The sequence below is a fragment of the Bradyrhizobium sp. MV1.5 genome (genome assembly GCF_055807615.1).
Genome location: NZ_JBVVPL010000006.1, coordinates 38,594 through 93,216, shown reverse-complemented (window position 1 = coordinate 93,216; position 54,623 = coordinate 38,594). Strand labels below are relative to the sequence as shown.

Genomic DNA, 54,623 nt, shown 5'->3' with positions numbered 1-54,623 from the left:
CGACGATCTTTGATCTCAGGATAAAGCCATCAACGACAAGGCAGCATGCCGAAGGCCGATCTCCGAGAGAAACGACCGGTTGACCGCCAGCCATCCGCTTCACCGTGATTGGCAGATTGCGGATGGCGACCTCATCCTCTTCGTCAATTTCGGTGCTGACCCGCAACCGCTTCAAGAAAGGTTCGAAAATTTCCGCGTTATTCATCGTTAGCTCCGGTCGGCAAACGAGTTTTTGTCACGTTCGTTCCAACCGGGACCGCTAGCTATTGTCTCACGCGAAGCGAAGGGACTGCCGCAAATTCCAACCCTCGGCGGAACCACACGGGAACGGCGTCATTCGTCTCGCCGCGAAGCCTTGGCGCGAAATTTGACGCGCAACGCTCACTTCGAATGCTTCGGTGCGCTGCTTTGCTGGAAGTGCTCAGCCCCTGATATTTCCACCCAGGCATGTTTCGACTGTTCGAAAACCGAGCGGATGGGCGCCGGGTAGTTCGGAACCGCGATCGCGCCCACGGCAACGCCGATCATCGCAGGCAGATTGTCCGCCTTCCAATAGACCGTCGAACCGCACTCGGGGCAAAAATAGCTGCGAACCTTGCCGCCGCTTGCGGCTGTCCGGACGTGCTCCTTCGACGTCCCCGAAATCGTGACCGCCTCCGCCGTATAGAACGCACCGACCCCGAACGGCGCGCCGGTTCGACGCTGGCAGTCAATGCAGTGGCAGGCGACGACGAGGCTGGAAGGTCCGGGAAGCGACAGCGCCAGAGCGCCGCAACGACATCTCGCGCCGATCATCGAAACTCCTTCCTCCTCAGTTGGCTGACGGGTTCTGTCGCTCGGCTGGAGCGCGGGCGATCCAGGACGGACCCTCACTCCTTCGCAACCTCGAACGCCAGCAGTGCGTTGCCGGCGACGCCGCCCCACTGTCCGTAGCCGGAATTGGTGTACAGCATTCCGCCAGCGATGATCGGCCCGGGGCCGTCGATCGCGCCGCCATGAGCAGCCGCGCCGTTCACCGTCGTATAGTCTCGCGCCGTGTCGTATTCCCACAACAGCTTTCCGTCGGCTGTCGCGTAGGCGCGCAGGAAGCCGCTGACGCCGCCGGAAAACACGACGCCGGGGATCAGGCTCACGGCAGCCGACAGCGCAGGGCTGCATTGGAGGCGATCGCCACAGGCGACGGGAGATACTTCCATTGCAATTTTTCCACTGGCGAGGTCGAGGCCGAACAGACCTCCGCCTTGGGTGGAATCGAGCCGCCGCGTACCATCGCGCAGGAACCGCACGTCGGAGTTAGCGACATAGATGCGATCCTGATCGGCGGCCGAGCCCCACTCGCTGCCGCCGAGCGCACCGCCCTTCCCGATCCGCGTCTGCCACAGAATCTTGCCGCCATCATCAGGATCAAGCGCGTGCACGACGCCGGACTTCTGCGCGATGGCGAGAACGCGCCTGCCATCGCGCAAGGTCACGAGAATCGGCGACTGGCCAAAATCGTGGTCGGGTCCGTGATCTTCAGGACAATTGGTCTTGTCCGCGCCGAAGCACGCGACAATGAAGGCGTCGCTCGGGGTCGCCTGCTGCTTCCAGAGCAGCTTACCGGTCGCAAGCTCGAAAGCGAGGACCGCATCGGCGGTTGCGGCCGGCGGATTCGAATAGGAATTGCTGGTCGCGACGTAGACGGCGTTGCGTTTCGGATCAATCGTCGGTGCCGACCACACCGCCGCGCCGGACGGGCCGAACAGCTGCGTGCCTCTTGCATTCTTGCCGGTCGGGTGCGGCACCTCCGGAATCGTGTAGGCCTGCCACACCTGCTTGCCGGTCACGGCCTCGAGCGCGACCACGCTGCCGCGGAAAGTACAGCATTCGTAACTGGCCTGCGAACCGGCGGCCTCCTCGAGCGAGGAGACCGGGACGTAGAGCACGCCGGAATGTAGCGTCGGCGCTCCGGTGATGCGCGCTGCCGGATGCTCCTCGATCTTCGTCTTCCAGATCAGCGCGCCAGTCAGTGCGTTCACCGCATAGGCATTGGCGCGCAAGTCACCGAAGAAGATCGCGAACTGATCGGTGCCGGGAAGCGGCCCGAAGCTGATCGCCGCGCGCACCGCAGCATCTGTCGGCAGCGTCCACAGCGTGCAGCCGCTTCGCGCATCGAGCGCGTGCACCTTGCGGTCAGTACCGCCGATGAACAGCAGACCGCCCACAATCGTCGGCGGCGCAAACGACACCGAGGCGCCGGGAAAGGCATAAGCCCATTTCAGCCGCAGGCGCGGCACCTCTTCCGCGGTCAGGCCGGCCATGTCGGCCGGCTGGAAGCGGCTGTTGCCAGCGTCGACACCCCACCCATTCCAGCGCGGACCATCGAGCGGCTGCGGGAAGAAGTTGAGCTGCTGCGTGCAGCGTCCCTCCGCATCGACTGCATGGTCCCCCACCGCGGCCTTGCCGGTGACGAAGGCAGCAATCGCGCGCCGTTCCGATTCGCTGCGGTCCTTCGCAATCACCGCCATGCTGCCGGAAGTCAGCGTTCCCAGCACATGATCTAACGACATCCCCAGCATGGCTCCGCGGCTCGGCACACGGCTCTGGCCATCGCCGCCATCGTGACATTGCGCGCAGTGGCTTGCGTAGAGCGCAACGCCGTCCTGCTGCGCCAGCGTGGGCGCGCAGCACCAGACCAGGAAGGCGACGACCACGACACTCGGTCTCATGGCGTGCTCCGGCATCGTCACCGCAATGCGAGACGGCATCGTGCAACCAAAAGTATAGCGCGACGGCAATCACTGACGCAACGGACGTTCCGCTCGCGTCCGTCACATCCCAGGGGCAGTGAGGACACGATCGGGCAGTTCATCCAGCGCCCACAGCCCGAGGCTTTTGTCGCGCCAGCCGCCACCGCCCTCCTCGCAACGCTCGTCGATCAGCGCGCGCGGTGCCGGCCAGTCGAACGGCGCCTTCTCCATGTTCAGCGCCCGCCAGTCGCCGTCCTCGCAATCGCGATTGCCGTCCCACTCGGGAAATGTCGTGACCAGCAGGAAATGCGCGCCGCTGGCGCGAAAGTTCGCGACGGCGCGGACGATATGGACGAAACTCAAATGCACCAAGCAGTCCCGGCACAGAACGACATCCGCGCGCGGCAGTGCATCGCGCGTGATGTCGGCAACGAGAAACCGGCCTGACAACTCGCCGCCAGCCACGCGCTGGCGATTGGCCGCGATCAGCGACGGCACGATGTCGATGCCGGTGTAGTCGAGATCCAGCTTGATGCGGCCGATCCAGCCCGCATCGCCGCAGGGCGCATCGAGCAGCGAGTGCGCGCCAAGCCGTTGCAGCAGTGCAGGAAGCATCTCGCGGACCGCAGCGGTCGCGGGATCCTCCGAGCCGAGGCCCGACACCGAACTGGCCGCGCCCCACAAATTGGTCTGCTCGATCCGCTTGAACCGCGCGGCAAGGTCGAGGCCCGCGAAATTGTCGCGGTCGGCGGCGAACCGCTCATGGGCGAGCACGGGTGGACGCTTGGAGATCATCGGGCGGACCTCAAAACAAGATTCCGTCGCGAACACACTAGCAGTTCAACTGCGCCTCCGAAATCGCCGGCCTCGTCCTTTAAGCCGGCTTCTGCCACTCCATGACGTGGAAAAATGGTACCCGGTGATGACGGGCAATTCTGTCGGGATCACCGCCCGTAGGCTGCGGCTCAGCGAACAGGCGCAATTGGAGTCCGTGATCGAGCAGCAGCGTCATGTAGGTGCTGAGCGGACGATGCCAGTTCTGAATTCGGATGCCGCGCCAAGTCACCCAGGTCGTCCGCTCGTCCATGTAATGATCGATGGTGAAGCGCAGGGCGCCATCAGCGTCACGCGTCCAGCCGTCGGGCGGACCGGCCGTGTTGAAGCTGGTGAGGTTCGCGATCAGCAGCGTACCACCCGGCCGCAGCGCTGCCACCATCTTCACGATAGCTCCAGCCAGATCGGGCATGTCGATCAGGCTGAGATAGCTCACGACGAGGTCATAGGAGGCATCCACCTCCATTGTCTCGGCTCGGCCGAGCCGGTAGTCGCCGTGCGGGTCCAACTCCATGGCACGCGCGAGCAGCGCTTCGGTCGGATCGACGCCAGTGGTACGGATGCCGGCGCGCTGCATGATCCGACAGAAGCGTCCCTCCCCGCAGCCGACGTCGAGGGCATTGCGGAAGCCTCGCCCTTCGATCCGCGCCCGCATCGGCGCGTCCAGCACGAAGCGGCGGCCATAGTCGCCGTCCTCGCCCTGCTCGACGATCCAAGCGGCCGCGGACGCGGCCCAGCCGTCGCTGACATCCTCGTTCATGGGTCGACCTTCGGGAATGCATGTTGGCCGCGCTTGTCGCGGGCGCGGCTACTGATCATGGATTGGATCAGAGTTCAACATGAGGTAGATTGCAGCACCGATGCGCCCCACCATCAAAGAGAAGGCCAGGATCGCCGCCGGCGCGGCGGCGGCCGTCGTCATGACGGCCGTGCTGTTCGCATTCGCCATGGGATTTCTGCTGGCGCGATGAGTGCGCACCGGAACCAGTCGCCAGCGTCGTCCGTTGTCGGCCCATGCGGATCAGGGAAGAAAACCGAAACATGTTTCTGCTGGCGACGGTGACGCTGTGCTGTAGCGCCTTGGCTGGAGCAATGGCGCTGTTCGAACCGGCTCCGGCAAAGCAGCAGGCCCAGCGGGCAGTGATCGACGTGACCGCTCCGACGCCGGTTCGGGTGGTCGGGGCCCCGTTCGAGCCCAACCTCAATCCGCGGGAGCGTTAGCGCTCACCCCGGCGAGACGTCGGCGCCCTCCTCGGGACGGCGTTTGGCGCGGGCCAACTCCTCAACGAACGCGATCACCTCCGCCCGTTTGTCGGGCGGCAGCGACAGGAACGCGCGGACGAGCCTCAAGCCCTCGGCTTCGGCTGAATGGTCTGCTTTGGCATCCATTCCCCCACTGTCGGGCGGTCGGGAAAAATATGCAATCCCCACCCAACACCTTCTTGATTCGGCCGGCCAGCTTTGCTGGAATACCCCCAACAAAGGTGCACCATGAAGTGGATCACGGAACGCGACGCGCTGATCGCGCAGACAATGGCTTTCGTCCAATCGGTAACCGGCAAAAGGGATGACTTGCATCCACCGGAGATCCCGATGGCGACGGTGGCCGCGTCGGTGCAGATCGTGCCCGCCAACACCGTCGTCGAGACCGAGCCACTTCAGGCCGCTCCGCCGCAACCCTTACCTCTCCCGCCGCCGCGGGTGGCGAGCCACGACGTCCGCACCGAGATGCAGGCCCGCATCGCCAATTTCCGCAAGCATCAGGAGCGGTTCGAGCGCGAGCGCGAGGAATATTGCGCGGCCACTTTGACCAAACTGCGCGCCGCCATCCGCGACCCCTCCTCCCGTCCACCGGCCGACAAGTAAAGCCGGATCTCCCGTCGCTGGCCTAAAGCCAGGACCACACCAGCCAGAGATTGGCCGCGCAGGCGCCGAACAGGGCCAGCGTGAGGGGCAGCAGCATGTGCCCGCAAGAGGTTTTCAGGTCCGTCGTCATGGCCGAAAACATCCGCTGATTCCGCCAAATGAGTCCCGGGGATTCTTTTTTTCGGGATTCAGGACTCGTTAAGGACTCAGGACCCGGCGCCCCCCGATCACGGCCGCGTGATCGACCTGCGACCGGAACCCCTCCCCCGCAAAATCGTTAATGCGCTTTCCGGGAGCGGGAAGAATGCCCTACGCCCTGTTCTGCAACGATGCCCAGATCAGCAAGGCCTATCCTGACGAGTCCGACGTCTGGAGGCTCGCGCAGCGAAGCGGCCTCGTCGTGGACGTATCCGCGGACGACGACCGCCCCGGGCCACGCCGGGTGCTCGACAACGACTACGAGATCAAGCCCTGCCGGGCCGCACAGGGCGAGGACCCGGCCCGGAACAAGGCGGAGGCCGATCGCCAAGCGAGGATGGAGCTCGAGCTGAATTCCTAAAGACGGATCGAAGCTGGGAACAAGAGCTCAGGAAAAGCTCAGGGCGTCGCGGTCGCGAGCGAGGCCTGGTCGCCCGCCAGAGCCACACAGGCCTTCCGGCGATGCAGCCCACGGATCGCGCCGGTGACCTTGAGCACCTTACCGGAGGAGCACGAGGCATCCTTGACGAAGGCCACCTCGTAGGGTGCCAGCATCAAAGGCTCGGATTTGAGGATTGTTTGGGCAGCGCACGGCAAACTGACGAAGCACGAGAGCAGCACTGCCGACACCAAGATACGCATGTCCGTCGTCCCACCAGCCCGGTATTGTCATATAACGCGTTCCGGCGCGCGAGTTCCCTAGGCTGCAAAAATTATTTTTGCTTTACCCGAGCTCCATGACGCGCGTGAGAAAGCGGGTGCCAAAACGTTTGCTTGCAAATGACGCGCCAGATGGTTGACGCAATGCAAACAACTGAAGGCTGGCAACCGGAGCCCGGCAAACGAAAGGCCGGCGGGTGCCGGCCTTTGTCAGATCGTGGTCGCTGGTGGCCCGTCAGTAGCGCGAGGCTGCCGGACCGCCCCAGCCGAAGCGGTAGTTCACACCGACCTTGACGGTATGCTCGTCCTCCCGGCCGCGAACGCCGACAACGTCGACCGGACCGGAGGTGATCGTCGTGCTGCCGAAGTTGTAATACTGGTACTCGGCCTTGGCCGACCAATTCGGCGCGAACATGTATTCGAGGCCAGCGCCAACGGTATAGCCGTCCTTGCTGTTGCCGGTGGCGGTGAAGGGCTGCGGGACGCCGGCGACGTTGACGCCGAGGCCGCCATTGCGCCAGGCATAACCGCCCTTGGCGTAAAGCAGCGCCGGTCCCCAGGTGTAGCCGATGCGACCGGTCACCGAGCCGAGCTGGTCGGTATTGGAGGTCACCTGCGTGCCCAGCGGGAACGTGGCGCCGCCATTGTTGGTCGGCAGCCAGGAATACTGGGCCTCGACACCCATGACCCAATTGGGCGCGAACTGGTAATCGAAGCCGCCCTGGACACCGCCGAGGAAGCGCGCGTCGCTCGACTGGAAGCTGCTGTCGCCGGCAAAGGCGCCGCCGACATGGCCGCCGATGTAGAAGCCGGTCCAGTTGTAGATCACCTGCGGCGGCGTGTAGGCCGGAGCCTTGGTGTAGGTGCGCGCCTGCATGTCGGCTGCGGCAGCCGGCGCGGCCAGCGCAAGCAGGGCAACTGCACCCAGCAAAATCCTCTTCATGATCATCCCCGTTCTTTCAATTACGACACTCAGGAAACAACGTGGCGTGAATTGGGTTGCTTCGCGGCGATGCCGGAACGTTGATCGTTCGTGACTGTGACGGAGCGGCAACAACGCGATTTTGTTCCGTCCCGCAGGCTCGTGCCGACGGTTTTTTTTCGTCGGGGACAAAACCTGCCGTAACGATTAGTCGCAACGCAAAACCACTCCGTTCAAAGCTCCCCGAAATGTGATCCGGCAGCTCCGGCGGGCTTTGTCCTATCACCAAGCGATGAAGGTGGGCTTTGCGCTACCGCGTCATCTTTTCAAGTTCCGGAAAGGGTACGTAAACCGCGCCCGCGCACAGCTCGCTGGCGCGATCGACGACGCGGTCCGCCCGGCCGTTGACGAAAATCACGGCGCGTTCCCGCATGGCCTTGTAGCTGCCGTCGGTCTCGCGTGGGGTGAAGTGCAGGCAGCTGACATAGAACTGCCGGCCGCCCACCTCGCGCTGCACCGGCTCGGCCATGCTGGCGTCACGCACGCCGACGGGGTTATTCAGATAGCTGCGCATCAAGGCCAGCGTGTCGCCACGGAAGTTGTCGGGAAACGGCTGCGGCCCGCCGGCCTGGGTCCCGTCCATCAGGGTTGGACGGTCACCATCGCTGCCGAAACATCCGGTGAGCGCCAGCGGCAGTGCCAGCATCAACGCCAAGCTCACCGCGCGTTTCGCTCGTCGCCGCACCGCTTACGCTCTCCGCTCGATCAGTCTCGGAGACGTTCCAGCCCCAAGGTTGCAATGATGCATGTCTACAGGTGTTTTGCCCGACGAGTCAAACGACTTCGTAAAATCCGCAGATGAGCCACCCGTCAAACCATTGATTTATCTACGACCCGCTACTGTGCATGGGGTTGTTTTCGAGGTTTTGTTTGCGGCCGCCAAACCTGGGAGGTTGCTCGCGGGCTTCAGCATGGTCGTACCGGCCCGCCGCCAGCACCTCGAGCTTTCGCGCAAGGCGTGATGAACGGGCCGGGTCTGAATTCCTCACGCGGCGGCTGGGGCAATGCTAAGGACGCCGCCGCGCGGGATCAGTGGTTAGCTGCGCTTGTCCATCGTCGCCGGCTTGGTCACGTCCGGCTGCGTCGTCAGCGACTTCTTCGCCGACAGATGCTTGTGGTGGTGGCGATGCGTGCGCACGGTCTTGTGCGCGTCCGGTGTGACTGCGGCGTTGGCGTTCATCGCCTTCGACTTCGCGTCCACCTTGGCGTCGGCCTTGACGTCCGAAGCCTTGACGTCTGAAGCCTTGACGTTGGCCTTGAGGCCGGCGTCGGGTTTCGCCGCGGTGGTCGACACCTTGGTCTGGCTCTGGTCTGCCTTGATCACCGGCGTGGTCGTGGTGGTCTTGCCGGCCTCGGCTGCGAAGGCCGGGGCTGCGATCACGGAAGCTGCGAGCAAGGCTGCGGAAATGGTCTTCAACATGGTTGGTCTCCTCTTGGAAGGATCTTGAGGCGGGCGCCCTCTCGCCAACCCTTTGATCGTAGGTTGGAGCCTAGGGGGCACGCACTGAACCCAATCTGAAGCCCGCAGCAGGCTCCCGTTCATCTGGATGACAAGTTTGTCATCCGCCTGCAGGGCGAATAGGCCAGGATGCCGGGAATGTTTTTGCCTGACGGGTGTTCCGGTCTTTGGGCAATCGTGTAGGATCGCCACGTTCCATACCGGAGAACTTCGATGCGCAAACTCTCAACGCTTCTTGTGCCGGGACTTGTCGCCATGACATTGGCGGCCGGGCCGGCTCTGACCAGCGCCTATGCCGCAGGTGGCGACTCCCCTTCGCCGCCGCCGGCGTCGGACACCTCGACCAAAAAGGGCAAGAAGAAGAGCTCCTCCGTCAGCGATCCGAAATTCCTTGCTGCCTATCGCACCGCCTACACCACGATCTACGACAATCACGACTACACCGGCGCGATCGACCAGCTGAAGTCGCTCAAGCGCGACGACGTCGCCGATGTCGCCAATCTGATCGGCTACTCCTATCGCAAGCTCGGCGATTACCAGTCGTCGAAGATCTATTACGAGCTGGCGCTGAAAGACGATCCGAACCACGTCCGCACCTGGCAGTATTATGGCCTCTGGCAGCTCGAGCAGGGCAACCGCGAGCAGGCGCAGTATCATCTCAACAAGCTCGCCTCGCTCGCCGGCACCGACAGCTCCGAGTATCGCTCGCTCGCCGCCGCGCTCGACAAGCCGACCGGGGCAACCCTCGTTTATTAAGAACATCGCATCTTTGAACGAAGCGAACGGGCACAACCTCAGGGTTGTGCCCGTTCTGCGTTCTCGGCTAGCCTCTCGATCAAATCCTCTCCTCGCTAATCGGTGCGCAATGGACAAATGGCTGCGATCCGCGATCGACTACATCGGCTCCTGGATCGAATTCCAGCACACGACAATCCAGCAGCCCGGCGTCGCCATCGCATTCGCCCAGCGCGGCGAAATCGTCGCCGAGCACGCGTTCGGCCTCGCCAATCTCGACACCGGCGAGAAGCTCACCCCGCGCCACCGTTTCCGCATCGCCTCGCACTCGAAGAGCTTTACCTCGGCCGGCATCATGAAGCTGCGCGAGCAGCGCAAGCTCCGGCTCGACGATCCCATTGGTCAATATGTCGCCGGCCTGCATCCGCGCGTCGCGGAAACGACGATTGCGCAAGTGCTCTCGCACAGCGCGGGACTGACGCGCGACGGCGCCGATTCCGGCCAGTTTATCGACAGCCGTCCCTATCTCGACGCGAGCGAGCTGCTCGCGGCATTAAAGCTGCCGACCGCAATCGAGCCGGGCACACGCTTCAAATATTCCAATCACGGCTTTGGGCTGATCGGTCTCGTGATCGAGGCCGTGACGAAGGAGCCTTACCGCGCCTGGATGAAGCGCGAGATCATCGAACCTGCGGGCCTGCGCGAGACCGAGCCGGACGCGCCGCTTCCCAAGGGTGCGCCGTTCGCGCGCGGCCACACCCGCAAGCTGCCATACGGGGAGCGATGCGTGATCCCCGGCGACAATCCCGCGCACGCGATGGCCTCCGCCGCCGGCTTCATCGCGACCGCCGCCGATACCGCCCGCTTCTACGCGCAGCTCGCGCCCAATGCGAAGAAGAGCGTGCTATCGGTCGCGAGCCGACGCGAGATGACGCGAAACCATTGGCGCGTGCCGCAAAGCTTCGAGGCCTATTACGGCCTCGGCGTCAACGCCGGCAAAACCGACGGCTGGGATTGGTTCGGCCATGGCGGCGGCTTTCAAGGTTACATCTCCCGGACCTGCTCCATCCCCGCTTGCGAGCTCGCGATCAGCATCCTCAGCAACTCCATCGACGGCGCGGCGCCATTCTGGATGGATGGCGCGATGCAGATCCTGCGCGTCTTCCAGACCCGTGGCGCACCCGACCGCCGCGTGCGGGACTGGACTGGCCGCTGGTGGACGATCTGGGGCGCGACCGATCTGGTACCCGTGGGCAACCGCGTGCTGGTCGCCAATCCCCAGTTCAACAACCCGTTCGTGGATGCCGCCGAGATCGAGGTCACCGGCCGTGACACCGGCAAGCTCGCCTGGGCCGCCGGCTACTCCAGCCACGGCGAGCCGGTGCGCCGCGTCCGCGACAAGCGCGGCAAGGTCAGCGGCGTCTGGATCGCTGGCGCCAATATCAAGCCTGCGGCCGTCGTAGCCCGCGAGATCGCGCGGCGATACAAGCCGCGCAAGCGCCGGCCTACTCCCGAATAAGTGTCTCGACCTCGCTCCGAAGCGCCTGCCGCGAGCCGTCGCGCGAATAGAACATGTGGCCGCCGGGATAGACCACGAACTTGACCCGCTGTGTCGTGAAGGCCGGCAACTGGTCGAGCACTCGCTTCGATCCGAAATAGGGCGTGGCGAGATCGAACAGGCCGTGCGCGACCAGCACGTTCAGCTTCGCATCCGTGGCGAGGATCTGGCGCAGCTCCGAGACCGACTGCGGCGGGTTGATGCCGCGGCCGAAATCCCAGTGCCCCTCGACGGCGCCGTTCAACACCTCGTAGGAGCCATCGGGCCGCCAATTGAGCTTGTGTGTCAACAGGTCAACCGCAGCACTCGTCAGCGGCGCCTGCAGCGCATCGCCGGAGGGATCACCGAACCGCGAGCTGCTCGAATCCGGATAGGGATCGAAGCCGCGCACCGAGGCATCGTAGCGCCCCGTCACCTTGCCGCTCTTGCGGTCGAATTCGCGGCGGAATTCGCCGACGTCGAAGCGGCCGGCGAGCCGGCGGCTCACCGCCTGGTCGATGCCGGTGAGCTCGGCGACCTTATCGGCAAGACGATTGGTCGCCTCCTTGTCCGCCTCGCCCTTGACGAGGTCGGCCAGGAATTCGCCGCGCGCGTAAGCCTCGACCTCGGCGAGATCGGCGCGCTTGACCGGGCCTTTCGCCTCACGCGCGACCGCCACATAGCTCGGCAGCGTCGCGACATATTGCAGGAGGCTGGTGCCGGTGAACTCGCGGAAGTCCAGGAGCGGCGACACCAGGATCAATCCCCTGACCCCGACGCCGTGCTGGAGCTGCAACTGGCGCACCACCTTCGGTCCGCGAATGCCGCCATAGCTTTCGCCGGCAACGTATTTGGGCGAGGTCAGCCGGTCGTGTTTCTCGAGCCAGCGGCGGATCACCAACGCGATCGAATTGACGTCGCCGTCGACGGAGTAGAACGATTTGCGCGCGTCATCGCCGGTCGCGACGAACCGGCTGTAGCCGGTGCTGACGGGGTCGATGAAGACGAGATCGGTGAAATCGAGCCAGGTCTCCGCGTTCGGCTTCACCTCGGGCGAGGCGGACGGAGACAGAGCTTCGCCATCGAGCGGCAGCCGCCACGGCCCCGCCGCGCCAAACTGGAGCCATGCCGAGGACGCGCCGGGCCCGCCGTTGAACAGGAAGGTCACGGGGCGCGTCGCACGGTCGGCGCCGTCGAGTTCATAGGATGTATAGGCGATGTCGGCCAGCGGCTCGCCCTTGCCGTCGAACACGCGGATCGATCCAGCGGTCGCGGCGAAATTGAGGGTACGGCCGGGAAGATCGAGCGTCTGCTTGGTGGTCGAATCCGACGGAAGACGGTGCGGCTCGGCGGATGACGATGAACTCTGCGACGCGCCTTGTGCGCCGCCGCGACCGCCCTTCTGTCCGGCTGGCGCCGCCGCCTCGGCGCGCGGCTGCGGCGGATCGTCGGCGCGCGCAAATCCTGCGAGCGCGAAGGCCGACACCGCCAGCACCAGGGTCGCACGGCGGAGCGCCGGCATATTCGTGGCCATGATCGTTCTCCCTGCCCGGCGACGACCACCGGCGCGGACTGTAAGGCTAGCGCGGAATTGCGACGGTTTGGGGGATCATGGCTCCGGTGGTGCCCGAAGAGCCCGGTTGGGCACAAATCGAGCCGGTTTCGTCCTCAAATCGGAATGGGCAGTTGCCGGTCTCGTTTGAAGGGCGGTCATCCTCGACAATCGAGGTCGACATCGTTAGACGAGCCCGGCGGAACTTTCTCCAGCCAGCGGCCCTGCCCGGAAGCCATGACCAAGCCAGTGCGATACGACCGGATCGCCTTCGTCGCCAGCCCGAGCAGCGAGGCGCAAGCCGCCTTCGGCCAGCTCACCAGCGAATTCGGCAATTGCGATCCGAAGGAGGCCGACATCGTGGTCGCACTCGGCGGCGACGGTCTCATGCTCCAGACGCTGCATCAGCACATGCATACGGGCAAGCCGATCTACGGCATGCACCGCGGCACCGTCGGCTTCCTGATGAACGAGTACTCGACCGTCGATCTTCGAGCCCGTCTCGAGGCAGCGCAGGAATCCGAAATCCACCCCCTCCTGATGCGCGCGACCGACGCCAACGACCGCGTCCACCTGCATCACGCCATCAACGAGGTCGCCCTGTTCCGGCAGACCTACCAGGCCGCGCGCCTGCGGATCCTGATCGACGAGCGCGAGCGCATGTCCGAGCTGATCGCCGACGGCATCATGGTGGCAACGCCGGCCGGCTCGACCGCCTACAATCTGTCCGCCCAGGGACCGATCCTGCCGATCAACGCCGCGCTCCTCGCGCTAACGCCGATCAGCGCCTTCCGTCCACGACGCTGGCGCGGCGCGCTGCTGCCGAACACGGCTTATGTCGTGATTGAGGTGCTGGAGGGCGACAAACGCCCCGTGGCGGCGGTCGCCGACCACGACGAGGTGCGCGATGTTCGCCGCGTCGAGGTGCTGTCCGACAAGACCATCTCGATGCGCATGCTGTTCGACCCCGGTCACAGCCTGGAAGAGCGCATTCTGCGCGAGCAGTTCGGCTCCTGAGCCGCCTCGCCGGACTGCCGATCGCAACCCTTCATTAACCCCCGGCGAGATATGGTTAACGAAAGTTGACCGCTCCGGCCCGGGCTCCATGTTCCGCATCGATTTCAACAAGCTGCGTTTCCTCGTCTGCGACGACAATCCGCACATGCGCCGCATCCTGCGGACGCTGCTGCATTCCTTTGGCGCGCGCGAAGTCTACGAGGCCGAGGACGGCGCCACGGCGCTGGAAATGTACAGCCATTACGTGCCCGACATCGTCATCACAGACTGGGCCATGCCGATCTTCGACGGACTCGAGCTGGCGCAGATGATCCGGCAGCCGGAATCCAAGGGCAATCCTTACGCGCCGATCATCATGCTGACCGGCCATTCCGAGAAGCGCCGCGTCACGGTGGCGCGCGATGCCGGCGTCACCGAATTCCTGGCCAAGCCTATCTCGGCCAAGGGGCTCTACCAGCGCATCCTCAACGTGGTCGCCAGTCCCCGCCCCTTCATCAAGACCAAGACCTATTTCGGCCCGGACCGGCGCCGCAACATCAACTCCGCCTATATGGGCCCCGAGCGCCGCGTCGGCGAAAAGCACGAGGTGCTGCAGCAGCCCTCGCTGCTCGACAAGGCCCGCTCCTCCATCTAGCGCAACGTCTCTCACGATCGAGGCCGATATCATGGCGAAGAACAGCGCAAGAGACATCGAGATCACGGCCTTCGCCACGCATCAAATCATCACGCAGCCCAACCCGCTGCGGGCGGTCCTGCGCCGCGTCGAAGAGAAGGACATGGACGATCCGGTCGGCCGCGCCGAACAGGCGCTCGCGGGCCTCGCCGGCGAGTTCAAGGACTGGATGGCGACCGAGATCAACCGGCTGTCGGCGGCCTACGTCGCCATCCGGCACGACGGCTTCACCAAGGACAGGCGCGACGAGTTGTTTCGCGCCGCGCACGACATCAAGGGCGATGCCGCGACTTTCGGCTATCCGGCGGCGGCGGGCGTAGCCGAGAGCCTGTGCCGCGTCATCGAGCACGCGCCCGATCTCGAAAAGGTGCCGGCCGAGCTGTTCACGCACCACATCAACGCCATCCTCGCCATCGTGCACGAGAACACCAAGCTCGACACCATCAGCGTCTCCGCCGAGCTCAGCCGGCGCCTGCGCAAGGTCGCCGACGATTATCTCGCCGACGCCAACCGCGATCGACCAGAGCATCTCGAGGTGATCTTGGCGCCGAGCATCGCGCCGGCCGGGTAGCTCTTTCCTGTCGTCATTGCGAGCGCAGCGAAGCATCCAGACTGTCCCCGCGGTGGGATTCTGGATTGCTTCGCTGCGCTCGCAATGACGGAGTGTGGGGTCGGCCTTGAACTACGCCGCAATCAGATCGTCGTAGACCGGATCAACCGCCTCCTCCGCCACCAGCTCGTCGCAGAACAGCCTTGCCTCTTCGCGCGCGGATTCGGTGGCGAAACGGCGCAGCAGGACCATCAGCGGCTCGGTCGCGCCGCGATCGGTCTCGCAATGGGTGAGCACGCGCTCGACCATGCGGCGGCGCAGCCGCGCCGCATTGTCGTCGCTGTCGACGAAGCCCTGCTCGTGGCAGGCATCGAGCGCGACCTGGAAGGCTGCAAACGTCGCCTCGGGAAGCCCGGCGCGGCGAAGCAGCGCGTGCAGGCTGTTGCCGCCGCGATCGTGCAGCAGCGCGGACACGCGCGCCTGCGGCAGCTCGGCAAGCTCAGCCAGCGCCGCATCGAACAGGTCGAGATTGCTCGACAGCAGCGCGCGCAGAATGAGACCCGCGGTGAGCTGGCCGGTGATGCGCAGGTGCCGAACAAGACCTTCCATGTCTTCGCCGCGGGAGCGCGCCGCGATGTTCATGGTGGAGCGGTCGCGCGCCTCGGTCGCGATGCGCTCGGCGCGGTCGGCAGTCAGCCAGTTCCGGGCCACGACGAATTGAGCCAGCGTCTCCGAGAGTTTTGCCACCAGCGCGGCGCGCGTTGCGGACGGCAGATCCTCCAGCACCAGCATCGCCTCGCGGATCGCGGCGAGATGGCCGTGACGTTCGACGATGCGATCCCAGGAGAACGGCGCAAGCTCGGCATGAGGATTTTCGATCAGCTCGAGCGCTGCAGCCGCGCAGCCGACTTCGGCAATGGCGGCGCAGACCGATACCGGCAGCGCGATGCGGCGGGCGACCGCGCACTGCACCTCGTCGTTGCCGGTCGCGACGATGTCGACCAGATCGGCGTCGATCAGCAGCGGAGAATGTTCGAGCACGGGCAACGCGACGGTCGGCTGGTCCGCCGACAGCGCCCGCACGATCGACGCCGGCGCCTCGGTACTGCGCGCAAACGCCTCGGCCATCGCCTGCCGCACCAGCGGCGAGGGATCGTCGAGCAGCATCAGAAGCGCGCCTTCGGCGGCAATACGGTCGTCATGGGAAAGGTCTGAGATCAGCCAGGCCCGGGCCAGCGCCCGCGTTGCCTCGGCCCGCTCGCCAGCGGGCGCCGTCCTGATCCAATTGATGAACTGCCGAACGATCATGGTGCTTCCGGCTTACGCAACGAAGACGAAGCGGTGACGGCTTGTCACCTGCAACACAAAATAAACCACGACGCTTAACAAAGCGTTCACCATAACTGGCTGGTTTTATTGACGTTTTGTTAAGGGAACAAAGGCGGCCTGTTGCACGCGCCGGGACCTGCGCGCAGCGTTCACGCTGCGACGTATCCGAGACACGGGCACGCGAATTAGCTTGAGAACGTGCCGCTGCGATCGCTGAAGAGATCAAGAGGCTGGGGCGGCCGGACGTCGGGCGTCGCCGATGCGGCCGAGGTCGCTGGTGCGACCGTGGTCGCGGGTGCGACCGTGGTCGCGGGTGCGACCGTGGTGAGCGAGGCATTGTTGCCCCACAATTTCTGCACGGTCGTCGAGACCGGCTGAGTAGTGTCGCCGGGCTGATAAATCGAGCGAAACACCGGCGTGATCGGTGCATTGTCCGCGACCGTCATTGGCGCCGTCGCGCTGACCGGCGTCACCGCGCGTGTGTTCGGAAAGGTCTGGAGATACGCGGCATTGTCGATCAGCGGCGCGGCAGGCTGTACGCCGTTGGCGCTCGCGACCTGCGTGGTCGACGGCGTGCCGCCATACATCGCCATCGCGCTGCGGGTGGTTTTCGAATTTGCCGCGCTGGCGTAGCGTGCATCCAGCACCGAATAGACCTCGGAAACGCTGCGCGCGCGGCCGTCCCTGGCGTAGAAGATCGAGCGATTGGCGGACGCAGCGTTAGGAAACAACCGCGCGCCGACCGCTTGCGGATTGTCCTCGGCATTGGCGATCAGTTTCGCGGCGCCGCCGACGCCCATGAAATGCGCCATGTAGAGTTCGCTGTCGGACGGCCTGCGGCCGAGCAGGCCGGTGAGCTTGAAGCTGTTCGACTGCGTCAGCGCAGCCGCCATGCTGGAGGCGGCCTCCGGATCGTCGCGCAGCTTCATGATCGACCGCTTCATTGCGGGATCATCGACGGTGTAGGTGCCCGACGACGTCCTGGTGATGGCATCGGAATAGTTGCCATAGCCGAGCTGGGTGCCGGCTTCCTTCACGGTGCCGAGCCAGGTCTGGTCGATGAACTGGTAGAGCCCGTGTGCGGATGACGTAGTCGCCCCCGCCGTGGGATCGAAATCCGATTCCATCTTGGCGGTGGTCAGCATGTATTGGAAGCTGACGCCGGTCCGGTTGGAGACCTGATTGATCGCGCCGGCGACGCGTGCCCGCGACGGATCGAGAACCGCCGGCTGTGAGACACTGGAATTGTCGACCGACATGATGAAGTGCCCGGCCCGTGCGGCGTTGAGCGGCGCCGGCAATTCGGCGCCCTGTCGTCTCACCGTGGGACAGGCATGGTTAATGCGGGGTTAATTCGGGCCGGCACCTCCGCAGGACGGAAGGACTATTTCTTGTACACCGCGTCCGGATCGAACAGCCTGTCCGCATCGACAAAGACGAGCCTGGCGCCGCCGTCGTCGGCCTCGACCTTGCGGTAGAAGCAGGAGCGGCGGCCGGTGTGACACGCCGCGCCGATCTGCTCGACGCGGATCCAGACCGCATCCTGATCGCAATCGGTGCGGATCTCGACCACGCGCTGAGTCTGACCTGAGGTCTCACCTTTTCGCCACAAGGCATTGCGCGAGCGGCTGAAGTACCAGGCCTCGCCGGTCGCGATGGTCTTGCGCAGCGCCTCGTCATTCATGTGCGCGACCATCAGCACGTCGCCGGTGGCAACGTCCGTCGCGATGACCGTCACGAGGCCGGCCGCGTCGAACCTGGGAAGGAAGGCGAGACCTTCCTCGGTTTCATGGGAGTGAGCGGACACAACGCCCTCGCCGGTCTGTTCGCGAGGTCAGCGCTGCAGGCCTCGCACCAGGGACAGAAAACGAGCCTGCTCCGCCGGATTATCGCGGAACATGCCGGTGAAGCGGCTGGTGAAGGTGGAGGCGCCATGCTTGGCGACGCCGCGCACCGACATGCAGGTATGCTCGGCCTCGATCAGCACGGCAACGCCGCGCGGCTTGAGGATCTCGTCGATCGCCGCCGCGATCTGCGCGGTCATGTGCTCCTGGGTCTGGAGCCGGCGAGCGAAGATGTCGGTGAGGCGCGCAAGCTTCGACAGGCCGACCACGCGTTCCACCGGCGTATAGGCGATGTGCGCCTTGCCGTAGAACGGCATCATGTGATGCTCGCATTGCGAGGTGAACTCGATGTCGCGCACAAGGACGAAATCATCATAGCCGGCGGTCTCGCCGAAGGTGCGATCGAGCACCTCGGCCGGGCATTGGTGGTAGCCCTGATAGAGTTCGTCGAAAGCCTCGACCACGCGGCGCGGCGTGTCGAGCAAGCCCTCGCGGTTGGTGTTCTCGCCGATATAGGCGAGCAGTGTCTTCACCGCCTGCTCGGCCTCGGCGCGCGCCGGGCGCGGCTGGTCGGCGCGGACGGCGGCTGCGAGGAATTCGGAAGGATCGAGCTCCGCCGGACGGCTCTCGGGCTGCCGATCGGAGGGCTTGTTGGGGCGGATGGATTTGATGGTAGCGTCCATGTCGACTCCGTTCGACGGCCTTGCGGCCGGAGTGTCACCGGCAGACGGGGCGGCGGACCGCCGGACGCCTGAGAGAACAGTTTCGGCGAAAAGGTCTGCAAATTATAACGTCGGCAACAGGGTCCTGGATCACACCAGTGCTGCAGCGCCGGGCTGTTTTTCCGCCAGTTCCGACCCTATATAAGGCCGTGGACGGCGCACGCCAAGGCCGATCCTGCTGGACTCCATCACATGCTGAACGACATTTATAACAAGCGGATCATCGAACTGGCCGGGAATATTCCGCGGCTCGGACGGTTGCCGGATCCCGATGCCACCGCTACCGCCCACTCCAAGCTGTGCGGCTCGACCGTCAAGATCGACCTCAAGATGGAGGGTGACAAGGTCACCGACTTCGCCCACGACGTGAAGGCGTGCGCGCTGGGACAGGCTTCTTCATCCATCATGGCAAGTCAGATCGTCGGATCGACTGCGAGCGAACTCCGTGAGTTACGCGAAACTGTTCGCAAGATGCTGAAGGAGAACGGCGCGCCTCCTGAAGGCAAATGGGCAGAGATCAAGTTCCTCGAGCCGGTCCGCGACTACAAGGCACGCCACGCCTCGACGCTCCTGACCTTCGATGCCGTGGTCGATGCAATCGGCCAGATCGAGGCGAAGGCGAAGCAGCCGGCTGCGGCGCAAGGCTGATTACGGAGGCTGATCCGGGCTCGTCGCTCGGCCCGCAAATGGGATCAGATTTCGAGGCTTACTTCTGCGACGCCGCAACCGGCGTGGCCACGCCGCCCGTCGGAACCAGGGCTTCCGCCGTCTTGGTCGACTTTGCAGACTGCTCCGGTTCCGCACCGAACCTGGCCTGGCTCTTCGGTGCAAGCTCCGCCATTGCCGGCGCGGAGATGTCGACATGCGGCAGCACGTCGGCCGCGAGATTCGTCGTCACGAGATTGGTGAGCTTGAGCTCGCCTGCATCGAGCTCGTGCAGATCTTCCCACGGCGGGACGCTGAGCGCGAGCGACAGCAGATCGCCGGCACCGCCCATGTCGAACGTGTATTTGGCGAGCCGGCCGATATCGCGCTCCACGATCATCAGGTCCTGTGCGCTGTAGCTCGCGGCCTTGGCATCGTCGGCGCGATCGCCCATCCAGATCTGGTGGACCCGCACATGGGCATCTTCCGGCACGTAGCGCTTCTTGCCCGCCAGCAGCAGGAACACGCACATGGATTCGCAATAAGCCTCAGGCGCGACCGCCGGACGAACCGTCTGCCCGCCGCGGCTCTGAACGCTGATACCGACCGTGGTCAAAAGTCCGAGATTGCGAAAGCGCCGGCCGAGCGTGATCGCGTCGTTGACGGAACCGCCACTGGAATCGAGCACCACGGTGGCGCCGCCGAGCTGGCGTCCGCGGGAAAACTCTTCGAAGTCTCTAGGCGTATCGGCGGTGATGATGCCGACCGCACTGACCCAGCCGCGGCAATTCGGCTCGCAGGCGACCCAGCCGAACTTCATCGGCAGCTTGCGCTCTTCGAGGGCAGCACCGGCCCGGGCTGACGACCCGAGCGTCGCGACGGCGCCAGCCAGCACGACTCCACAAGCAGCGGTTCCCACCAGCAACCAGCCGCGAAGTTTGAGCGACTTCAGAAGTTTCAAACTGGTCCCTTCCCCAAGTCCCAAGCCTTAGCCCAAGCCCCACGGCGAGCCGACTCAGCCAAGCCCCGTTCTGACGTTCCAATGAGTCTCACATGAACGTCACAAAAATGGTATCCGGGGGAATACAGCTCGTCCATAGGCACTTGCTGCACTGCTCCCAAAAAGCATGCAAAATATGACGTACAAACAACAGCTTATAGTTCCCTGCGCCGGAACCGCGCAAAACGTCGCGCACGATCTAGGCAAAGCGCCCATGAAGCAATCAGCCTGCGAGCACTGTTCCAATTCCGTCGCGGGCGCGCTCCGGCTTCCGCGCAGATTCGGCCGCGCGCTGATCTGGCTCTACCGCCACACGCTCTCGCCGCTGGTTGGCTACAATTGCCGGCACCTGCCGACCTGCTCCGCCTATGGCGATGAGGCGATCGAACGGTTCGGGCTGTGGGCCGGCGGCTGGATGACGCTCGCGCGCCTGCTCCGTTGCAACCCCTTCGGCACCTCGGGCATCGACAACGTGCCCCTCACCGCGCCACAGGGTGCGCGCTGGTACTCGCCCTGGCGCTACGGCCGCTGGCGCGGCGTCAACGCATCCTGAGCACGACGCGGCGCCTCACGCGTCGCGACCTTGAGTGGAACCGAAACTCTTTCCTCCCGTTGATTTGCTGCTCCCACGGGAGGAAAAACAATGCGCTGGAAAATCAGCCCTCATTTTCACGTCAGGTCTGGACCGGATTCGCGGGGTGGTTCGCGAGGCCACGATCCCAGAACCCTCGACATGCTCGCCATCATCGGCCTGCTGGTGCTCGTCGTCGGCTCCGGCTGGTATCTGGCGGCGAGCACGGCCACGCCGCCCAGTACGACGGCGTTCATCGTGCCGAGCCAGAGCGTGCACTGGTAATCAACGGGACCAGAAAAAGCGCCCGGGTGGCGGCGGGACCGGCTCGGGCGGACGTGGCCGCTTCGGACGCGGCGGTTTCGGCGACGGCTCGGCGGACGAGGTGGTCTCCGCGCCGGGCGCCGTCTCGCTTCCCGGCACCTTCACCGCCAGCAGCAGGTTCGATTCGTGCGTACGCCAGCGGTAGCCGACGCCGAAATCGATCGGCTGGGCGCGCGTGAACAGCGCCGCGTAACGTTCCTGGTAGCGGCCGGGAAATTCGCTGATGGGTCCGAGATAGCGGCCGAACGGGAAGAAGCGCCATTGCCGCGAATTGTAGTTCGAAAGCGGAATGCCGGAATCGTCCTGGACGATGGTCGCGCTGTTGGCGAGCAACCAGTCGCGCGCCACGGTGAAATTGCCGGAGTGCAGCAGATAAGACGCACTCTTGATCAGGCTGTTGCCGGGGCCGAGCGTCTCGCAGAACTTCAGGAAGCCGGCTGCGCGTGCACCTGAATTGGAAAGATCGGTCGAGAAATAATACAGCGTGCGCGCCTCGCCGTCGGGGCCGGCGAAGGTGATGCGGGCGCCGCGCGTCGCGTTCGGTCCGGGATTGTCGTTGCCGACATGCACGCCGCCTTTGTCGTCGAGTGCGACCATCTCGACATTGCGGATGGTCTTGCCGGAGCGGACGAGGAAGACGTAGAGGATCGGCAAGGTGCCGTTGACCTGGTTGGTGTGCAGCTCGACCTTCATTTGCTTGGTGATGAAGAAGGAAAAACTCAGGATCGAGCCGAGCGAGCGCTCGACATTGTAGAGCGCGGCGCCGACCGAACCGCGCGGCAGTCGCGTCAGGTCCGCCACCGCACCGACCGGCTCCAGCGCGCCGAGCACGTAAGTGCTGGCCTTGGGATAGAAGGCGTTGGCGTAGAGGAAATCGGGGCCGCTGAACAAATAAAACATGGTCGGCCTGGGCGCGGCCAGATTGACGTCGGCCCAGTTGCGGATCTTCGAGAGCTGGCGCTCCTCAAGCTGGGCGAACGCGCCGTCGAAGAATCTTGCGTGGCGTTGCCAGCCCGGGTCCTTTGTGAGCGGCGCCAGCGGCGAATTCGCAGAAGGCTGCATGCCCGCGAGGAAGCGCGCGGTGTCATCGAAGGTTGCCTCGGCGGCACGTGCGGACGAGACGGCCGCAGCCAGCAAGGCGAAAGCGACGGCCGCAATTCTCATGGGTCGAAACATGTCTATTCGCGATGTGATGAAGTGCCAGCGGCGACCGGCCGCCTGCGGAAAACAGCATAAATCAAAAGGCCCGAGAGCATGACGAGCATCCCCGACAGCGATTGCACGAGCCGCTCGGTCAACAAATAGTACATCATGAAGGCGGTCACGAGCAGGAAAACGAGCGGCGTGAACGGGTATCCCCAGGCGCGATAGGGCCGCGGCAAATCGGGATCCGTGATGCGCAGCTTGATGACGCCGGCGACCGTGAAGAACGAGCAGAACAAGAGCGCGAACTGGATGAAGTCGAGCACGGCCTCGAAACTGCGGGTGAACAGCAGCAGATTGGCGACGGCGAGCTGAAACAGGATGGCATAGGCCGGCGCGCCGCGCACCGATCTCTGCGAGAACACGCGCAGCGCCGGAAGATCCTCCCCCATCGTCATCATCACGCGCGGGCCGATCCACATCATCGCGCTGATCGAGGAGATCAGGCCGAAACAGATCATCGCGCCGACGATCCGGCCGCCGAGATTGCCGAAGATCGCGCTGCCGGCGACGCTGGCGACGTCGAGCTGACCCGCGAGCGCGCCGACCGGCGTCGAATGGAGAAACACCGCATTCAGCGCGACGTACAGCACGAGCACGATCAGCGTGCCCGCGAGCAGCGCACGCGGCAGGTCCCGCTGCGGCATGTTCATCTCGCCGATGATGTAGGTTGCGGCATTCCAGCCCGAGAACGAATACATCACGAATACGAGCCCGATCGCGAAAGGCGCGCTGACGATATGCGCGAGATCGCCCGCCTGCGGCGTGAAGGCGATCGGCTGCGGCACGCCGACGACGAAGCCGGCGACCAGAAAGGCGACGATCAGCACGACCTTCAGAATGGTCGAGATCAATTGGAAGGTCGAGGAGTGCCTGACGCCGGTCAATTGCACGAGCGAGACCAGCCACACCACGGCGATGGCAAGCGGGATCGGCGGCACACCGGGCACGACCGATTTGGCGTATTCGCCGAAGGCCATCGCGGCGAGCGCGACGGGTGCTGCAAAACCAACCGTCGCCGACACCCAGCCGGCGAGAAAGCCGAAGGCGGGATGATAGGCGCGGCCAAGGAAATTGTATTCGCCGCTCGAGCGCGGAAACATGGCGCCGAGCTCGCTGTAGGAGAACACGCCGCACAGCGCGACGATGCCGCCGACGGACCACAGCAAGAGGATCGAGAAGCCCGAGGGAATGTCCTTGACCTGGAAGCCGAGGCTGGTGAAGACGCCGACCCCGATCATGTCGGCCACGACGATGGCGGTTGCGACCAGAACGGAGACCCCCGACCCGCTTCCGGTCAGCCGGCTGGTCCAGGGTGCAGTACCCGCATCTGATGCCGTCATCGCCGTCCTCAACCTCAGGCGTCACGCCTCGTGGGAAGCATCGTGCAGTTCGGTCCAGTCAATTCAAGCAGGGTTAACAAGGGTTAAATGAGGCGGGCCAAATCGGTACTGCAGCACCATTAATGCGAGGTCTGGGCCAATAAACCCTCCCAAACACCGGCACACCACGTTTCCCTTCCCCACAATCACGACACGATTGCGTGGTCCTTTTGAGCGTTCCGGATGTGGGGAAGTTTCTCCGGACACTTAACGTCGCCTAAACGCCCATCGGCTCAATTGCCTTAATGATTGCCGATGGACTTGTGGTCATGACTTGGGGTCATGGGTGAATGGTCGGGGCCGTTCCGAAACCGAGAGCTGACATCCGCGCCGACCGGACCACGTCCGGCGCACGCGGTCGTGCGCTTCGGGTCGCTCTGATCTCAGCCTTGGTGCCGTTGTCGCTGACCTTGGTTCAATGCGGCAAGGCGCCCAATCCGGCAGCGCTCGCGGCGAACTCGCAGGCCAACGCCCAAGGCAATAACGCCCAAGCCAACGTTCAGGTCGTTGCGAAGACAAACCAGCAAGTCGCAAGCAACGACACGTTTGAGGATCGCTTCCCGGCCCCCCAGTTCAGGGAGCGCTTCCCATCCGCGAGCGAGGGTTTTCTGCAACGGCAGATGTCGGACTTCTCACCCAAGCGCGCGGTGCAGCAGCAGCCGGAGCAGGCGCCTTACAAGGTCGCTTCGCTCGCGCCGCAGGCCCCCTACCAGCGTCCGCCACGCGAGGACCTGACGACGCTCGTCAGCATGAAGTCGTCAGCCTTCCCCTATTTCGGCAACAACCCCGCCTCCGACGCGCCGTTCCTCAACATCTCCAAAGGCGACCGCCGCGGCCACCGCAGCTATTCCGGGCGCGTGTTCTGGCAGGACGAGACTTACAACGATAACCGCGTCCTGATGCACGTGCCCGAACATTTCGACGTGCGGAAGCCCGGCGTGATCGTGGTGTTCTTCCACGGCAATGGCGCAACACTCGAGCGCGACGTGCGCGACCGCCAGCTGGTGCCGCAACAGATCACCGATTCCGGCGCCAACGCCATCCTGCTTGCGCCGCAGATGGCGGTTGACGCTGCCGATTCCAGCGCAGGAAAATTCTGGCAGGCCGGCGGCCTCAAGCGCTTCCTGGACGAATCTGCGAACCATCTGGCCCGGCTCACCGGCGATCCCAACAGCGCCCGCGCCTTCGCCAATATGCCGATCGTGATCGTCGGCTACAGCGGCGGCTTCCTGCCGACGGCCTGGAGCCTCGAGGTCGGCGGCATGAGCGACCGTGTCCGCGGCGTCGTGCTGCTCGACGCCGTCTACGGCGAAATGGACAAGTTCGCCTCATGGATCGAGAGCCACCGCTCCGGCTTCTTCGTCAGCTCCTACACCCGCTACACCGCGCGGCGCGACCGCGAGCTGATGAGCACCCTGCGGCAGAAGGGCATCACCGTCTCCGAAGACATGGACGGCCCCTTGCGTCCGGGCAGCGTGGTGTTCGTCGAAACCGGGGACGGCATCACCCATCGTGACTATGTGACCCGAGCGTGGACGCGGGACCCGCTCAAGGACGTCCTGGTGAAGATGTCGGCGACTCCATCACTCGCGCTCACGCGCGTAGCCTCCACCAATCCATCCGCGTCGAGCCGGTAGCGATATTGCGCCCGTCGGCATCTGGCTGCACGGCCCGCAATTCTCTCGAGCCTTGATCAAAAAGTGATGTTGATGGCCGACGGTCCCGAGGCTGACCGGATTGCTTCCGCTGGCAACAATCATACTTTGCCGGCCAAGTTGAATTTGGAATTCTGCGGGGACAGGCAGTGCGTCAGGGACTCTACAAGGTCGACTTCCACACGGTTCACGGGACGGGTTGTGGCGTCGTCTATGTGACCGAGGGCAAGATGCGCGGCGGCAATTCCGCTTTCGCATTCATCGGCACCTGCACGGGCGAAGGCGACAGCATCAGGGTCAAGATCTCGACCGAGCGCCACAATGATGACCCGTGCTTCAAGGCACTGTTCGGTCTCGACCGGATCACGCTGACGCTCGCGGGACGGGAGGATGGCGACACGGCGGAATTCGAAGGCACCGCACTGCAACTGCCGGGCGTTGCCTTCAGGGCCGTGCTGAGCCGGATCAGCGACTAACCGTCCGGCTTCCAGACCTTAGCCATTGGCCTCAGGTTTTTGGCAGCTTCGGAATGCTCTCGGCAAACCCATTGAAGCAGGCCAGCCGCTCGTCCTCTTCCTTAAAGAAACGGCAATCCGCGTAGCCCTTGGCCTTCGCCGGCTTCGGCTTTGGCGCCGGGGGGATCACGGCGTCGTAGCAATTGAGCCGGTCCTTGGTGCCGTCATCGAGGTCGAGGCAAGCCTGGAGCCGCGCCGCGATCGATTGTGGCTTGCCCTTCGGCGCCGCAGCCGGCTTGGCCGCAGCTTCCTTGGTCCCCGCCTTGGTGCTTTTGGGCTTGACCTGCACCAACGGCTTGTCCCCGACCATCGGTGGTGGCTTGTCGGCTTGCGCAAACGCGGAGGCTGAATAGAGCACCGCGGCAACCGCCAGAATCATCCTCATTTCAGTCAACCCTCTTTGGTCCCCATGACCGGCCTTCTAGCCTCCCGGCGCGCGGTTTGCCAAGCACCTTGCGCATACGGACACGCTTACGTTCAGGCCGGGGCGGCAGTTGCCAGCCGGGGCCGGGTCAAGACCACCAGGATCAGCGCCAGCACGACGAAACCGACCGCGACGAAGCCGAGCGTATGCAGGAGCTCGCGGGCGAACAGCAGTCCCCCGACGGCAGAGCCGACCGCCTGCCCGATATAGAGGACGGAGGTGTTGAGTGCGACGGTCGCCGATGCCAACGACGGTGCGGCCGAGACCAGCCGCACCTGCTGCATCGAATTGGTCGAGGCAAAGCCGAGGCCCCAGATCGCGACCGCACCCGCCATCAACACGAGCGTGCCGGCGCCGAGCGCCCAGCCCGTGATTCCAGCAAGCAGCAGGCAGGTGAAGACCAGCGAGGTGCGATAGGGTCCAGAGGTGTCGACGATGCGGGTCGCGATGACAACGCCGAGGAAGCCGCAGACGCCATAGAGTGCGAACACCAGGCCGATCGCATCGGGCCCTGCGCCGGTCAGCTTGTTGAGCAGCGGCCCCATGAAGGTGAACACCACGAACTGCCCGGACATCTGCAACATCGTGATCGCAAGCAGCAGCAGGATGGTCCTGTTGCGACCGACCGCGCCCCAGGTCTTGAGATCCACCGGCGTCCCCTTCAAGCCCCCCGGCAGCCGCATCAGCAACAGCAGCAAGCTGACGCAACCGAGCGCGCCGATCCCGCCATAGGCCGCGCGCCAGCCATAGCGGCTGGCGATGAAGGTGATCAGCGGCAGGCCGACGGCGGCAGCGAGCGACCAGCCGAGAAAAATGTAGGCAATCGTGCTGCCGCGACGCTCCACCGGCACGATCAACGCCGCCGTGCCGGCGGCCTGCGGCGTGTAGAGCGCGCCGACCGCGAGCATCACCAGGCGGATGACGAGGAGGCTTGCATAGTCGGGCGCAAAGGCCGAAGCGAGGTTGCCAAAGGCGAGCACCGCCAGCGTCGTGGTGAGCAGCGTCCGGCGCTCGATCCGGCTGGTGAGCCAGGCCGTCAGCGGCGAACCTATGCACAGGATAACAGCCCCGAAGGTGATCAGGAGTGCGGCCGCATGGATGCTGACGTCGAGCCCGCTCGCCAATTCCGGCAGCATACCCGCCGGTGCCAAGACCGAGCAGCCGGTGACGAGATTGCCGAGCATCAGGGCGGTTGGCGCGAAACGGCCGGCGCGTGCATTTTCCATGCAAACGCATGTAGAACCGCCCTGCGTCCAGTTAAAGGGCGTTGCCCGGAATAGTTCGTGCAGCGCCCCCGCTTTTGCGCGCCGGTTTCTTGGAAATGCCGGATTGCGCAGGCCGAATCGCCTGATATATCGCTCGTTCCCGCTTACCTGCGCTCGTTCGCAGGAGTGAGCCTCAGGAGACATGCCATGACCGACCAGCCCAAGGACCCGTCCAAGGACCAGTCCAAGGACCAATCCAAGTCCGAACAGCCCAAATCCGAATCCGGCTTCCAGTACAGCCTCAGCAATTTGAGACCCGTGACCCCACCGGAAAAAATCACGCTCACCTTCCCGGACGGCGCCCGGCGCGAATACGCCAAGAGCATCACCGGCCTCGAACTCGCCAAAGGCATTTCGCCATCGCTGGCCAAGCGCACGGTCGCGATGGCGCTCGACGGCGTGGTCTCCGACCTCGACGATCCCATCGAAGCCGATGCCAGGATCGAGCTGATCAACCGCGACGATCCGCGCGCGCTCGAGCTGATCCGCCATGACTGCGCCCACGTGCTCGCCGAAGCCGTGCAGACGCTGTGGCCGGGCACGCAGGTCACCATCGGCCCCGTGATCGAGAACGGCTTCTATTACGATTTCTTCCGCAACGAGCCGTTCACGCCGGAAGACTTTGCCGCGATCGAGAAAAAGATGCGCGAGCTCATCGCGCGCGACAAGCCTTTCACGAAGGAGGTTTGGGATCGCGAAAAGACCAAACAGGTGTTCCGCGACAAGGGCGAGGCGTTCAAGGTCGAGCTGGTCGACGCCATTCCCGGCAACGAGCCGATCAAGATCTATTACCAGGGCGACTGGTTCGATCTCTGCCGCGGCCCGCACATGACCTCGACCGGCAAGGTCGGCAACGCCTTCAAGCTGATGAAGGTGGCGGGCGCCTATTGGCGCGGCGACAGCAACAACCCGATGCTGACCCGCATCTACGGCACGGCCTTCGCCAAGCAGGAGGACCTCGACGCTTATCTGAAGCAGATCGAGGAAGCGGAAAAGCGCGACCATCGCAAGCTCGGGCGCGAGCTCGACCTCTTCCACTTCCAGGAGGAAGGTCCGGGCGTCGTGTTCTGGCACGCCAAGGGCTGGACCATCTTCCAGCAGCTGATCGCCTATATGCGCCGGCGCCTGGCCGGCGACTACAGCGAGGTCAACGCCCCGCAGATCCTCGACAAGTCGCTGTGGGAGACCTCCGGCCATTGGGGCTGGTACCGCGAGAACATGTTCGCGGCGCAGTCGGCCGGCGAGGAGGCCGAGGACAAGCGCTGGTTCGCGCTCAAGCCGATGAACTGCCCGGGCCACGTGCAGATCTTCAAGCATGGCCTGAAGAGCTACCGCGACCTGCCGCTGCGGCTCGCCGAGTTCGGCGTGGTGCATCGCTACGAGCCGTCCGGCGCGATGCATGGATTGATGCGCGTGCGCGGCTTCACCCAGGACGACGCGCACATCTTCTGCATGGAGGATCAGCTCGCCGACGAGTGCCTGAAGATCAACGAGCTGATCCTGTCGACCTACGCCGATTTCGGCTTCACCGGCGATCTCACCGTGAAGCTGTCGACCCGGCCGGAGAAACGCGTCGGCACCGACGCGATGTGGGATCACGCCGAGCGGGTGATGGCGACGGTGCTGCGCGAGATCCAGTCGCAGAACAATCACATCAAGACCGAGATCAATCCGGGCGAAGGCGCCTTCTACGGGCCGAAGTTCGAATATGTGCTGCGCGACGCCATCGGCCGCGACTGGCAGTGCGGCACCACGCAGGTCGACTTCAACCTGCCGGAACGGTTCGGTGCGTTCTACATCGACCACGACAGCAGCAAGAAGCCGCCGGTGATGGTGCACCGCGCGATCTGCGGTTCGATGGAGCGCTTCATCGGCATCCTGATCGAGCACTATGCCGGCAACTTCCCGCTCTGGCTGTCGCCGGTGCAGGTGGTGGTCACCACCATCACGTCGGAAGCCGACGAGTATGCCAAGCAGGTGCTGGAGCAGGTCCGGCGTGCGGGACTTCGGGCCGAGATCGACCTGCGCAACGAAAAGATCAACTACAAGGTCCGCGAGCATTCGCTGGCCAAGATTCCGGCACTGCTCGTGGTCGGCAAGAAAGAGGCCGAGACGCAGTCGGTCTCGATCCGCCGGCTCGGCAGTGACGGTCAGCAGGTGACGACGACGGTGGAGGCCATCGCCGCCCTCGTCGACGAAGCGACCCCGCCGGATGTGAAGCGGGCGCGCGACGCGGTCTGACGGCGTTCAGGCGGCTCGGTCTTGACGGATTTTGATGAGGGACTCGGCGGGAATGCCGAGGCCCTCATGCAGCCGTCTAATCATGCTGAGCGTCAATTCGCGCCGGCCGTTGAGCACTTCGTGAACCCGGTTCCGGCTGCCGATAAACGGGATCAAGTCCTTCGGCTGCAAGCCACTCTGCTCCATATGATACTTGATCGCCTCCACGGGGTCCGGAAGGTCCAGGCGATAGTGCTTCCGCTCCCACGCCTCCACCAGCGTCACGAGTACATCGAGTCGATCGCCCTCGGGCGTGTTGCGCCGTGCGCTCATCAACGTCTCGATCTCCTTGAGAACGCGGCGATAGTCCCGGTTGGATTTGATTGGCGCAATTTCCATCATCGACCTTCTAAACGGTTTGCGCATCGATCACGTCGTATTGCCGATCCGTCCCGACAAAGCGGATATAGACCACACGGTATGGATAGTTGATCCAGACCACCACGCGATATTTGTTGCCGGCGACGTTAAAGACGACGCGGCCATCCCGGAGGATGCTGGCACTGCGAACGTCCCTTTTGACATCTGCGGGCCTTGCCCAGTCAGTCTGCTTTACCTGCCGGAACCACGCCATCAAGGGCTCGCGGGCATCGGAAACGTCGCCGCTCCGGCTGAGAAGCGCCTTGACCGTGCTCAGCGCTATGATCCTCATCCAAGCCATCTTAGCATAGTCCCAAGCTGGGACCAAAACTCTCCGACTGGCGCAGGACCCGGTCCTCATAATCCCTCTAAAATGCCTTCCAATCGTCTTCGGCCGGGCCTATCTCCGACAGGGACAGAAGTCTCACAAGGAATTCCCCGTGCCCGACGCCATTGAACTCCTGAAGACCCGCCGCTCGGTCAAGCCGCGCGAGATGTCCGGACCCGGCCCCTCCCCGGCCGAGCTCGAGACCATCCTCACCATCGGCGCGCGCGTGCCCGACCATGGCAAGCTCGCGCCCTGGCGCTTCATCATCTTCGAGGGCGATGCGCGCCAGCGCGCCGGCGAGGTGATCGCGAAGGTGTTTGCCCGGAAGAATCCCGGCGCGCCGGCGGCCGATGTCGAGACCGAGCGCAAACGCCTCATGGATGCGCCGCTGGTGATCGGCATCGTCAGCTTCACCAAGCCGCACCCGAAGGTGCCGGCCTTCGAGCAGGAATTGTCGGCCGGCGCCAGCGTCATGAACATCGTCACGGCAGCGACCGCGCTCGGCTACGGCGCCTGCTGGCTGACCGGCTGGTTCTCGTTCGATCGCGACGCGCTGGATGGCCTCGGCCTCAAGCCGGACGAGAAGCTCGCCGGCTTCGTCCATATCGGCAAGCCGACCAAGCCGAGCGAGGACCGTCCGCGACCGGTCCTTTCCGAAATCGTGACGCGATTTTAATCGAAGGCGTGTTGACGCCTTCGACGTCTTGCGGCTTTGATCCCGGCAAGGGAGGAAGCCCGGATGAAGCGTCGTGAATTTCTGGTCGGAGCCGCGCTGCTGGCCGGCACGATGGCGCGGGCACGCGCCGCCGACACCCCTGCTCCGTCGTCCGACGGACTCGACCGCATCACAGCCTATTTCGACAACGAGGTAACGAGCGGCCGGCTGCCGGGCGCCGTGGTGCTGGTCCAGCAGCACGGCAAGCCGGTCTATCTGAAGACTTTCGGCGTGCGCGACACCAGGACGGGCCTCGCGATGACGCCCGATACGATCTTCGCCATCCACTCCATGACCAAGCCGGTCACGTGTCTTGGCGCGATGATGCTGATCGACGAGGGCAAGCTCGCGCTCACCGACCCGGTGTCGAAATACATTCCCCTCTTTGCCGACACCAAGGTGGGACTTGAAGTCACCAATCCCGACGGCACGTTGCATCTGGATCTCGTGGCCCCGGTCCGTCCCGTCAACATCGAGGATCTGCTGCGGCACACCTCGGGCATCAGCTACGACTATATCGGCGGCAAATGGGTCGAGCAGGCCTACAAGGCGGCGAACATCTTCGAAGGTCAGTTCAACAACAGGGAATTCGCCGAACGCATCGCAAGGCTGCCGCTCGCACGGCAACCGGGAACGCTGTGGCGCTACGGTCATTCCACCGACGTGCTCGGCAGCGTCATCGAGATCATCTCGGGCCAGACGCTGTACGCATTCCTCAAGCAGCGCATCTTCGATCCGCTCGGCATGAGCAGCACCAAGTTCGCGCTGGCGACCGAGGACGAGCTCGCGCGGATGGCTCGGCCGCTGCCGAGCGACAACATCCTGCTCGCCGCCGAGCGCGAGCGCCTCGACCATCCCGAATGGCAGTCCGGCGGCGGCGGGCTGCTCTCGACCATCACCGACTATCAGCGCTTCGCGCAGATGCTGCTCAATGGCGGCGAATTCGAGGGCAAGCGCTATCTGAGCCCTGCGGCGTTCAAGGCCATGACGACCGATCATATCGGGCCGGGTTCGGGCGTCGGACGCGACTACTTCTATTTTCCGGGCGACGGCTTCGGCTATGGCTATGGCCTTGCGGTGCGGACCGATCCCGGCAACGCCAAGCCGCCGCCGCCGGGCTCGCTCGGCGAGTTGAAATGGGACAGTGGCAGCGGCACCTATTTCGGCGTCGATCCCAAGCTCGACATGGTCTACCTGCTGATGCAGCAGACCCAGAACGAGCGCGGCCGCATCACGCCCGCCTTCAAGGCGCTGGTCTATGACTGTTATCCGTCCGAGTTACGCCGCCCGTGAAGCACGCTGGCCGAAATCGGCGAGCAGCTTTGCGATCTCGGCGGCGGGCCGCGCCGCGCTGAACAAGAATCCCTGCACTTCGTTGCAGCCTTCGGCGCGCAACCAATCGAGCTGATCCTCGGTCTCGACGCCTTCCGCGGTCGTGGTGATGTTGAGGCTGCGGCCAAGCCCCGAGATCGCGCGAACGATCGCGACGCAATCGGGCCGCCCTGCCAGATCCTTGACGAAGGAGCGGTCGATCTTGATCTTGTCGAAGGGGAAGCTGCGGAGATAGCTGAGGCTGGAATAGCCGGTGCCGAAATCATCCATGGAGATGCTGACGCCGAGCTCGCGCAACTGATGCAGAATGGCGAGGTTGGCGTCCGTCTCGGCCAGAAAGATCGACTCCGTGATCTCCAGCTCGAGCCGCGTCGGCGACAGGCCGGACTGCGCCAGTGCCGAGATCACGACCTGAACCAGATTGCGGCTGCGGAACTGCGCCGGCGACAGATTGACCGCGACCTTGACGTCGACGGGCCATTTCACCGCCTCGGAGCAGGCTTCGCGCAGCACCCACTCACCGAGCTGGGTGATCAGGCCGATGTCCTCGGCGACCGGAATGAACTCCGCCGGCGAGATCATGCCCTTGTCGGGGTGATGCCAGCGCAGCAGCGACTCGAAGCCGGAGATGCGGTCGGAGGCGATCGAGACCAGCGGCTGGTAGTGCAGCTCGAACTCGCCATTGGCAAACGCGCGGCGCAGATCGAGCTCCATGTTACGGCGCTTCTGCGCCTGCAGATCCATCTCGCGCTCGAAGAAATGATGCACGCCGCCGCCGTCCGACTTCGCCCGATACAGTGCCATGTCGGCGTTGCGCATCAACTCTTCCGACGTCGTACCGTCGCCCGGCGACAGCGCGATGCCGATGCTGGCGCCGATCACCATCTCCTGCCCGTCGATCTCATAGGGCGCCTTCAGCATGTCGATCAGCAAGCCCGCGCAGGCGCTGGCCTCGTTGGGCGAGACGTCGGCCGCCAGGATCACCGCGAACTCGTCACCGCCGAGCCGGGCCGCGAGATTGGCGCCGCGGACCGCGATGCTCAGACGGGCGGCAACCTCCTTCAACAGGCGGTCGCCCACCGGATGGCCGAAGGAATCGTTGATGTTCTTGAACAGGTCGAGATCGAGGTAGAGCACCCCGACCCGTTTTCCGCCGGCCTGGTCGAGCGCCTGCTTCAGGCGCTCCTGGAAATATTCGCGGTTCGGCAGATCGGTGAGCCCGTCATGGTGCGCCATATGGGCGATCCGCGCCTCGGCCTTGCGCCGTTCGGTGATGTCGACCACCGCGACCAGATAGCCGTCGCGATCGTCGAAGGCGACGCGGCGGCCGAAGGTGAGCACCTCGATCTCGCTACCGTCGGCGCGCAGATGCCGCCAGTTGCGCGAGGAGTGATAGGCGTCGCCGATGCGTTCGAGCGCCTCGGCGTGGCTGCCCCATTCGTCCTGCGGCCAGATCTCATGCAACTTCATGCGCAGGAAGGTGGCGCGGCTGTAGCCGTAATGCTGGACCGCGGCGTCGTTGACGCTGAGAAACTTCTTGCTCGCGGCGTCGAACACCCACATCGGCATCGGGTTGTTGTCGAACAGCAGGCGGAACGAGGCGTCGCGCCGCTTCAACACAGTGACATCCGAGATCGTCAGCGAGACCACGTCGGCGAACGCGGTGGCGCTCAGCCGGAGATGCCGTCCGTCGCTCTCGATCTCGAGTTGCTCGCCGCGACCGCCGGAGACGGCCCTGAGCAGGAATTCCATCACCTCAAGCGAGGCCAGCAGCGTGTCTCCCTCGCCGATCCGGCGCCACAACAGGTCAGCGCCTTCGGCCTTCAGCAGCAGGCCCGCACTCTTGTTGTGGTGGACGATCTGGAGATCGACCGGCTTGCCACCCGCGTCGCGCAGCGTCGCCAGCGAGACCACCGCGTCGTCGGTCGAAGCGAAGATCGCGTCCAGGAGATTGTATTGCGCGCCGCGTTCGTTGATGTAGGCACCGACCAGCGTCGCGCCCCAGCGCGATGCGGTCGGCAGCGCCAGCACATCAAATGTCCTGACCATGCCGTCGCGCACGCAATGGGCGCTGGCCAGGTGCGGCCGCCCGTTGGCGAGCGCGCTCGCCGCGGCTTCCGACAGCGCAGTGGCGCAATCGGGCGAGAGCGCGGCGACCGGGATGTCCCAACGCTCTTCGCCGAGCCATTTCTGCACGTAACGTCCGCTGCGCGACAGTTCGAGCGCGCCGTCGCCCTTGAGCAGCGCGATGTGGTCGGCGAGCCGTCCCAGGCTGCCGAGCATCACGTCCTCGTAGCGCGGCAGCCGTTCGCCCGGCTTCAACGCGGCACGCCATTTGCGCTGAAGCACCGGGATGTCGTCGAACATTTCGGCGGCCGGTTTTCCCGACACTTTCTTCACGGCACTCATGGCAGTCCCCAACGCACTTTCCCGCCGCATCCAATGCAGCCGCACTTAACGGCGTGTAAAGAGAGCGCGAGCGCGGGTTCCGTTCGGCGATTATGACAGTTTAAAGTCGGGCGTTGGTTAGTGGGCGTTAGAGACTGTGACAGTTGTGCGAAGGCGCCGAGCGCGTCCGGCATAGTCATTGCGAGCGGACGTGTCGCAACAGGGTCCGCTGCTCTCGTGTCCCGGACGCGCTGCAGCGTTCTTACGCTGCTGCGCAGAGCCGGGACCCATGAAGCCACAGCAATCGCTGCAATATGGGCCCCGGCTCTGCAGCGCACCGCCAAGAGGCGCTGCGCTGCGTCCGGGGCACGAGACCGTTGTTGAATAACTGACATGGGCTCGCATCCTCGCGGCGCATTTCGCCCGAGCTTTGCTTCGTCGTCTCACCCTCAATTGAAAGAGGGCGCAGGGAAGACCGGGCGCCGGCTGGCACCCGCGGTCCACTGTGCGAAGTTGCAATAAAAAATCTGCACAGCGGCATACAGGTGAAGCCAAAACATCCGGCCTTCCCTGCGCAGTGGCTTTACGGCTTATGTCGTGATCTCCCCGGGGAGCGATGCACTATTGCCCCCGTCGCCTTGCGGATGGCTGACGCGCGTGCCCGGTTGGGCAACCCACATCACCGCAACACTTGGCGCACAGACCCCGGGCGCCAGGACCACACGATTTTGCCGTACGCCGATCACACCGGTCGTGTGCGCGACGCCTTCGCTCACGGTTGCCCGCCCTGCGAAGTCCTTCGCGCCGATGTGACCAACGTCCACCGCCGTCCGGCCCGCGTTCGTGACGATCGCGATACGCCCCTCTTCCTTGGGCCGGAGTGAGGCGGAATATACGCAATTCCGAATTTCGGTAAAGTGGAATATTTTGGGCGGTGCGGGTTGACTGCCAGCTTGGGTGTTTTGCCCGACAGGCAACACAAGGACTTGTAGCCCGGATGAGCGAAGCGACATCCGGGATTCCCACCACGAGCTGTCCCGGATATCGCTGCGCACACCCTGGCCACGGCAGCGTATCAAGAGCAATCACCCCGCCAATCGCTCGATCACGAGGTCGAGCAGCGCGCGCAGGCGGGCGAGACGCCTGAGATCGCGGTGATAGCCGACATAGGTGTCGCGGCCGGGTGGCGTCGCGCCGATGTCGAGCGCGACCAGCCGGCGGTCGCGGTCGCCGAGTGGACGCGGCAGCACCGCGAGCCCGCCGCCGCTCGCGCAAAGCTCCGCCTGCGCCTGCCTGTTGTTGCTGCGCGAGGCGATTTCCATATTCGGCAGCGTGCGCTTCAACCAGAGGGCATCGGGCATGTCGGCGAATTCGGCATTCATGGTCACAACGCGGACACCGCTTCCGTCGCCGGCGCGTGGCGGCTTGCTGCCTTTCTTGCCGTAGAGCGCGTAGGGAATGTGGAGCAGCTTTCGGGAGATCACTTCAGGCTCGTCGAACGGTTTGATGCGGAAGACGAGATCAGCCTCGCGGCGCGGCAGGCTGTAGAGGCGCGCATCGGTCAGAAGCTCGACGGTCACCTTCGGATGGCGCTTGCCGAAGGCGGCAATCAGCGGCGAGAGCATCACCGTCCCGAACCAGTCCGACGACGACAGACGCAGCAAGCCATCGAGCTCCGTCTCCGCGCCGGACGCACGCCGCTCCAAGGCGAGCGCCTCCTCTTCAATCCGCTCAGCATGGCGCAGCACAGCTGTGCCCTCGTCGGTCAGCACGAAACCATCCGCCGTGCGCTGGAATAGCGTTTGTCCGAGCGACTGTTCGAGCGCGCGAAGTCTCCGTCCCATTGTCGGCTGGGTCTGGCCGATCTTCCGTGCGGCCGCGCCGAGAGTGCCTTCGCGCGCAATCGCCAGAAAGATGCGCAGATCGCTCCAGTCCACCGGAAGCCTCCTCATACAAAAACGCACGACGATCGTACATTCTCATTCTTTCCCATGCAAAAAATCATGGGCATATTGGAGGCCGACAACGGAGCAAGACGATCATGACGAGACAATCGACGATGCACGCAGCCGTGCTGGAGGCCCACAACGCGCCGCTGCGCCCCTCAACCCTCTCCACGCCCGAGATCGGCCCGCGCGAGGTGCTGGTGCGAATCCGCGCGAGCGGGATCAATCCGCTCGACACCAAGATCCATGCGGGCGCGGCGGCGCATGCGCGACATCCGCTGCCTGCGATACTCGGGCTGGATCTGGCCGGCGTGATCGAACAGACCGGTCGTGACGTCTCGCGGTTCAAGGGGGGCGACGAGGTCTATGGCATGACGGGAGGCGTCGGCGGTGTGCAGGGATCGCTCGCCGAATTCGCCGCTGTCGACGTCGACCTGCTGGCGTTGAAGCCTGCCAATCTCAGCATGCGGGAGGCAGCCGCCCTGCCCCTCATCTTCATCACGGCCTGGGAAGGACTGATCGACCGCGCGGCGCTGAAGGCCGGACAGAAGGTGTTGATCCATGGCGGCGCAGGCGGCGTCGGCCACATCGCGATCCAGATCGCGCGCTCGTTCGGAGCGGATGTGTTCGCCACCGGCTCGGCATCGCAGCGCGCCACCATCGAAGGTTTTGGCGCGACCTTCATCGATCGTGATACCGCCATCGCGACTTATGTTGCAGAGCATACGGGCGGCCGCGGCTTCGACGTCGTCTACGACACCGTCGGCGGCAAGGTCCTCGACGCCTCCTTCGAAGCCGTACGCCGCTTCGGCCATGTCGTGAGCGCGCTCGGATGGGGTACGCATGGGCTTGCGCCGCTCTCGTTCCGCGCCGCCACCTATTCCGGCGTGTTCACGCTGCTGCCGCTGCTCTCAGGGGAAGGCCGCGCGCATCACGGAGAGATCATGGCGGAGGCCACGCGCCTGGTTGAGGCCGGCAAGCTCTTACCGATGCTCGATGCCCGGCACTTCACACTGGAGAACGTCGATGACGCCTATGCGCTAATCCGCGATCACGCGACGCAGGGCAAGCTCGTCGTCGAGATCTGACGGCGCTCGCTGAAAAGTCTCGTCGCGGATGGAGCGAGGCGCAAGCCGGGGTACGGAGACCCGCACGGGGAACGCCGCTAGTCCTCGCTGGACGTCGCCAAGCGATTGCGCAGATGGGCCTGCGACAACAGAAAAAACAATGCGCGCTCGCCATGATATTTGGCGGACGGCCGGGTGCGCTCGAAGCCATCGGCAAATTTCTTGCCGGATTGGTCGCACACCTGCCACCGCCAGCCGAACCGCTTACGCCTGGTGAGGATCACTTCGAACATGCCGACGAGCTTGGTCCCCTGCTCCTTGCCGGTCTCGCAGACGCACGACCCTGCTCCGGCCTCCCCCGTTGGAGTGATGCCCGACATATAACGCAGCAGGATGGAAAGCGAATGAAATTGATTATCGGAAATAGGTATCTTGCACCGGCTTTGACGAAGTTGCGGCGTCTCTGGAATAAGCCGCCGGTGCCGGTGTTGATCGGTCCTGCTTGGTAGCGCTGACAAAGCTATTCAAATCGCAACACCAACGGAGGAGCCGAGAGCATCCTCTTTCGCACACGTGACGGGACTGGCGGTAATAAGATATGGGGGATCCGTGCGCTGAATGAGAAGTGTTCACTGGGCACGAAGACCAGCGTCGGGCCGCATGCGGCATCACCGCTCAAGCACTAGCGCGCGACCACTTCAACTTCACCGTCGACGCCGTTGACGACGTTGAAGCCGCGCTCATAGACCTTGCCCTCGTTCTTGGCGATGGCGCGGTATTCGCCTTCGGAGAGCACGACGCGCGGGAAGGCGCCGATCGATTCCTTGATCACGTCGCCGCCCGGGGTCAGCACCGACCAGGCGGTGTTGGCGAGCGCCTCGCCGCCCCTGTCGCTGACGAGCTTGAGCGTGATGACGGCGGCGCGGTGGGTGATGGTGACGTCGGTGAGCTTGCTGGCCTGGACGCGGATGTCCGAGCGCACCACCGAATTGGCGTCACCGTAATTCGAGATGATGTAGTAGGTGCCCTCCGGCAGCAGCACGACGTCACCGGCGGCGACGTTCGGCACCAGGGAGGCGCGCTCGCCGGATTCGAACTGGCTGCCCTTGTAGATCGCGAACGAGATCTGGTTCTGCGGAATGCGGCTGGTGCCGACGCGGCCCTCGATGCGCAGGCCGCCGGCCGGCAGCACGAAGGATTCGCGATCGGTCTCGGCCTTCAAGCTGACGGTGCGCACCGCGCTGACGAGGCCAAAGGCGACGTGCACGACGTAATTGCCGGGCGGCAGCACGATGTTCGGCGTGGCATTGCGGTCTTCGCGGATCAGCTTGAAGGTGCCGTTCTCGTCGGGACGATCGGCAAACACGCGCCAGACCAGGCCGCTGGTGATCGGCGGGGTGTCCTTGCCGTATTTCGCCGTCAGCGACAGCACGCCCTGTCCGGGCACGGCCGCATTGAGCGGTGCGGCGGACGGCACGGTCGTGACCGCGGGCGGCGGCATGCTGGGCGTGGTCGGCTGCAACAGGGTCGGCGGCAGGCTCGGCGGTCCGGCACCCGGGCCTGAGGGCGGCGCGAGGCTGACGGCACCGCCGGGATCGGGGACCGACGCGGGCGGCACCGGCGGCGGACGATCGGAGAAAAGCTGCGCCTGCGCAGCATTTTGGCCAAAGGTAAAGAGGCAGGCAGCAAGGACCAAGGCCGGCAGCAGCGATGCGCTGCGCCGCCATCCAATGATGCCGTCACCCCCGAGAGTCATGCCATCTGCTTTTCACCGAAAACGCGGCAAATTCAAGCCTCTGAACCCCCGAGAAATACGGCCAATACGGTTCTTTGGAACCCGGCTGACGCCTGCGTGATTACCCCAGGGGCACCCGTCCCTCGCCATACTCCTGCCCCGTGCCCTTCCCAAACCGGCATAAACCATGCTTCGGCCCGGTTCTGGCGGAGCGCGAGTGCGGTGCCTAGTCTGATGGCGGGTCCCGGCGTAGGAGAGTTTCGGTGCTGGACATATTGAAGGGTCGGGGTTCGAACAGCGATAAGGTCGCCGAGAAAGTCGGCCTGGGCAGCATCCGCCGACCGGTGATCGGCCTTGCGCTTGGCGGCGGCGCGGCGCGCGGCTTCGCTCATATCGGCATTATCCGGACCCTGCTCGCCAACGGAATCGTGCCTGAAGTCGTGGTCGGCACCTCGATCGGCGCCGTGGTCGGCGGCCTCTATGCGGCCGGCCGGCTCGATACGCTGGAAGAATGGGGCCGCAGCCTGCAAGGGATGCGCAACATCCTCGGCTACCTCGACATCCGCCTCAACGGCTCCGGCCTGATCGGCGGCGAGAAGCTGGCGACCCGGCTCGAGGCTGCCTGCGGCCAGAGCCAGATCGAGGATCTCCCGGTCAAGTTCGCCGCCGTCGCGACCGAGGTCCGCACCGGCCACGAGATCTGGCTGACGCGCGGCCGCGTGGTGGACGCGATGCGCGCCTCTTATGCGCTGCCCGGCATCTTCTCTCCGGTCCTGATCGGCGATCGCTGGCTGGTCGACGGCGCATTGGTGAACCCGGTGCCGGTCTCGGCCGCCCGCGCGCTCGGCGCGGAAATCGTCATCGCCGCAAATCTTTCCAGCGACATCTTCACCTATTCGACGACGGTCTATTCGCACGGCGCGATACCTGAACCGGTGACCCCCGCGACCGAAGAGCCGGCGTCAAAGCGACGCTTCCCGAGATTCTTCTCGCCTGAGAAGACAGTGAAGCGCGAGTTCTTCGGCGGCGGCAGCGCCCGGCCCGGCCTCTCTTCTGTGATGGTCGACGCCTTCAACATCATGCAGGACCGCATCACCCGCGCCCGCCTCGCCGGCGATCCGCCCGATATGCTGATCACACCGCGAATCGGTCAATTCGGCTGGTTCGATTTCCACCGCTCCGAGGACCTCATCGCCCTGGGCACCCGCGCGGCCGAGCGTGCGCTGGAGTCCATCAAGGAGGCCATCCACGAGCTGGCGCCCGCGCCCGAGGGCACCGCGCCCAAAGCCGACCAGCAGCAGGACTGATCAGGCCGTCTTACCGATCAGGCGGTCTTGATGTAGTCGCGCAGAGCTTCCTGCTCGGACTCGTATTCCTGCACCCGACGCTTGACGATGTCGCCGATCGAGATCAGGCCGACCACCTTGCCATTGTCGACCACGGGCAGATGGCGGAACTTGCCGGTGGTCATCATCTCCATGAGCTCGGCGACCGTGTCGGTCTCCTTGCAGGTGACGACCTTGCGGGTCATGACCTGCGAGACCGGCTCCTCCAGCGCGCCGGCGCCGCGCTCGCCGATCACCCGCACGATGTCGCGCTCCGACAGGATGCCTTCGAGCCGGCTCTGGTTCATCACCAGCACCGCGCCGATCTTCTTCTCACCGAGCAGTTTGACCGCGACCGCCAGCTTCGCGTCCGGCTCGACGCTCATGATCTGGTGGCCCTTGGTGTTGAGAATCGAACGTACCGTCATTGTCGCCTCCCTGAATCGGAGCCGTCCGCTGTTCGCGGTCCGGACTTGTTCTTCGAGTCTTCAACTAACAGTGTCAGCGCTGCTTTCAGGCTCGTGCGCTTTGCGAAGCATCGCCGCGAACGGCCTGTCGCTTCGGAACATTCTTCTCGGGAATGATGGATGAATTCGGGCGGCGCCGCAAGCGCCGCTTCAAATACCGTCCGAAATGTCCTGTGATGACGCATCCGCAGCATCGCTTCGCACGCGCGGCACGGGGTCGAACAGCGCGAACAGCAGGAGCCCTGCGAAGAAGCCGCCGATATGCGCCTGCCAGGCAACGCTCGTGGTCTCGCTGTCGACGCCGATCGCGCCGACGCCGAAGACGATGTTGACGCCGAACCACACCGCAAGAAAACCGAGCACCCGCCCGTCGCGCAGCGCGCGCGCCAGCGGCAGCGCCGGAACTCTTGCGGCGGTATCGGCATCCGATCGGCTGAACGACAGGAAACTGCCGCGAACGAAGGCGAAGCGGATCGCCGCCGCCATCGCGCCGGACACCGAGGCCGAGGCGCCGATCATCGGCGCCACCGCGTGCTCATGAGTGACGAGATGGGCGAGCGCGCCGGCCGCCGCCGTCACCGCGAGGAACAGGAAGAACCTGATGGCGCCAAAGCGCCGCGCCAGCGCGCTGCCGAACGGCAACAGCCACAGCACGTTGAAGCCGAGATGGGTGAGATTGGCGTGCAGCAGCGAATAGGTGACGAAGGTCCAGACCTTGGCGCCGGCCCCGCCGGGAATCTCCAGATTGAGCAGCGAGGAATCGTAACGCTTGGGGATGAAGCCGAAGACGTCGATGGTCCAGTTCTCGAGCTCCGGCGGCAGCAGCACGCGCAGATGGATCACCGCGAGGAGCAGGATATAGGCCGTCAGCGCGAAAGGCAGCGTCAGGATCGGCTCGCGCGGAGCCTCCTCAACGACGGCCGGCACTCCCAGCGAAGCATCTTGCGACGGAGGATCTTGCGGCGGAGAATTTGGCGGGGAATCCAAGGCGGCTTCGCTTTCAGGCGCGATCGGAGCGACAGGCTTTGGAGATAGTCGCCTTTGCCTGCCCTGCGCAAGTGCACAAAAGGAAAAGGCAGGGCCCTGGGAAGGCCCTGCCTATCCGTGTCGGACTTCCGGTACCCAGAGAGACGGGAATATCCCCACCCCTCCCCGCGGCCGGTGACCAAACTGTTTGACGCCTGTGTACAGGCCTCGCCGAGAACCTGGAGAAAAGCGGCGAGGCTTGCGACCGCGATCACCATAGCAGCGGGGCGGCGCACGGAAAGCGCATAGTTAATTTAACGTTAACGACGCAAAGGCAGCGCCAGGGACGCCGAAAACGCCGCTGCGGCATGGACGCTGCAAAGCCCCTCCTGCACAACAACACAGGGATCGCGGCTGCACTGAAGCGGGACAGATTTGTCCCGCGAGGTTGCGCCCCGGGGTAAGCGTTCAGTCATGAAACATCCGTCGAGCCGCGAGTTCTTCGCATATTGGAACACAAAGCGCGGCACTGCGCGGGCGCCAGACCGGGCCGATATCGATCCGGCCGCCGTGCGCGGCCTGCTCGGTGACATCTTCGTGCTGTCCTGCGAGCCCCATCTCGGCTTTCCGTTCCGCGTCGCCGGCACGCGCGTCTGCGCACTCGCAGGGCGCGACCTCAAGGATTCGAGCTTTGCGGCGCTGTTCAACGAGGCGAGCCGCCGCGAGATCGAGGAGATCACGACCATCGTCGCCGACGAGAGCCTCGGCGCAATCGCCGGCGTCACCGCCGCGCGCGAGGACGGCAGCAAGGCGCATCTCGAGCTGCTGCTGCTGCCGTTCAATGCCCGCCCGCATACACCGGTGAGCGTGACAGGCGTGCTCGCGCCGTTCGACGACGAATGCGGTGCACTGGGTCCGTTCGCCCTCACCTCCTGGCGCTATCTGCACCAGCCGGAAAAACTGCTGCCGCGCGCGATCCGCAAGCTGCAGATCGCACGCGGGCTGATGGTGTATGAGGGGCTGCGCTAGGAGTGCACCCCGCTCACGGCATCGCCAGATGCCAGGCGCCGTTCAAAAAGCCGTCGCCGGTGACGTCACCGGGCTTGGTATCCTTGGCGAAGGTGTAGAGCGGCTTGCCCTTGTAGGCCCATTGCTTCGAGCCGTCGTCGCGCGTGATGACGGTGTAGCCGTCGGCGGCCGCATCGCTCGCCTCGGCCTTCAGCACCGGCCAGTTGGTCGCACACGGACCATTGCAGGCCGACTTGCCGTCCACGTCCTTGTCGAAAGTATAGAGCGACATGCCCTTGGCGTCGGTGAGCACGTTCCCCTTGTCGGACTTGCCAGTCTTGGTCGGCGGTGCCGCGAAGGCAGCGGGAAGCAGCGCCAGCGATATTGCGAGCGTGAGCGCGAGGCGGATCGAGGATGTCGTCATGGTCTCTCCTGTCATGCAATGGGCTTGCATGGGTAGGACGCCGCGCGAGCCGTCGTATTCCTGAGATCGCGGCAAAGATATTTTTCGCTGCGCGCATCGTCGCATCGGAATAAACTGGGATGATTGTGACGGAACGACGGATCGACATGAGCAAGCCGCATTGGCGTCCCGCCCGCGCCTCCGATCTCCCGGCGATCAGCGCGATCGCAGCGCGGATCCATCCTGACCTGCCTGAGCGGCCTGAGGTCTTCGCGGAAAAGATGCGGCTCTGTCCTGACGGCTGCCGCGTGCTTGTCGCGGACGACGGAATCGTCGGCTACGGTCTCGCGCATCCTTGGATGCAGCACCGGATTCCGCCGCTCGACGGCTTCCTCGAGCAATTGCCCGGCGATGCGGATTGCATCTATTTGCACGACGTCGCGGTGCTGCCCGACTTTCGCGGCGGCGTCGCGCGCGACTATGTCGTCGCGATCGAACAGCTCGCGCGCGCATCAGGGATCGCGACGCTCGCATTGGTGTCGGTCTACGCCACGCGGCCGCTGTGGCAGCGCCTCGGCTTTCGGCCGGTCACCGCGGATGCGGAGCTGCGGGCAAAACTCGCGACCTACGGCGACAGCGCAACCTACATGCTGCGCGACCTGGCTGCGACGTAACGCCCCTCTCCGTCGGCGCCGGAAGGCGGCCGTCAGGCGCGATGCTTCTTTTTCGTCTTCGGCTTCTTCCCGGGGGCGCCCTTCTCAGACCACGACGTGACCGAGGGCTCAGCGTAGCCCGGCTTGTTCTTGTGCTTTTTCTTCTTTGCGAAGGAAGGAGCATCGTCGAATTTCGGTGTGCGCTCGGCGTACGGCTTTTCGTACGTTTTGCCGTGTGGCTTGCCGTGAGGTTTGCCTTGCGGTTTGAACCCGTTCGGCTCGCGCGCGCGTTCGCCCTGGCGTTCACGATGATCGCTGTCGCCGCTGTCACGCCGCGGCGCGTGGGGCCGCTCTTCCGAAGCCACCTGCCGCTGCGGCGCATCCGCCATCGGCTCGAGGCGGATATTGTCTTCCTTGTCCGGACGCTTGATCTTCACGGCGAAGGAGTCCGCGACCCGCTCGGAAATTTCGAACTCGGTCGTGGTGTCCATGATCTTGATCGCGCCGATATCGTTCTTGTCGATGCCGCCACGACGGCAGATCATCGGCAACAGCCAGCGTGCTTCCGCGTTCTTTTTTCGTCCGATGTTGGCCCGGAACCAGACGCTGCCATCCGCCATGCCATGTTTCGACGACGATTTTCCCGCTTTGGGTCGAGCCCTTTCGGGCCGATCATCGCCACGCGAAGCGCGGACATCGTCGCGCGGCGTACGAAAATCGTCGCGCTGCGAGCGCGTATCGTTGCGGCCGCGATCCTCGCGCGGCCGGCCAGCTCGCTCGCCGGGATCCATGATGTCCTCGGGCGACGGCAGCCGCGCGCGATAGAGCCGTGCGAGTGACGCGGCGATCTCCTCAGCCGATCGCTCGGCCAAGAGCGCCTGCGCCAGCGCCAGATCGTCGGCGGTCGTCTCCTCCGTGAACAGCACGTCCTTCATGCGCTCATGATCGAGCTTGCGGATCTCATCCGGCTGCGGCGCCGTCCCCCAGACCGCGTCGATCCCCGAAACGTTCAGCAGCATTTCCGCACGCCGCCGCCGCACGGGCGGCACCAGCATGACGCTCGTCCCCTTGCGGCCCGCGCGTCCGGTGCGGCCGGAGCGATGCTGCATGACCTCGGCGTCGTTGGGCAGGTCCGCATGAATGACGAGGTCGAGGCTCGGCAGGTCGATGCCGCGGGCGGCGACATCGGTCGCCACGCAGACGCGCGAGCGTCCGTCCCGCAGCGACTGCAGCGCCGTGGTTCGCTCGTTCTGCGTCAACTCGCCTGACAGAGCGACCACGGAGAAGCCGCGCTCCAGCAGCGCCGCCTGCAAGTGCCGGACGCCATCGCGCGTGCTGCAGAACACCAGCGCGCTCGGCGCCTCGTAGAAGCGCAGCACGTTGACGACGGCGTGCTCGGCATCGCCGGGCGCGATCCGGATCGCACGATACTCGATATCGGCGTGACCGCCTTCGTCGCCGGCGACCTCGATCCGGAATGCCCGCTGCTGATACTGCTTGGCCAGCGCGACGATGCCGCGCGGGAACGTCGCCGAGAACATCAGGGTGCGGCGCGTATCCGGCGTGGTCTTGAGGATGAACTCCATGTCCTCGCGAAAACCGAGATTGAGCATCTCGTCGGCCTCGTCGAGCACGACCACCTTCAATTCCGAGATGTCGAGACGACCGCGGCGCAAATGATCGCACAACCGGCCGGGCGTACCGACAACGATATGAGCGCCTGCCGCGAGCTCGCGCTGCTCGCGCCTGGGATCCATGCCGCCGACGCAGGAGACGACGCGTCCGCTCGCATGCTCGTACAGCCAAGCCAGTTCGCGATGGACCTGCAAGGCAAGCTCGCGGGTCGGCGCCACGATCAGGGCGAGCGGTGCACCCGCCCGCTCGAACCGCTCGTCGTCGCCCAACAGATCCTTGGCCATGGCCAGCCCATAGGCCAGGGTCTTTCCGGAGCCGGTCTGGGCCGAAACCAAGAGGTCGCGGTCAGCGGCCTCGTCCGTGAGCACGGCGAGCTGAACGGGGGTCGGACGGTCGTAGTTGCGCTCGGCCAAAGCTCGGGCGAGCGGCGCACTCATGGTCGGAAAAGACACGGGATAAACCTTGGTTGGTCCAGGCGCGGAACGTCGAGCCGCGCGACCTGAAGCTGCGTAGGCGGCAAATGGTCCAGCCGCCCGCGTGGTGATTTGATTTGGACGCTCTTTACGCCAAGTGCGGGCAAATCACCATGCCTATGACGCATGGCTTTGGTGATGCCGAGAATAAGCTTACTGGCCAGCTCGACCCACTACATCCAGCGTTTTCGAGCCGTTTCGCTGCATATAGAGGGATTTTGTGCCGAAGCATGGGATTTCCACGTCCACCCGGCCCAAATTGCGCGCCATTAGGCACCCTGGATGCGCACATGACCTCTCTCGGTCGAAGGGCTTGTGTGGCGACTGCACGCTTTGGGACGAGACCAAAGCCATCGAACCCAAGTCTTGCCGCGTCAGCACGTCGCTCCCAAATCGTGCCTCACGCGGAAGCAAAATAAGGGTGACACATGGCCGACGGCATATCGCTTGCCGACAAGCTCGCGACTTTTGGGGATTTCTGGTCTCCACGCACGATCACGACCTTCAACGACTGCGACGTGATGGTGGTGAAGGTGAAGGGAGAGTTCACCTGGCACAAGCACGACGACACCGACGATTTCTTTCTCGTCCTGAAAGGCAGTTTGGACATTGAATTGCGGGATCGCACGGTAACGCTTGGTCCGGGCGAACTCTATGTCGTGCCGAAAGGTGTTGAGCATCGACCGGTGGCGCGCGAGGAAGTTCATCTCCTGCTCATCGAGCCGACCGGCACGCCGAACACGGGCGACAAGGCCACCGCCGCATCGCGCAAGCTCGCATAGAGAGCGGCGCGCGGGCGCAGCCCTAATCCCTGCAGCCCTAATCCCTGGAGGTGACGAGCCTGCCGAAGCCGCCGGCCAGCCTGGCTCTGGCCCGCACAACGGTGTCCCTCGCCGCGCGGCCCAAGGCGCGAACGGCACGCCAGGCTTCGGTCGCCTGCAGCCAGGCCTTGACGTCTGTGAACTTGCCATAGACCCAGGCAAAAGCCGGAATTCGCATCAGCTTGTCACGCGTGAGATGGAACAGGCGCTCGACCAGCACGAGCTTGAGCAGCTCGCCGATGATGAACGTCACGGCCCCGCTCACGATCTGACCGGTCGCCGCGAGATAGGCTGCCACGGGCTTGACCGGCTCCAGGATGATGACGGGTACGGAAAACAGGGCGAGCGAGCAATAAGGCGACAGCGATCTGATCCAGCCGCGCAATCGCTTCAACTGGAGATGCCGCCCGATCCAGCGCGAGATCGGCCTCGCCACGGCCATGAAGACCGCATCCACCAGGAAGTAGATGGCGGCCAGGATGTAAGTGATGGGTTTCAGGATCCGCTTCACGATGAACTCTCCCGTGAACTGAAAGCCGAAACCCGGGCCTAAGTTTCACCCCGGCGTGAATAACGCGCGGATTCTTGGTGGAACTTTTCGTGCACAGCCCCGCCGCTGCGCGGCTCAGATCTCCGCATAAACCTCCAAGAGATTGCCGTCGGGGTCGCGGAAGAACAGCGTCCGATGCCCGAACGACTGGTTTGTCGGCGGTGACAGCAGCGCCACGCCGTGGCGTGCGAGTTCGTCGGCACACGCATCGACTTCGGCCGCGGACACCTTGAAGGCCAGTTGCAGCGCGGCACTGCCCGCCGGCGTCGGTGTGTCAGTCGCGGTCCGGCCCGGTGTTGCGAGAGCCAGCGTGTTGGGGCCCAAGCCGTACTCGATCCAGTTCGGCGACAGCTCCCGCAGCAGCGGAAATGCGAGGACGTCTTCATAGAAGCGGCGCATCGCCGCCATGTCGCGCACGAAAATGACGGTGTAGTCGATGGCACGAATGGCGTTGAAGGGCGAACGGGAGCGCTCGCCTGGTTCGGTCGTTTGTTCGTTTGTCATCTCGTCCTTCATACCAAACGCCCGCCCGTAGCCCGGATGGAGCGTAGCGGAATCCGGGGAGCCACGGTCAAGAATCCCGGATTGCGCTGCGCTCCATCCGGGCTACGAATTTCTCACGCCACCAATTCCGGCCACGGCACGATCGTCGACTTCACCGTCTTCATCGCCATCGCGTCCCTGACCGCCTGCGCGACGCCGTCTTCCGTGAACGGATAGATCGTCTGCATCTTCAGCCAGGGATATTTGTCCGCCGTGCGGTAGAGCATGTCGACGCCGAGCGGCAGCTCGTTGCCGGTAAAACCCCAGGAGCCCAGCACATTGAGGTCCTTGGTGCAGATGCGGTGCCAGGAGGTCTCGATCGAGCCGGCGTCGGTGAACTGGCCCATCTCGACATAGGTGCCGCCGTCGCGCAGCATCTCGATGCCTTCGGGACCGGCTGAAGGGTGGCCCGAGCAATCCATCACCAGATCGGCGCCGAAGCCGCCGACGATGTCGCGCACGCGGGCGATGCGGTCTTGTGGTGACTTCAGTTCGTCGATGTTCACCGTCGCCTCGGCGCCGAACTCGCGCGCGAGCTTGAGCCGCGGCTCCTCCGGCGCACCGACGCAGATCACGCGCCCTGCTCCCATCTCCTGCGCGGCGGCGACCGCGAGAATGCCGATCGGGCCCGAGCCCTGGATCACCACCGTGTCGCCCCAGGAAAAACCGCCGGCGCGGCTCGCGCGGTTGAAGGCGCGGATGCAGGAGGTCAGCGGCTCCGACAGCGCACCCAGCCGCAGCGACATGTCGTCAGGCAATTTGTAGATCTTGGTGCCCGGCAGCATGTCGAGATCGACATAGACATATTCGGCCCAGCCGCCCCACATGTGCGGCGCCTTGTCGAAGCCGAGATAGCGGCCGTAATAGACCGGCGTCAGGCACTTGTTGGCGGTCAGGGGATAATGGATGCAGTAATAGCAGCGGCCGCAGGGCATCAGCGGCGGGATCATCACTTTTGATCCGACCTTGAGCGGCTTGCTCATGAAGTCTTCGGTGAATTCGTCGCCGCATTCGACGATGATGCCGCCGAGCTCGTGGCCGAGCGTGAACGGCCACGGCAGCGGCTTCGGCCAATGCCCCTTCAGAATGTGCAGGTCCGTGCCGCAGACGCCGCAGGCGCCGACCTTGATAAGCGCAGCCTTGCGGCCGACCTTCGGCCACGGCACGGTGCGGATGACGGGTTCGCTCCCGGGCCCTGCGTGGGTGCAGACGCGGATCTGGTCCATGGCTGTTTCCTCGACGCCCGTCTGTTATGATTGATTGGTGCGGGCTGAGGCGAAGCGTATGTGAGATGCGCGGTCGTGCCAAGCCGCGGTCTTGTAGCCCGCATGAGCGAAGCGACATGCGGGGCCAGCGTTCCCGGATATCGCTTCGCTCATCCGGGCTACAGTGCCTGCCACACTCACCACCGTCATCCCCGCGCAACCGCAAAGCGGTTGTCGCTGGAGGTGCGCGCTCTTGCGCGCCGCCTCGAAGGATGGGCCACAGGAGCTTGCGGCTCATCCTTCGAGGCTCGCTGCGCTCGCACCTCAGGATGACGGTTGAGCTTGTGGCGGCAGTGCATGACAGATATCCAAGCACGCCTAGGTGTCTTGAGCACTCGACGGTGAACGTGTAGGCACGGCGCGAAAGTCCCACCCAGGTGCCCGCTTGAACCCCCTTCCTCAAAATCCCGTCGTCGCGTCCGGCTCGTTCGCGGCGATGAAGTCGGTGCCGTATCGGCTCCAGTTCATCGCTTACGTGCTGGCGATGATGGCTGACAATATCGAGCACGTGATCAGCTATTGGGTGGTGTTCCAGAAATTCCATTCGCCGGCGCTGGCGGGCTTTGCGGTGCTGTCGCACTGGCTGCCGTTCCTGCTGTTCTCGGTCGCGGTTGGCGGGCTGGCCGACCGGGTCGATCCGCGCCGCATCATCCAGTGCGGCATGCTGCTGTTCATCGTTGCCTCGGCTGGATGGGGCTTCTTCTTCATCACCGATACGATCGAGATGTGGCACGCCATGCTGCTGCTGGTGATCCATGGCTGCGCCGGCGTGTTGTGGCAGACGCCGAACCAGCTCCTGCTCTACGACCTCGTCGGCCCGGCTGATCTTCCGAGCGCGGTGCGGCTGAATGCAATGGCGCGCTATCTCGGCATTCTGGTCGGACCTGCCGTCGGCGGCATTATCATGCTCACGCTCGGCACCTCGCATGGCATCATCTTCAACACGCTGTTCTATCTGCCGATGCTGCTGTGGCTGTTCTGGGCGCCGGTGCGGGACAAGAGTGTCGCGGTGCGGCGCTTCGCCGTGCGCGGCCTTGCCGACATCATGCTGACCATCCGCGCCATCGGCACGCAGCCGGTGCTGACGGCGATGACATGGCTTGCCGGCCTCACCTCCTTCATGATCGGCAACGCCTATCACGCGCAGATGCCGGGCTTTGCCGGCGATCTCGGCCACGGCGATCCCGGAATCTCCTACAGCGTGCTGCTCGCGGCCGATGCTGCCGGCGCACTGCTCGCCGGCATCGCGCTGGAATCCTGGGGACGGCTCAAGGGCACGCCGCGCACCGCGATCATGCTCGCCATGCTCTGGAGCGTGGCGCTGCTCGGCTTCGCCTCGGTGCGGATCTATCCGGTCGCGATCGTGCTGTTGTTCTTTGCAGGCTTCTTCGAGCTGTCGTTCAACACCATGGCGCAGGCGCTGGTGCAGTTGAACGCGCCGTCCGACATTCGCGGCCGCGTCGTCGGCCTCTACAACATGGCCGGGCTCGGGATGCGAGCCTTCAGCGGCATCACGGTCGGCCTGTTCGGTGCGGCGATCGGCATTCACTGGTCGCTCGGGCTCTCGGCCGCGGTGCTGCTGGCGCTGCTATGTCTTCTCTATGGACGCGCGACGAGGAAGACATAAGCTCAGAGCTTGCGGTTGACTCCGGCCTCTCCCCACCGCACGCTCGATACAGGGTTTGGGGAGATGAAGCGTTGCGCAATCGCTGGGGCATACTTGCGATCCTGTTCGTCGTTCGCCTCACCATCGCGTTCCAATTCCAGAGCGTGGCCGCGGTCGCGCCGCTGCTGCAGCAGAGCTTCGGCGTCGGACTCGCCGATATCGGCATCCTGATCGGACTCTATTTCACACCGGGCATCGTGCTGGCGCTGCCGGGCGGCGCGATCGGCCGGACGCTCGGCGACAAGCCCACCACGATCGTGGCGCTGCTGCTGATGACGGCGGGCAGTCTCGTCATGGCCACCACCGACGTCTGGGGCTGGCAGATGGCGGGCCGGCTCGCCTCCGGCGCCGGCGGCGTGCTGCTGACCGTGCAGCTCACCAAGATGGGCACCGACTGGTTTGCGGGTAAGGAGATCGCCACCGCGATGGCGATCTTCGTCAACTCCTGGCCGGCCGGGGTTGCGATCTCGCTGCTGGTGCTGCCGGCGATCGGCACGGCGTATGGCGCCGGCGCCGTGTTTCTCGTGACCGGCGCGCTGACCGCGACCGGCATTGTGCTGATCATTTTCTACCAAGCGCCGCCGGGAGCAACCGCCAGCGCGGCCGGCTCCGGGCGGCTCGATCCGCTCGCGCTTCTGGCGGTGATCGTCGCGGGTGCGATCTGGGGCCTTTATAATATCGGCTTCGCCATGATTTTCTCGTTCGGCCCCTCATTGCTCGTCGAGCGCGGCTGGAGCATTGCGGCGGCGGGCTCGGCGATCAGCCTCGTGATGTGGCTGTCGGTGATCTCGGTGCCATCAGGCGGATATCTCGCCGATCGCACCAAGCGCCCCTTTGTCGTGGCGATCGCGGCGAGCCTCGTGGTGGCCGGTCTGCTCGCCTGGCTGACCCGGTCCGACGCTGTGATCGCGATCCTCGTCCTGGGCGGCTTGATCGGCGGCCTTCCCGCCGGCCCGATCATGAGCCTGGCCGCCCGCGTACTCGCGCCGGAAACCAGGGCGATCGGGATGGGCGTGTTCTACACTCTCTTCTATGCCGCGATGATGCTGGGGCCGGCGGTGGCGGGCCGGCTCGCCAAATCGGCCGGCACTGCCGCGGTCGCGCTGGACCTCGGCGCGCTGACGGTGCTGGCCTGCCCGCCCCTGATGTGGCTTTTCGAACGCATTGTGGCTGTTCGTCATCGCCGCGCCCGATCCTAACGCGGCATTAACCCTGTGCACCTTAGGGTCGTCCCGGACTCCGCCAGGCGGGGGGTCGGGTTGTGAAAATGGCGTTGGCGCACAAAAAATTTCTTCCGGCCGCCGAGGAACGTCGGCGTTTCCAGCGGGTGAAGGTTCACCTGCTCGGCCGCTACATGCTGCCGGACCGCCGTGAATTCCCCTGCCAGGTGATCAACATGTCGCCGGGCGGGCTGGCGCTGCTAGCCCCCGGCATAGGCAATGTCGGTGACCGCGTGGTCGCCTATCTCGACCATATCGGCCGCGTCGAGGGCAAGATCACCCGCATCATCGACAATGGCTTCGCCATGACGGTCGGTGCGACGCCGCGAAAGCGCGACAAGCTTGCGGCACAGCTGACCTGGCTCGCCAACCGCGACATCCTCAATTTGCCGGAAGACCGCCGCCACGATCGTATCGTGCCGCGCAATCCGATTGCGGTGCTGACGCTCGAGGACGGCACCAAGATGACCTGCCGCATCATCGACCTCTCGCTGTCGGGCGCCGCCATCGCCGCCGAGAACCGCCCTCCGCTGAAATCGACGGTTCTGCTCGGCCGGGTGCAGGGCCGCGTGGTCCGAAACCTCGAAGACGGCTTCGCGCTCGAGTTCATGCATTCGCAGCCAATTGAAACTCTCGAAGAGAGCGTTACCGCGCGGTAAAGCGCGAAGGCACCAAAACCACTGCATTTCCAGTACTGAAGGCGGCCTCCGCGATGCGGACGCCGCCTTTTTCATGGGTCGTGACGGGCCTCGCGTGGGTTAACGCGGAGGCTGCCGGTGCATGCAAACAACGGTTCCGCCAGCATTTCCGCGTTAATCGATAAAATTTGAATCAATTGCAGTCATATCGAATTTTATTCAAGTTTGACTCAAGTATAGATCGAATTCGCCGCGTGTTTTACTTGCATTCGTCTCGACTTGACTTGGCTGACTTAGCGGCAACTCAAAAGCTGCCTGCGCAATGTGGTCCCAACAAGAAACGGGGGCCGCAATGTTTGATTTCAGGGGACAGGGGAAGGGAATGGCGCTGGCCGCCATGCTCTTTGGAATGAGCGCGGCAGCGCAGGCCGGCGAAGGCCGTCTGCTCTACGCAAGCCTCGGCGACACCACGCGTGCGCCGATCGGCTGGGTCGAGTTCTGTGCGGACAATGCCGCTCAGTGCCAGGGCGCACCGACGCAAGCGCGCGACATCGTGATGTCGCAGGCTGCATGGCGCGACCTCGTCAAGGTCAATCGCTGGGTCAACGAGACCGTCAAGCCTTTGACCGACCAGGAGCACTGGGGCGTGATCGAAAAGTGGTCGCTGCCGTCGGACGGTTATGGCGACTGTGAAGACTACGTGCTGTTGAAGCGCAAGATGCTGATCGATGCCGGATGGCCGCGCGAGGCCCTGCTCATCACCGTCGTGCGCGACAAGAAGGGCGAAGGACACGCGGTGCTGACGGTGAAGACCGACAAGGGCGAGTTCGTTCTCGACAATCAGAACGAGAACGTCGTTGCCTGGACGGAGACCGGCTACCGCTTCGTCAAGCGCCAGTCGCAGAGCGATCCCAATGTCTGGGTCTCGCTCGGCGACACCAAGCCGGCGGTCTCCACCGCCAGCGCAAGGGATCAGTAGAGACAAACGAAAGAGATACGCGACCCGGTCACATCCCCACCCCTCCCCGTCCCAGACCGGTTCGCGCGCGGCCCCCCCAACCCCCAATGGGGGGCGCCAAATTTTTTTGGGCGGTCATAGGCGATTTTTTCGGGGTAGGGCGCGCCCCCGGCCCCCCCCCCGCGGGGGAAAAGCGCCCATTTGGTTTGA

58 protein-coding genes (1 of these 58 cut by a window edge) are annotated in these 54,623 nt (G+C 64.5%); 25 read left to right on the top strand and 33 right to left on the bottom strand.

The genetic code is table 11. The annotated features are described in order from the left end of the window. The 5 genes from AC0L2J_RS08085 to AC0L2J_RS08065 form a co-directional block, all read right to left on the bottom strand. Positions 1-205: the beginning of a Crp/Fnr family transcriptional regulator gene (locus tag AC0L2J_RS08085; RefSeq protein ID WP_473388458.1), read on the bottom strand. It extends 527 nt beyond the left edge of the window; 205 of the gene's 732 nt are visible here — the first part of the coding sequence; it begins with the start codon at positions 203-205; its stop codon lies beyond the left edge, outside the window. 176 nt (positions 206-381) lie between these two features. Then, a complete protein-coding gene (locus AC0L2J_RS08080; RefSeq protein WP_473388454.1) occupies positions 382-795 on the bottom strand; it encodes a GFA family protein in 414 nt (137 codons plus the stop codon). A gap of 74 nt (positions 796-869) precedes the next feature. Next, positions 870-2,708, bottom strand: coding sequence for an outer membrane protein assembly factor BamB family protein (locus AC0L2J_RS08075; RefSeq protein ID WP_473388451.1), 1,839 nt, complete (start codon positions 2,706-2,708; stop codon positions 870-872). Positions 2,709-2,810: 102 nt separating this feature from the next. After that, positions 2,811-3,524: a class I SAM-dependent methyltransferase gene (locus AC0L2J_RS08070; RefSeq protein ID WP_473388447.1), complete on the bottom strand. Its 714-nt coding sequence runs from the start codon at positions 3,522-3,524 to the stop codon at positions 2,811-2,813. Positions 3,525-3,603: 79 nt separating this feature from the next. Beyond that, positions 3,604-4,323, bottom strand: a complete 720-nt coding sequence (locus AC0L2J_RS08065) for a class I SAM-dependent methyltransferase (RefSeq protein ID WP_473388444.1) — start codon at positions 4,321-4,323, stop codon at positions 3,604-3,606. Positions 4,324-4,604: 281 nt separating this feature from the next. On the opposite strand from AC0L2J_RS08065, the gene AC0L2J_RS08060 reads away from it, so the two are divergent. Further along, positions 4,605-4,784, top strand: a complete 180-nt coding sequence (locus tag AC0L2J_RS08060; protein WP_156527113.1) for a hypothetical protein — start codon at positions 4,605-4,607, stop codon at positions 4,782-4,784. A 3-nt stretch (positions 4,785-4,787) separates the two neighbouring features. Here AC0L2J_RS08060 and AC0L2J_RS08055 read toward each other — a convergent pair whose 3' ends face one another. After that, the gene (locus tag AC0L2J_RS08055; RefSeq protein ID WP_007602663.1) at positions 4,788-4,952 is read right to left on the bottom strand and encodes a hypothetical protein; all 165 of its coding nucleotides are present in this window, start codon (positions 4,950-4,952) and stop codon (positions 4,788-4,790) included. Positions 4,953-5,054: 102 nt separating this feature from the next. On the opposite strand from AC0L2J_RS08055, the gene AC0L2J_RS08050 reads away from it, so the two are divergent. Both AC0L2J_RS08050 and AC0L2J_RS08045 read left to right on the top strand, forming a co-directional pair. After that, positions 5,055-5,429 (top strand): hypothetical protein, encoded by a 375-nt coding sequence (locus tag AC0L2J_RS08050; RefSeq protein WP_473250998.1) that lies wholly within the window; start codon positions 5,055-5,057, stop codon positions 5,427-5,429. A gap of 304 nt (positions 5,430-5,733) precedes the next feature. Further along, a complete protein-coding gene (locus tag AC0L2J_RS08045; RefSeq protein ID WP_007611733.1) occupies positions 5,734-5,988 on the top strand; it encodes a hypothetical protein in 255 nt (84 codons plus the stop codon). Positions 5,989-6,026: 38 nt separating this feature from the next. Here the strand turns inward: AC0L2J_RS08045 and AC0L2J_RS08040 are convergent, their stop codons facing one another. From AC0L2J_RS08040 to AC0L2J_RS08025, 4 genes are all read right to left on the bottom strand, one after another. Then, positions 6,027-6,269 (bottom strand): hypothetical protein, encoded by a 243-nt coding sequence (locus AC0L2J_RS08040; protein ID WP_473388440.1) that lies wholly within the window; start codon positions 6,267-6,269, stop codon positions 6,027-6,029. Positions 6,270-6,522: 253 nt separating this feature from the next. Continuing rightward, positions 6,523-7,230, bottom strand: coding sequence for an outer membrane protein (locus AC0L2J_RS08035; protein WP_063996919.1), 708 nt, complete (start codon positions 7,228-7,230; stop codon positions 6,523-6,525). 289 nt (positions 7,231-7,519) lie between these two features. After that, complete coding sequence (locus AC0L2J_RS08030; protein ID WP_007602657.1) at positions 7,520-7,915, bottom strand: hypothetical protein; 396 nt, start codon at positions 7,913-7,915, stop codon at positions 7,520-7,522. Positions 7,916-8,305: 390 nt separating this feature from the next. Then, positions 8,306-8,689: a His-rich protein BRANT gene (locus AC0L2J_RS08025; protein WP_473388436.1), complete on the bottom strand. Its 384-nt coding sequence runs from the start codon at positions 8,687-8,689 to the stop codon at positions 8,306-8,308. A gap of 252 nt (positions 8,690-8,941) precedes the next feature. Between AC0L2J_RS08025 and AC0L2J_RS08020 the strand changes: the two genes are divergently transcribed. Together AC0L2J_RS08020 and AC0L2J_RS08015 are read left to right on the top strand one after the other, a co-directional pair. After that, entirely contained in the window at positions 8,942-9,484 is a 543-nt protein-coding gene (locus AC0L2J_RS08020; RefSeq protein ID WP_007611741.1) for a tetratricopeptide repeat protein, read from the top strand. 109 nt (positions 9,485-9,593) lie between these two features. Beyond that, on the top strand, positions 9,594-10,982 hold the full coding sequence (locus AC0L2J_RS08015) for a serine hydrolase domain-containing protein (RefSeq protein ID WP_473388431.1): 1,389 nt from the start codon (positions 9,594-9,596) through the stop codon (positions 10,980-10,982). Here the strand turns inward: AC0L2J_RS08015 and AC0L2J_RS08010 are convergent. Continuing rightward, positions 10,969-12,534 (bottom strand): S10 family peptidase, encoded by a 1,566-nt coding sequence (locus AC0L2J_RS08010; RefSeq protein ID WP_473388428.1) that lies wholly within the window; start codon positions 12,532-12,534, stop codon positions 10,969-10,971. The two genes, AC0L2J_RS08015 and AC0L2J_RS08010, sit on opposite strands and share 14 nt — an antisense overlap. 255 nt (positions 12,535-12,789) lie before the next feature. On the opposite strand from AC0L2J_RS08010, the gene AC0L2J_RS08005 reads away from it, so the two are divergent. The 3 genes from AC0L2J_RS08005 to AC0L2J_RS07995 all read left to right on the top strand — a co-directional run bounded on the left by AC0L2J_RS08005 (position 12,790) and on the right by AC0L2J_RS07995 (position 14,813). Further along, the gene (locus AC0L2J_RS08005) at positions 12,790-13,569 is read left to right on the top strand and encodes an NAD kinase (protein ID WP_473388424.1); all 780 of its coding nucleotides are present in this window, start codon (positions 12,790-12,792) and stop codon (positions 13,567-13,569) included. Positions 13,570-13,657: 88 nt separating this feature from the next. Next, complete coding sequence (locus tag AC0L2J_RS08000; RefSeq protein ID WP_007611745.1) at positions 13,658-14,203, top strand: response regulator; 546 nt, start codon at positions 13,658-13,660, stop codon at positions 14,201-14,203. Between the two features lie 31 nt (positions 14,204-14,234). Then, a complete protein-coding gene (locus AC0L2J_RS07995; protein ID WP_007611746.1) occupies positions 14,235-14,813 on the top strand; it encodes an Hpt domain-containing protein in 579 nt (192 codons plus the stop codon). A 111-nt stretch (positions 14,814-14,924) separates the two neighbouring features. Here AC0L2J_RS07995 and AC0L2J_RS07990 read toward each other — a convergent pair whose 3' ends face one another. The 4 genes from AC0L2J_RS07990 to folE form a co-directional block, all read right to left on the bottom strand. Then, the gene (locus tag AC0L2J_RS07990; protein ID WP_063995878.1) at positions 14,925-16,100 is read right to left on the bottom strand and encodes a DUF2336 domain-containing protein; all 1,176 of its coding nucleotides are present in this window, start codon (positions 16,098-16,100) and stop codon (positions 14,925-14,927) included. 206 nt (positions 16,101-16,306) lie between these two features. Further along, a complete protein-coding gene (locus AC0L2J_RS07985; RefSeq protein ID WP_473388783.1) occupies positions 16,307-17,422 on the bottom strand; it encodes a lytic transglycosylase domain-containing protein in 1,116 nt (371 codons plus the stop codon). Between the two features lie 83 nt (positions 17,423-17,505). Next, the gene (gene hisI, locus AC0L2J_RS07980) at positions 17,506-17,928 is read right to left on the bottom strand and encodes a phosphoribosyl-AMP cyclohydrolase (RefSeq protein WP_007611749.1); all 423 of its coding nucleotides are present in this window, start codon (positions 17,926-17,928) and stop codon (positions 17,506-17,508) included. Positions 17,929-17,955: 27 nt separating this feature from the next. Continuing rightward, entirely contained in the window at positions 17,956-18,648 is a 693-nt protein-coding gene (gene folE, locus AC0L2J_RS07975) for a GTP cyclohydrolase I FolE (protein ID WP_007602630.1), read from the bottom strand. A gap of 231 nt (positions 18,649-18,879) precedes the next feature. On the opposite strand from folE, the gene AC0L2J_RS07970 reads away from it, so the two are divergent. Further along, a complete protein-coding gene (locus AC0L2J_RS07970) occupies positions 18,880-19,335 on the top strand; it encodes an iron-sulfur cluster assembly scaffold protein (protein WP_063995876.1) in 456 nt (151 codons plus the stop codon). Between the two features lie 58 nt (positions 19,336-19,393). Here AC0L2J_RS07970 and AC0L2J_RS07965 read toward each other — a convergent pair whose 3' ends face one another. Beyond that, positions 19,394-20,293, bottom strand: coding sequence for a COG3904 family protein (locus AC0L2J_RS07965; RefSeq protein ID WP_473388414.1), 900 nt, complete (start codon positions 20,291-20,293; stop codon positions 19,394-19,396). A gap of 253 nt (positions 20,294-20,546) precedes the next feature. On the opposite strand from AC0L2J_RS07965, the gene yidD reads away from it, so the two are divergent. Further along, positions 20,547-20,885: a membrane protein insertion efficiency factor YidD gene (gene yidD / locus AC0L2J_RS07960; protein ID WP_063995874.1), complete on the top strand. Its 339-nt coding sequence runs from the start codon at positions 20,547-20,549 to the stop codon at positions 20,883-20,885. A gap of 90 nt (positions 20,886-20,975) precedes the next feature. Then, on the top strand, positions 20,976-21,188 hold the full coding sequence (locus AC0L2J_RS07955; protein ID WP_473388407.1) for a hypothetical protein: 213 nt from the start codon (positions 20,976-20,978) through the stop codon (positions 21,186-21,188). On the opposite strand, the gene AC0L2J_RS07950 is transcribed toward AC0L2J_RS07955, so the two are convergent. Both AC0L2J_RS07950 and AC0L2J_RS07945 read right to left on the bottom strand, forming a co-directional pair. Beyond that, complete coding sequence (locus AC0L2J_RS07950) at positions 21,189-22,403, bottom strand: hypothetical protein (RefSeq protein ID WP_473388402.1); 1,215 nt, start codon at positions 22,401-22,403, stop codon at positions 21,189-21,191. A 2-nt stretch (positions 22,404-22,405) separates the two neighbouring features. Beyond that, positions 22,406-23,773, bottom strand: coding sequence for an APC family permease (locus tag AC0L2J_RS07945; RefSeq protein WP_473388398.1), 1,368 nt, complete (start codon positions 23,771-23,773; stop codon positions 22,406-22,408). Between the two features lie 329 nt (positions 23,774-24,102). Here AC0L2J_RS07945 and AC0L2J_RS07940 point away from each other — a divergent pair, with 329 nt between their 5' ends. Further along, on the top strand, positions 24,103-25,449 hold the full coding sequence (locus tag AC0L2J_RS07940; RefSeq protein ID WP_473388394.1) for an alpha/beta hydrolase: 1,347 nt from the start codon (positions 24,103-24,105) through the stop codon (positions 25,447-25,449). A 167-nt stretch (positions 25,450-25,616) separates the two neighbouring features. Then, entirely contained in the window at positions 25,617-25,943 is a 327-nt protein-coding gene (locus AC0L2J_RS07935) for a GrlR family regulatory protein (RefSeq protein WP_007611762.1), read from the top strand. A 31-nt stretch (positions 25,944-25,974) separates the two neighbouring features. On the opposite strand, the gene AC0L2J_RS07930 is transcribed toward AC0L2J_RS07935, so the two are convergent. Beyond that, positions 25,975-26,367, bottom strand: a complete 393-nt coding sequence (locus AC0L2J_RS07930; RefSeq protein WP_473388389.1) for a hypothetical protein — start codon at positions 26,365-26,367, stop codon at positions 25,975-25,977. Positions 26,368-26,459: 92 nt separating this feature from the next. Continuing rightward, positions 26,460-27,632: an MFS transporter gene (locus AC0L2J_RS07925; RefSeq protein ID WP_473388387.1), complete on the bottom strand. Its 1,173-nt coding sequence runs from the start codon at positions 27,630-27,632 to the stop codon at positions 26,460-26,462. 186 nt (positions 27,633-27,818) lie between these two features. Between AC0L2J_RS07925 and thrS the strand changes: the two genes are divergently transcribed. Continuing rightward, positions 27,819-29,912, top strand: coding sequence for a threonine--tRNA ligase (thrS, locus tag AC0L2J_RS07920; protein WP_473388385.1), 2,094 nt, complete (start codon positions 27,819-27,821; stop codon positions 29,910-29,912). Between the two features lie 6 nt (positions 29,913-29,918). Here thrS and AC0L2J_RS07915 read toward each other — a convergent pair whose 3' ends face one another. After that, positions 29,919-30,290 carry a helix-turn-helix domain-containing protein gene (locus AC0L2J_RS07915; protein WP_007611768.1) on the bottom strand — a complete coding sequence of 124 codons (372 nt, stop codon included), beginning with the start codon at positions 30,288-30,290 and terminating at the stop codon, positions 29,919-29,921. 10 nt (positions 30,291-30,300) lie between these two features. Further along, positions 30,301-30,603, bottom strand: a complete 303-nt coding sequence (locus tag AC0L2J_RS07910) for a type II toxin-antitoxin system HigB family toxin (RefSeq protein WP_473250957.1) — start codon at positions 30,601-30,603, stop codon at positions 30,301-30,303. Between the two features lie 148 nt (positions 30,604-30,751). Here AC0L2J_RS07910 and AC0L2J_RS07905 point away from each other — a divergent pair, with 148 nt between their 5' ends. Together AC0L2J_RS07905 and AC0L2J_RS07900 are read left to right on the top strand one after the other, a co-directional pair. Next, complete coding sequence (locus AC0L2J_RS07905) at positions 30,752-31,315, top strand: nitroreductase family protein (RefSeq protein WP_473388382.1); 564 nt, start codon at positions 30,752-30,754, stop codon at positions 31,313-31,315. A gap of 63 nt (positions 31,316-31,378) precedes the next feature. Next, positions 31,379-32,647, top strand: a complete 1,269-nt coding sequence (locus AC0L2J_RS07900; RefSeq protein ID WP_007611771.1) for a serine hydrolase domain-containing protein — start codon at positions 31,379-31,381, stop codon at positions 32,645-32,647. Here the strand turns inward: AC0L2J_RS07900 and AC0L2J_RS07895 are convergent. Together AC0L2J_RS07895 and AC0L2J_RS07890 are read right to left on the bottom strand one after the other, a co-directional pair. Continuing rightward, positions 32,633-35,095, bottom strand: a complete 2,463-nt coding sequence (locus tag AC0L2J_RS07895; protein WP_473388377.1) for a putative bifunctional diguanylate cyclase/phosphodiesterase — start codon at positions 35,093-35,095, stop codon at positions 32,633-32,635. The genes AC0L2J_RS07900 and AC0L2J_RS07895 overlap by 15 nt on opposite strands. Before the next feature lie 1,064 nt (positions 35,096-36,159). Then, complete coding sequence (locus AC0L2J_RS07890) at positions 36,160-37,011, bottom strand: LysR family transcriptional regulator (RefSeq protein WP_007611774.1); 852 nt, start codon at positions 37,009-37,011, stop codon at positions 36,160-36,162. A gap of 104 nt (positions 37,012-37,115) precedes the next feature. Here AC0L2J_RS07890 and AC0L2J_RS07885 point away from each other — a divergent pair, with 104 nt between their 5' ends. Then, on the top strand, positions 37,116-38,108 hold the full coding sequence (locus AC0L2J_RS07885) for a zinc-dependent alcohol dehydrogenase family protein (protein ID WP_473388371.1): 993 nt from the start codon (positions 37,116-37,118) through the stop codon (positions 38,106-38,108). Positions 38,109-38,185: 77 nt separating this feature from the next. Here AC0L2J_RS07885 and AC0L2J_RS07880 read toward each other — a convergent pair whose 3' ends face one another. Both AC0L2J_RS07880 and AC0L2J_RS07875 read right to left on the bottom strand, forming a co-directional pair. Further along, positions 38,186-38,467, bottom strand: a complete 282-nt coding sequence (locus tag AC0L2J_RS07880; RefSeq protein WP_007611778.1) for a hypothetical protein — start codon at positions 38,465-38,467, stop codon at positions 38,186-38,188. Between the two features lie 302 nt (positions 38,468-38,769). Next, positions 38,770-39,843 carry a hypothetical protein gene (locus AC0L2J_RS07875; RefSeq protein ID WP_473388369.1) on the bottom strand — a complete coding sequence of 358 codons (1,074 nt, stop codon included), beginning with the start codon at positions 39,841-39,843 and terminating at the stop codon, positions 38,770-38,772. Between the two features lie 242 nt (positions 39,844-40,085). Here AC0L2J_RS07875 and AC0L2J_RS07870 point away from each other — a divergent pair, with 242 nt between their 5' ends. Beyond that, complete coding sequence (locus AC0L2J_RS07870; RefSeq protein ID WP_063995863.1) at positions 40,086-41,129, top strand: patatin-like phospholipase family protein; 1,044 nt, start codon at positions 40,086-40,088, stop codon at positions 41,127-41,129. Between the two features lie 17 nt (positions 41,130-41,146). Here AC0L2J_RS07870 and AC0L2J_RS07865 read toward each other — a convergent pair whose 3' ends face one another. Together AC0L2J_RS07865 and AC0L2J_RS07860 are read right to left on the bottom strand one after the other, a co-directional pair. Next, complete coding sequence (locus tag AC0L2J_RS07865) at positions 41,147-41,575, bottom strand: CBS domain-containing protein (RefSeq protein WP_007611784.1); 429 nt, start codon at positions 41,573-41,575, stop codon at positions 41,147-41,149. A 189-nt stretch (positions 41,576-41,764) separates the two neighbouring features. Further along, entirely contained in the window at positions 41,765-42,601 is an 837-nt protein-coding gene (locus AC0L2J_RS07860; RefSeq protein WP_473388367.1) for a rhomboid family intramembrane serine protease, read from the bottom strand. A 453-nt stretch (positions 42,602-43,054) separates the two neighbouring features. Between AC0L2J_RS07860 and AC0L2J_RS07855 the strand changes: the two genes are divergently transcribed. Beyond that, the gene (locus AC0L2J_RS07855) at positions 43,055-43,609 is read left to right on the top strand and encodes a PAS domain-containing protein (protein WP_063995861.1); all 555 of its coding nucleotides are present in this window, start codon (positions 43,055-43,057) and stop codon (positions 43,607-43,609) included. A 13-nt stretch (positions 43,610-43,622) separates the two neighbouring features. Here the strand turns inward: AC0L2J_RS07855 and AC0L2J_RS07850 are convergent, their stop codons facing one another. Next, complete coding sequence (locus AC0L2J_RS07850) at positions 43,623-44,012, bottom strand: COG4315 family predicted lipoprotein (protein WP_007611791.1); 390 nt, start codon at positions 44,010-44,012, stop codon at positions 43,623-43,625. A 146-nt stretch (positions 44,013-44,158) separates the two neighbouring features. On the opposite strand from AC0L2J_RS07850, the gene AC0L2J_RS07845 reads away from it, so the two are divergent. Further along, positions 44,159-44,665 (top strand): GNAT family N-acetyltransferase, encoded by a 507-nt coding sequence (locus AC0L2J_RS07845; protein WP_035975100.1) that lies wholly within the window; start codon positions 44,159-44,161, stop codon positions 44,663-44,665. A gap of 32 nt (positions 44,666-44,697) precedes the next feature. Here AC0L2J_RS07845 and AC0L2J_RS07840 read toward each other — a convergent pair whose 3' ends face one another. Further along, positions 44,698-46,716 carry a DEAD/DEAH box helicase gene (locus AC0L2J_RS07840; RefSeq protein WP_473388779.1) on the bottom strand — a complete coding sequence of 673 codons (2,019 nt, stop codon included), beginning with the start codon at positions 46,714-46,716 and terminating at the stop codon, positions 44,698-44,700. A gap of 464 nt (positions 46,717-47,180) precedes the next feature. On the opposite strand from AC0L2J_RS07840, the gene AC0L2J_RS07835 reads away from it, so the two are divergent. Continuing rightward, entirely contained in the window at positions 47,181-47,534 is a 354-nt protein-coding gene (locus AC0L2J_RS07835) for a cupin domain-containing protein (protein WP_007611801.1), read from the top strand. A 37-nt stretch (positions 47,535-47,571) separates the two neighbouring features. Here AC0L2J_RS07835 and AC0L2J_RS07830 read toward each other — a convergent pair whose 3' ends face one another. The 3 genes from AC0L2J_RS07830 to AC0L2J_RS07820 form a co-directional block, all read right to left on the bottom strand. Next, positions 47,572-48,084, bottom strand: coding sequence for a hypothetical protein (locus AC0L2J_RS07830; protein WP_473388361.1), 513 nt, complete (start codon positions 48,082-48,084; stop codon positions 47,572-47,574). Between the two features lie 114 nt (positions 48,085-48,198). Continuing rightward, positions 48,199-48,639: a VOC family protein gene (locus AC0L2J_RS07825; protein WP_473388359.1), complete on the bottom strand. Its 441-nt coding sequence runs from the start codon at positions 48,637-48,639 to the stop codon at positions 48,199-48,201. Between the two features lie 101 nt (positions 48,640-48,740). After that, a complete protein-coding gene (locus tag AC0L2J_RS07820; protein ID WP_473388356.1) occupies positions 48,741-49,892 on the bottom strand; it encodes a zinc-binding dehydrogenase in 1,152 nt (383 codons plus the stop codon). A 424-nt stretch (positions 49,893-50,316) separates the two neighbouring features. Between AC0L2J_RS07820 and AC0L2J_RS07815 the strand changes: the two genes are divergently transcribed. The 4 genes from AC0L2J_RS07815 (at position 50,317) to AC0L2J_RS07800 (ending at position 54,434) form a co-directional block, all read left to right on the top strand. Further along, on the top strand, positions 50,317-51,558 hold the full coding sequence (locus tag AC0L2J_RS07815) for an MFS transporter (RefSeq protein ID WP_473388353.1): 1,242 nt from the start codon (positions 50,317-50,319) through the stop codon (positions 51,556-51,558). Positions 51,559-51,629: 71 nt separating this feature from the next. Further along, a complete protein-coding gene (locus tag AC0L2J_RS07810; RefSeq protein ID WP_473248755.1) occupies positions 51,630-52,796 on the top strand; it encodes an MFS transporter in 1,167 nt (388 codons plus the stop codon). Between the two features lie 68 nt (positions 52,797-52,864). After that, positions 52,865-53,476, top strand: coding sequence for a PilZ domain-containing protein (locus AC0L2J_RS07805; RefSeq protein WP_007602573.1), 612 nt, complete (start codon positions 52,865-52,867; stop codon positions 53,474-53,476). Positions 53,477-53,807: 331 nt separating this feature from the next. Then, the gene (locus AC0L2J_RS07800; protein WP_027518711.1) at positions 53,808-54,434 is read left to right on the top strand and encodes a transglutaminase-like cysteine peptidase; all 627 of its coding nucleotides are present in this window, start codon (positions 53,808-53,810) and stop codon (positions 54,432-54,434) included. Positions 54,435-54,623: the final 189 nt, after the last annotated feature.

Bases quoted from the DNA above. Each gene is read 5' to 3' on its own strand.
- AC0L2J_RS08080 (WP_473388454.1), bottom strand. From the start codon at position 795: ATGATCGGCGCGAGATGTCGTTGCGGCGCTCTGGCGCTGTCGCTTCCC.
- AC0L2J_RS08075 (WP_473388451.1), bottom strand. From the start codon at position 2,708: ATGAGACCGAGTGTCGTGGTCGTCGCCTTCCTGGTCTGGTGCTGCGCG.
- AC0L2J_RS08070 (WP_473388447.1), bottom strand. From the start codon at position 3,524: ATGATCTCCAAGCGTCCACCCGTGCTCGCCCATGAGCGGTTCGCCGCC.
- AC0L2J_RS08065 (WP_473388444.1), bottom strand. From the start codon at position 4,323: ATGAACGAGGATGTCAGCGACGGCTGGGCCGCGTCCGCGGCCGCTTGG.
- AC0L2J_RS08060 (WP_156527113.1), top strand. From the start codon at position 4,605: ATGTTTCTGCTGGCGACGGTGACGCTGTGCTGTAGCGCCTTGGCTGGA.
- AC0L2J_RS08055 (WP_007602663.1), bottom strand. From the start codon at position 4,952: ATGGATGCCAAAGCAGACCATTCAGCCGAAGCCGAGGGCTTGAGGCTC.
- AC0L2J_RS08050 (WP_473250998.1), top strand. From the start codon at position 5,055: ATGAAGTGGATCACGGAACGCGACGCGCTGATCGCGCAGACAATGGCT.
- AC0L2J_RS08045 (WP_007611733.1), top strand. From the start codon at position 5,734: ATGCCCTACGCCCTGTTCTGCAACGATGCCCAGATCAGCAAGGCCTAT.
- AC0L2J_RS08040 (WP_473388440.1), bottom strand. From the start codon at position 6,269: ATGCGTATCTTGGTGTCGGCAGTGCTGCTCTCGTGCTTCGTCAGTTTG.
- AC0L2J_RS08035 (WP_063996919.1), bottom strand. From the start codon at position 7,230: ATGAAGAGGATTTTGCTGGGTGCAGTTGCCCTGCTTGCGCTGGCCGCG.
- AC0L2J_RS08030 (WP_007602657.1), bottom strand. From the start codon at position 7,915: ATGCTGGCACTGCCGCTGGCGCTCACCGGATGTTTCGGCAGCGATGGT.
- AC0L2J_RS08025 (WP_473388436.1), bottom strand. From the start codon at position 8,689: ATGTTGAAGACCATTTCCGCAGCCTTGCTCGCAGCTTCCGTGATCGCA.
- AC0L2J_RS08020 (WP_007611741.1), top strand. From the start codon at position 8,942: ATGCGCAAACTCTCAACGCTTCTTGTGCCGGGACTTGTCGCCATGACA.
- AC0L2J_RS08015 (WP_473388431.1), top strand. From the start codon at position 9,594: ATGGACAAATGGCTGCGATCCGCGATCGACTACATCGGCTCCTGGATC.
- AC0L2J_RS08010 (WP_473388428.1), bottom strand. From the start codon at position 12,534: ATGGCCACGAATATGCCGGCGCTCCGCCGTGCGACCCTGGTGCTGGCG.
- AC0L2J_RS08005 (WP_473388424.1), top strand. From the start codon at position 12,790: ATGACCAAGCCAGTGCGATACGACCGGATCGCCTTCGTCGCCAGCCCG.
- AC0L2J_RS08000 (WP_007611745.1), top strand. From the start codon at position 13,658: ATGTTCCGCATCGATTTCAACAAGCTGCGTTTCCTCGTCTGCGACGAC.
- AC0L2J_RS07995 (WP_007611746.1), top strand. From the start codon at position 14,235: ATGGCGAAGAACAGCGCAAGAGACATCGAGATCACGGCCTTCGCCACG.
- AC0L2J_RS07990 (WP_063995878.1), bottom strand. From the start codon at position 16,100: ATGATCGTTCGGCAGTTCATCAATTGGATCAGGACGGCGCCCGCTGGC.
- folE (WP_007602630.1), bottom strand. From the start codon at position 18,648: ATGGACGCTACCATCAAATCCATCCGCCCCAACAAGCCCTCCGATCGG.
- AC0L2J_RS07970 (WP_063995876.1), top strand. From the start codon at position 18,880: ATGCTGAACGACATTTATAACAAGCGGATCATCGAACTGGCCGGGAAT.
- yidD (WP_063995874.1), top strand. From the start codon at position 20,547: ATGAAGCAATCAGCCTGCGAGCACTGTTCCAATTCCGTCGCGGGCGCG.
- AC0L2J_RS07955 (WP_473388407.1), top strand. From the start codon at position 20,976: ATGCGCTGGAAAATCAGCCCTCATTTTCACGTCAGGTCTGGACCGGAT.
- AC0L2J_RS07950 (WP_473388402.1), bottom strand. From the start codon at position 22,403: ATGTTTCGACCCATGAGAATTGCGGCCGTCGCTTTCGCCTTGCTGGCT.
- AC0L2J_RS07945 (WP_473388398.1), bottom strand. From the start codon at position 23,773: ATGACGGCATCAGATGCGGGTACTGCACCCTGGACCAGCCGGCTGACC.
- AC0L2J_RS07940 (WP_473388394.1), top strand. From the start codon at position 24,103: ATGGTCGGGGCCGTTCCGAAACCGAGAGCTGACATCCGCGCCGACCGG.
- AC0L2J_RS07930 (WP_473388389.1), bottom strand. From the start codon at position 26,367: ATGAGGATGATTCTGGCGGTTGCCGCGGTGCTCTATTCAGCCTCCGCG.
- AC0L2J_RS07925 (WP_473388387.1), bottom strand. From the start codon at position 27,632: ATGGAAAATGCACGCGCCGGCCGTTTCGCGCCAACCGCCCTGATGCTC.
- thrS (WP_473388385.1), top strand. From the start codon at position 27,819: ATGACCGACCAGCCCAAGGACCCGTCCAAGGACCAGTCCAAGGACCAA.
- AC0L2J_RS07915 (WP_007611768.1), bottom strand. From the start codon at position 30,290: ATGGAAATTGCGCCAATCAAATCCAACCGGGACTATCGCCGCGTTCTC.
- AC0L2J_RS07910 (WP_473250957.1), bottom strand. From the start codon at position 30,603: ATGAGGATCATAGCGCTGAGCACGGTCAAGGCGCTTCTCAGCCGGAGC.
- AC0L2J_RS07900 (WP_007611771.1), top strand. From the start codon at position 31,379: ATGAAGCGTCGTGAATTTCTGGTCGGAGCCGCGCTGCTGGCCGGCACG.
- AC0L2J_RS07895 (WP_473388377.1), bottom strand. From the start codon at position 35,095: ATGAGTGCCGTGAAGAAAGTGTCGGGAAAACCGGCCGCCGAAATGTTC.
- AC0L2J_RS07885 (WP_473388371.1), top strand. From the start codon at position 37,116: ATGACGAGACAATCGACGATGCACGCAGCCGTGCTGGAGGCCCACAAC.
- AC0L2J_RS07880 (WP_007611778.1), bottom strand. From the start codon at position 38,467: ATGTCGGGCATCACTCCAACGGGGGAGGCCGGAGCAGGGTCGTGCGTC.
- AC0L2J_RS07875 (WP_473388369.1), bottom strand. From the start codon at position 39,843: ATGACTCTCGGGGGTGACGGCATCATTGGATGGCGGCGCAGCGCATCG.
- AC0L2J_RS07865 (WP_007611784.1), bottom strand. From the start codon at position 41,575: ATGACGGTACGTTCGATTCTCAACACCAAGGGCCACCAGATCATGAGC.
- AC0L2J_RS07855 (WP_063995861.1), top strand. From the start codon at position 43,055: ATGAAACATCCGTCGAGCCGCGAGTTCTTCGCATATTGGAACACAAAG.
- AC0L2J_RS07850 (WP_007611791.1), bottom strand. From the start codon at position 44,012: ATGACGACATCCTCGATCCGCCTCGCGCTCACGCTCGCAATATCGCTG.
- AC0L2J_RS07845 (WP_035975100.1), top strand. From the start codon at position 44,159: ATGAGCAAGCCGCATTGGCGTCCCGCCCGCGCCTCCGATCTCCCGGCG.
- AC0L2J_RS07840 (WP_473388779.1), bottom strand. From the start codon at position 46,716: ATGAGTGCGCCGCTCGCCCGAGCTTTGGCCGAGCGCAACTACGACCGT.
- AC0L2J_RS07835 (WP_007611801.1), top strand. From the start codon at position 47,181: ATGGCCGACGGCATATCGCTTGCCGACAAGCTCGCGACTTTTGGGGAT.
- AC0L2J_RS07825 (WP_473388359.1), bottom strand. From the start codon at position 48,639: ATGAAGGACGAGATGACAAACGAACAAACGACCGAACCAGGCGAGCGC.
- AC0L2J_RS07820 (WP_473388356.1), bottom strand. From the start codon at position 49,892: ATGGACCAGATCCGCGTCTGCACCCACGCAGGGCCCGGGAGCGAACCC.
- AC0L2J_RS07805 (WP_007602573.1), top strand. From the start codon at position 52,865: ATGGCGTTGGCGCACAAAAAATTTCTTCCGGCCGCCGAGGAACGTCGG.
- AC0L2J_RS07800 (WP_027518711.1), top strand. From the start codon at position 53,808: ATGTTTGATTTCAGGGGACAGGGGAAGGGAATGGCGCTGGCCGCCATG.